Annotated in this window: 52 protein-coding genes (2 of these 52 only partly in view); 26 read left to right on the top strand and 26 right to left on the bottom strand. The window is 70.3% G+C overall.

Features of this window, described 5'->3' with window-relative positions; all coding sequences use genetic code 11:
* Nucleotides 1-576: the 3' portion of a ferritin-like domain-containing protein gene (locus tag ACIA8D_RS12605; RefSeq protein WP_399231351.1), read on the top strand. It extends 213 nt beyond the left edge of the window; the window shows 576 of its 789 coding nt (coding positions 214-789); the start codon falls outside the window, past its left edge; it ends in the stop codon at nt 574-576.
* 34 nt (nt 577-610) lie between these two features.
* Here ACIA8D_RS12605 and corA read toward each other — a convergent pair whose 3' ends face one another.
* Complete coding sequence (gene corA / locus ACIA8D_RS12600; protein WP_399231349.1) at nt 611-1,612, bottom strand: magnesium/cobalt transporter CorA; 1,002 nt, start codon at nt 1,610-1,612, stop codon at nt 611-613.
* 62 nt (nt 1,613-1,674) lie between these two features.
* On the opposite strand from corA, the gene ACIA8D_RS12595 reads away from it, so the two are divergent.
* The 4 genes from ACIA8D_RS12595 to mshC all read left to right on the top strand — a co-directional run bounded on the left by ACIA8D_RS12595 (nt 1,675) and on the right by mshC (nt 5,181).
* Entirely contained in the window at nt 1,675-2,361 is a 687-nt protein-coding gene (locus ACIA8D_RS12595) for a histidine phosphatase family protein (protein WP_399231346.1), read from the top strand.
* Nucleotides 2,362-2,459: 98 nt separating this feature from the next.
* Nucleotides 2,460-3,050, top strand: a complete 591-nt coding sequence (locus ACIA8D_RS12590; protein ID WP_399231344.1) for a DUF3090 domain-containing protein — start codon at nt 2,460-2,462, stop codon at nt 3,048-3,050.
* The gene (locus ACIA8D_RS12585; RefSeq protein WP_399231342.1) at nt 3,014-3,847 is read left to right on the top strand and encodes an SCO1664 family protein; all 834 of its coding nucleotides are present in this window, start codon (nt 3,014-3,016) and stop codon (nt 3,845-3,847) included. The genes ACIA8D_RS12590 and ACIA8D_RS12585 overlap by 37 nt, the downstream gene beginning before the upstream one ends.
* Before the next feature lie 104 nt (nt 3,848-3,951).
* Nucleotides 3,952-5,181, top strand: a complete 1,230-nt coding sequence (mshC, locus tag ACIA8D_RS12580; RefSeq protein WP_399231340.1) for a cysteine--1-D-myo-inosityl 2-amino-2-deoxy-alpha-D-glucopyranoside ligase — start codon at nt 3,952-3,954, stop codon at nt 5,179-5,181.
* 71 nt (nt 5,182-5,252) lie between these two features.
* Here the strand turns inward: mshC and ACIA8D_RS12575 are convergent, their stop codons facing one another.
* The 15 genes from ACIA8D_RS12575 to ACIA8D_RS12505 form a co-directional block, all read right to left on the bottom strand.
* Complete coding sequence (locus tag ACIA8D_RS12575) at nt 5,253-5,882, bottom strand: hypothetical protein (RefSeq protein WP_399231338.1); 630 nt, start codon at nt 5,880-5,882, stop codon at nt 5,253-5,255.
* Nucleotides 5,883-5,937: 55 nt separating this feature from the next.
* On the bottom strand, nt 5,938-7,692 hold the full coding sequence (locus ACIA8D_RS12570; RefSeq protein WP_399231337.1) for a S8 family peptidase: 1,755 nt from the start codon (nt 7,690-7,692) through the stop codon (nt 5,938-5,940).
* Nucleotides 7,693-7,949: 257 nt separating this feature from the next.
* The gene (locus ACIA8D_RS12565; RefSeq protein ID WP_399231334.1) at nt 7,950-8,915 is read right to left on the bottom strand and encodes a PAC2 family protein; all 966 of its coding nucleotides are present in this window, start codon (nt 8,913-8,915) and stop codon (nt 7,950-7,952) included.
* 74 nt (nt 8,916-8,989) lie between these two features.
* A complete protein-coding gene (locus tag ACIA8D_RS12560) occupies nt 8,990-10,264 on the bottom strand; it encodes an MFS transporter (RefSeq protein WP_399231332.1) in 1,275 nt (424 codons plus the stop codon).
* Nucleotides 10,261-11,262, bottom strand: a complete 1,002-nt coding sequence (locus ACIA8D_RS12555; RefSeq protein ID WP_399231330.1) for a Rieske 2Fe-2S domain-containing protein — start codon at nt 11,260-11,262, stop codon at nt 10,261-10,263. The genes ACIA8D_RS12560 and ACIA8D_RS12555 overlap by 4 nt, the downstream gene beginning before the upstream one ends.
* Nucleotides 11,263-11,268: 6 nt before the next feature.
* Nucleotides 11,269-11,508 (bottom strand): recombinase-like helix-turn-helix domain-containing protein, encoded by a 240-nt coding sequence (locus tag ACIA8D_RS12550; protein ID WP_399231329.1) that lies wholly within the window; start codon nt 11,506-11,508, stop codon nt 11,269-11,271.
* A 29-nt stretch (nt 11,509-11,537) separates the two neighbouring features.
* A complete protein-coding gene (locus ACIA8D_RS12545; RefSeq protein ID WP_399231327.1) occupies nt 11,538-12,479 on the bottom strand; it encodes a PDR/VanB family oxidoreductase in 942 nt (313 codons plus the stop codon).
* 13 nt (nt 12,480-12,492) lie between these two features.
* Complete coding sequence (locus tag ACIA8D_RS12540) at nt 12,493-14,121, bottom strand: thiamine pyrophosphate-binding protein (RefSeq protein WP_399231324.1); 1,629 nt, start codon at nt 14,119-14,121, stop codon at nt 12,493-12,495.
* Nucleotides 14,122-14,130: 9 nt separating this feature from the next.
* Entirely contained in the window at nt 14,131-14,907 is a 777-nt protein-coding gene (locus tag ACIA8D_RS12535; RefSeq protein WP_399231322.1) for an SDR family oxidoreductase, read from the bottom strand.
* A 28-nt stretch (nt 14,908-14,935) separates the two neighbouring features.
* The gene (locus ACIA8D_RS12530; RefSeq protein WP_399231320.1) at nt 14,936-15,685 is read right to left on the bottom strand and encodes an SDR family oxidoreductase; all 750 of its coding nucleotides are present in this window, start codon (nt 15,683-15,685) and stop codon (nt 14,936-14,938) included.
* Entirely contained in the window at nt 15,678-16,199 is a 522-nt protein-coding gene (locus ACIA8D_RS12525; RefSeq protein ID WP_266721449.1) for a cupin domain-containing protein, read from the bottom strand. Before ACIA8D_RS12525 ends, ACIA8D_RS12530 begins: the two co-directional genes overlap by 8 nt.
* A 29-nt stretch (nt 16,200-16,228) precedes the next feature.
* Entirely contained in the window at nt 16,229-16,993 is a 765-nt protein-coding gene (locus tag ACIA8D_RS12520) for an alpha/beta fold hydrolase (RefSeq protein WP_399231318.1), read from the bottom strand.
* Nucleotides 16,990-17,784, bottom strand: a complete 795-nt coding sequence (locus tag ACIA8D_RS12515) for an aspartate dehydrogenase domain-containing protein (RefSeq protein WP_399231316.1) — start codon at nt 17,782-17,784, stop codon at nt 16,990-16,992. Before ACIA8D_RS12515 ends, ACIA8D_RS12520 begins: the two co-directional genes overlap by 4 nt.
* Entirely contained in the window at nt 17,781-18,686 is a 906-nt protein-coding gene (locus ACIA8D_RS12510) for a VOC family protein (RefSeq protein WP_399231314.1), read from the bottom strand. The genes ACIA8D_RS12515 and ACIA8D_RS12510 overlap by 4 nt, the downstream gene beginning before the upstream one ends.
* Nucleotides 18,687-18,708: 22 nt before the next feature.
* A complete protein-coding gene (locus tag ACIA8D_RS12505; RefSeq protein ID WP_399231312.1) occupies nt 18,709-20,193 on the bottom strand; it encodes an aldehyde dehydrogenase in 1,485 nt (494 codons plus the stop codon).
* A 219-nt stretch (nt 20,194-20,412) separates the two neighbouring features.
* Here ACIA8D_RS12505 and ACIA8D_RS12500 point away from each other — a divergent pair, with 219 nt between their 5' ends.
* Nucleotides 20,413-21,804 (top strand): MFS transporter, encoded by a 1,392-nt coding sequence (locus ACIA8D_RS12500; protein ID WP_399231310.1) that lies wholly within the window; start codon nt 20,413-20,415, stop codon nt 21,802-21,804.
* A gap of 118 nt (nt 21,805-21,922) precedes the next feature.
* Here the strand turns inward: ACIA8D_RS12500 and ACIA8D_RS12495 are convergent, their stop codons facing one another.
* Nucleotides 21,923-23,011 (bottom strand): TetR family transcriptional regulator, encoded by a 1,089-nt coding sequence (locus ACIA8D_RS12495; RefSeq protein ID WP_399231308.1) that lies wholly within the window; start codon nt 23,009-23,011, stop codon nt 21,923-21,925.
* Nucleotides 23,012-23,201: 190 nt separating this feature from the next.
* On the opposite strand from ACIA8D_RS12495, the gene ACIA8D_RS12490 reads away from it, so the two are divergent.
* The 5 genes from ACIA8D_RS12490 to ACIA8D_RS12470 are packed head-to-tail and all read left to right on the top strand — an operon-like array spanning nt 23,202 to nt 28,205.
* Nucleotides 23,202-24,062, top strand: coding sequence for an FAD binding domain-containing protein (locus ACIA8D_RS12490; RefSeq protein WP_399231307.1), 861 nt, complete (start codon nt 23,202-23,204; stop codon nt 24,060-24,062).
* Nucleotides 24,059-24,619, top strand: coding sequence for a (2Fe-2S)-binding protein (locus ACIA8D_RS12485; protein WP_399231305.1), 561 nt, complete (start codon nt 24,059-24,061; stop codon nt 24,617-24,619). The genes ACIA8D_RS12490 and ACIA8D_RS12485 overlap by 4 nt, the downstream gene beginning before the upstream one ends.
* 5 nt (nt 24,620-24,624) lie before the next feature.
* The gene (locus ACIA8D_RS12480; protein ID WP_399231303.1) at nt 24,625-26,967 is read left to right on the top strand and encodes a xanthine dehydrogenase family protein molybdopterin-binding subunit; all 2,343 of its coding nucleotides are present in this window, start codon (nt 24,625-24,627) and stop codon (nt 26,965-26,967) included.
* A 22-nt stretch (nt 26,968-26,989) separates the two neighbouring features.
* Entirely contained in the window at nt 26,990-27,604 is a 615-nt protein-coding gene (locus ACIA8D_RS12475) for an SRPBCC family protein (RefSeq protein WP_399231301.1), read from the top strand.
* A 58-nt stretch (nt 27,605-27,662) separates the two neighbouring features.
* Nucleotides 27,663-28,205, top strand: a complete 543-nt coding sequence (locus ACIA8D_RS12470; RefSeq protein ID WP_399231299.1) for a MarR family winged helix-turn-helix transcriptional regulator — start codon at nt 27,663-27,665, stop codon at nt 28,203-28,205.
* Between the two features lie 194 nt (nt 28,206-28,399).
* Here ACIA8D_RS12470 and ACIA8D_RS12465 read toward each other — a convergent pair whose 3' ends face one another.
* The 4 genes from ACIA8D_RS12465 to ACIA8D_RS12450 all read right to left on the bottom strand — a co-directional run bounded on the left by ACIA8D_RS12465 (nt 28,400) and on the right by ACIA8D_RS12450 (nt 33,552).
* Complete coding sequence (locus ACIA8D_RS12465; protein WP_399231297.1) at nt 28,400-30,016, bottom strand: FAD-dependent oxidoreductase; 1,617 nt, start codon at nt 30,014-30,016, stop codon at nt 28,400-28,402.
* Nucleotides 30,017-30,025: 9 nt separating this feature from the next.
* Entirely contained in the window at nt 30,026-31,573 is a 1,548-nt protein-coding gene (gene glpK / locus ACIA8D_RS12460) for a glycerol kinase GlpK (protein WP_399231296.1), read from the bottom strand.
* Nucleotides 31,574-31,622: 49 nt separating this feature from the next.
* Complete coding sequence (locus tag ACIA8D_RS12455; protein WP_399231294.1) at nt 31,623-32,417, bottom strand: MIP/aquaporin family protein; 795 nt, start codon at nt 32,415-32,417, stop codon at nt 31,623-31,625.
* A gap of 334 nt (nt 32,418-32,751) precedes the next feature.
* Nucleotides 32,752-33,552, bottom strand: a complete 801-nt coding sequence (locus ACIA8D_RS12450) for an IclR family transcriptional regulator (RefSeq protein WP_399231292.1) — start codon at nt 33,550-33,552, stop codon at nt 32,752-32,754.
* Nucleotides 33,553-33,854: 302 nt separating this feature from the next.
* Here ACIA8D_RS12450 and metH point away from each other — a divergent pair, with 302 nt between their 5' ends.
* The 4 genes from metH (at nt 33,855) to ACIA8D_RS12430 (ending at nt 41,781) form a co-directional block, all read left to right on the top strand.
* On the top strand, nt 33,855-37,364 hold the full coding sequence (gene metH, locus ACIA8D_RS12445; RefSeq protein WP_399231291.1) for a methionine synthase: 3,510 nt from the start codon (nt 33,855-33,857) through the stop codon (nt 37,362-37,364).
* A gap of 99 nt (nt 37,365-37,463) precedes the next feature.
* Nucleotides 37,464-38,159: an HAD family hydrolase gene (locus ACIA8D_RS12440; RefSeq protein WP_399231289.1), complete on the top strand. Its 696-nt coding sequence runs from the start codon at nt 37,464-37,466 to the stop codon at nt 38,157-38,159.
* A 357-nt stretch (nt 38,160-38,516) separates the two neighbouring features.
* Nucleotides 38,517-40,133: an ABC transporter substrate-binding protein gene (locus tag ACIA8D_RS12435; RefSeq protein WP_399231287.1), complete on the top strand. Its 1,617-nt coding sequence runs from the start codon at nt 38,517-38,519 to the stop codon at nt 40,131-40,133.
* A 70-nt stretch (nt 40,134-40,203) separates the two neighbouring features.
* Entirely contained in the window at nt 40,204-41,781 is a 1,578-nt protein-coding gene (locus ACIA8D_RS12430) for an ABC transporter substrate-binding protein (RefSeq protein ID WP_399231285.1), read from the top strand.
* Nucleotides 41,782-41,896: 115 nt separating this feature from the next.
* Here the strand turns inward: ACIA8D_RS12430 and ACIA8D_RS12425 are convergent, their stop codons facing one another.
* Both ACIA8D_RS12425 and ACIA8D_RS12420 read right to left on the bottom strand, forming a co-directional pair.
* Complete coding sequence (locus tag ACIA8D_RS12425) at nt 41,897-42,568, bottom strand: response regulator transcription factor (protein WP_266721484.1); 672 nt, start codon at nt 42,566-42,568, stop codon at nt 41,897-41,899.
* A 49-nt stretch (nt 42,569-42,617) separates the two neighbouring features.
* Nucleotides 42,618-43,517: a RecB family exonuclease gene (locus ACIA8D_RS12420; protein ID WP_399231283.1), complete on the bottom strand. Its 900-nt coding sequence runs from the start codon at nt 43,515-43,517 to the stop codon at nt 42,618-42,620.
* A gap of 179 nt (nt 43,518-43,696) precedes the next feature.
* Between ACIA8D_RS12420 and ACIA8D_RS12415 the strand changes: the two genes are divergently transcribed.
* Nucleotides 43,697-45,253 (top strand): site-2 protease family protein, encoded by a 1,557-nt coding sequence (locus tag ACIA8D_RS12415; RefSeq protein ID WP_399231281.1) that lies wholly within the window; start codon nt 43,697-43,699, stop codon nt 45,251-45,253.
* Nucleotides 45,254-45,272: 19 nt separating this feature from the next.
* Here the strand turns inward: ACIA8D_RS12415 and ACIA8D_RS12410 are convergent, their stop codons facing one another.
* Nucleotides 45,273-45,686 (bottom strand): hypothetical protein, encoded by a 414-nt coding sequence (locus ACIA8D_RS12410; RefSeq protein WP_399231279.1) that lies wholly within the window; start codon nt 45,684-45,686, stop codon nt 45,273-45,275.
* A gap of 143 nt (nt 45,687-45,829) precedes the next feature.
* On the opposite strand from ACIA8D_RS12410, the gene ACIA8D_RS12405 reads away from it, so the two are divergent.
* Entirely contained in the window at nt 45,830-46,735 is a 906-nt protein-coding gene (locus ACIA8D_RS12405; protein WP_266721490.1) for a tRNA (adenine-N1)-methyltransferase, read from the top strand.
* 232 nt (nt 46,736-46,967) lie between these two features.
* Nucleotides 46,968-47,543, top strand: coding sequence for a hypothetical protein (locus ACIA8D_RS12400; RefSeq protein ID WP_399231277.1), 576 nt, complete (start codon nt 46,968-46,970; stop codon nt 47,541-47,543).
* Between the two features lie 75 nt (nt 47,544-47,618).
* Here ACIA8D_RS12400 and ACIA8D_RS12395 read toward each other — a convergent pair whose 3' ends face one another.
* Nucleotides 47,619-47,933 (bottom strand): ferredoxin, encoded by a 315-nt coding sequence (locus ACIA8D_RS12395; protein ID WP_399231275.1) that lies wholly within the window; start codon nt 47,931-47,933, stop codon nt 47,619-47,621.
* A gap of 263 nt (nt 47,934-48,196) precedes the next feature.
* On the opposite strand from ACIA8D_RS12395, the gene arc reads away from it, so the two are divergent.
* The 6 genes from arc (at nt 48,197) to prcA (ending at nt 54,350) form a co-directional block, all read left to right on the top strand.
* Nucleotides 48,197-49,963, top strand: a complete 1,767-nt coding sequence (arc, locus tag ACIA8D_RS12390; RefSeq protein ID WP_399231273.1) for a proteasome ATPase — start codon at nt 48,197-48,199, stop codon at nt 49,961-49,963.
* Nucleotides 49,964-50,243: 280 nt separating this feature from the next.
* On the top strand, nt 50,244-51,755 hold the full coding sequence (gene dop, locus ACIA8D_RS12385) for a depupylase/deamidase Dop (RefSeq protein ID WP_399231271.1): 1,512 nt from the start codon (nt 50,244-50,246) through the stop codon (nt 51,753-51,755).
* 178 nt (nt 51,756-51,933) lie between these two features.
* Complete coding sequence (locus ACIA8D_RS12380; RefSeq protein WP_385759617.1) at nt 51,934-52,152, top strand: ubiquitin-like protein Pup; 219 nt, start codon at nt 51,934-51,936, stop codon at nt 52,150-52,152.
* A 310-nt stretch (nt 52,153-52,462) separates the two neighbouring features.
* Nucleotides 52,463-52,720 (top strand): endonuclease VII domain-containing protein, encoded by a 258-nt coding sequence (locus ACIA8D_RS12375; RefSeq protein WP_399231269.1) that lies wholly within the window; start codon nt 52,463-52,465, stop codon nt 52,718-52,720.
* Entirely contained in the window at nt 52,672-53,517 is an 846-nt protein-coding gene (gene prcB / locus ACIA8D_RS12370; RefSeq protein ID WP_399231267.1) for a proteasome subunit beta, read from the top strand. The genes ACIA8D_RS12375 and prcB overlap by 49 nt, the downstream gene beginning before the upstream one ends.
* A gap of 62 nt (nt 53,518-53,579) precedes the next feature.
* Nucleotides 53,580-54,350, top strand: coding sequence for a proteasome subunit alpha (gene prcA / locus ACIA8D_RS12365; RefSeq protein ID WP_399231266.1), 771 nt, complete (start codon nt 53,580-53,582; stop codon nt 54,348-54,350).
* A gap of 59 nt (nt 54,351-54,409) precedes the next feature.
* On the opposite strand, the gene ACIA8D_RS12360 is transcribed toward prcA, so the two are convergent.
* Nucleotides 54,410-55,456: a LacI family DNA-binding transcriptional regulator gene (locus ACIA8D_RS12360; RefSeq protein WP_399231264.1), complete on the bottom strand. Its 1,047-nt coding sequence runs from the start codon at nt 55,454-55,456 to the stop codon at nt 54,410-54,412.
* 120 nt (nt 55,457-55,576) lie between these two features.
* Here ACIA8D_RS12360 and ACIA8D_RS12355 point away from each other — a divergent pair, with 120 nt between their 5' ends.
* Together ACIA8D_RS12355 and pafA are read left to right on the top strand one after the other, a co-directional pair.
* Nucleotides 55,577-56,836 (top strand): MFS transporter, encoded by a 1,260-nt coding sequence (locus ACIA8D_RS12355; RefSeq protein WP_399231262.1) that lies wholly within the window; start codon nt 55,577-55,579, stop codon nt 56,834-56,836.
* A gap of 9 nt (nt 56,837-56,845) precedes the next feature.
* Nucleotides 56,846-57,236: the start of a Pup--protein ligase gene (pafA, locus tag ACIA8D_RS12350; protein ID WP_399231261.1), read on the top strand. It continues 971 nt past the right edge of the window; the window shows 391 of its 1,362 coding nt (coding positions 1-391); its start codon is at nt 56,846-56,848; its stop codon lies beyond the right edge, outside the window.

Below are 57,236 nucleotides of genomic sequence, written 5' to 3'. Positions count from 1 at the left end.
ATGAAGAAGCGCGGCCTGGAGCCGGTGCCCGTCCCCGCCGAGGCCGACTACACGATGCTTCTGGAGAAGTACGGGATCGGGCTCGCCCACGAGCGCCTGCGCAGCGACGATCGGCTCTCCGTGCGGGACATCGTCACGTACCTGGCGCACAGCCGCGTCACCGAGCAGCGGGCCTCCGAGCAGATGGTGATGCTCCGCAAGCACTTCGGCGACGACCCCGTCCTCGGCCGCGCGGTCAAGATGATCTCCAACGACGAGGACAACCACCTCGCGTACTGCCACGAGGAGTTGCTGCGCTTCGCGTACGCGGGGCACGGCCGCGCCATCCAGCGCATCCTGCGCGAGTGCGCGCTCGCCGAGATCGCCGTCTACCGGGACGTCAGCCTCGCCGTCATGGACCACATGGGGCGCATCCTGGGCTGGCCGAAGCCGAAGGCGGCCGCGCTCGCCGCGGGGATCCACGCCGTGTACGCGTACGAGCGCCTGGGCGGCTGGCGGCGGATGGTGTCGTTGCGGATGCCGGAGCGGCGGGACGCCCTGGGCGGGCCGGCGAGCGCGGCGCCCGAGTTCGCCTGAGGCGGTACGGCGTTGCGGCTCGAATGGATCCGGATCACAGCCATCCGCGGCGCTTGAACAGGCGGAACAGCAACAGTTCCAGGAGGGCCATCAGCACGATCACCGCCGGGTACGCCCACACCCAGTGCAGCTCCGGCATGTGGTCGAAGTTCATGCCGTAGATGCCCGCGATCATCGTGGGCACCGCGGCCATCGCCGCCCACGCCGAGATCTTCCGCATGTCGTCGTTCTGCCGCACGCTCATCTGCGCCAGGTGCGCCGAAAGGATGTCCGAGACGAGGCGGTCCAGGCTGTCCACGGACTCGTTGACCCTGGTGAGGTGGTCGTTCACGTCGCGGAAGAACGGCTGCGCCTCCTCGTGCACGAACGGCACGCCGGCCAGACCCCACGGGCCGACCCCGGCGAGCCGCGCCAGCGGCATCGCCAACGGACCGGTCGCGCGCCGGAATTCGAGGATCTGGCGCTTGAACGTGTAGATCCGCTCGGCGGTGTCGCGGGAGCCGCCGCCCCGCGGGGAGAAGACCTCCGCCTCCAGCTCCTCCAGGTCGGTCTGCAGCTCGGCCGCGACCTCCAGATAGTGGTCCACCGTCGCGTCCGCGACCGAGTACAGGACCGCAGTCGGCCCCTGCTTCAGGAACTCCGGCTCCGACTCCAGGCGCTTGCGTACGGCCTTCAGGGGTGCGCCCTCTCCGTGCCGCACGGTCACCACGAACGAGTCGCCCAGGAACAGCATCAGCTCGCCCGCGGACACCTTGTCGCTCTTCGGCTCGTACACCACCGGCTTGAGGACCACGAAGAGCGAATCGTCGTAGATCTCCAGCTTGGGCCGCTGGTGAGCCTTCATGGCGTCCTCGACGGCCAGCGGATGGAGGCCGAATTCCTCGGTGACCTTGTCGAACTCCACCTCGCTCGCCTCGTGGAGCCCGATCCATACGAACGCGTCCCCGGCCGCCCGCGCCTCGTCGAGGGCATCGGAGAAGTCCGCGGGGCGCTCGATGCGGCGCCCTTCCCGGTAGATGGCGCAGTCGACGATCACGAGGTGAATTCTTCCCAGTACCGGGCACTGCCGCACGTCGTCGTATGCCTAGGGTGGGGCCCATGCCCACGCTGATCCTCGTCCGGCACGGACGTTCCACCGCCAATACCGCCGGTGTGCTCGCCGGGCGGACGCCCGGTGTGGCGCTCGACGAGCGCGGCGCCGCGCAGGCCGCGCGGCTGCCCGAGCGGCTCGCGGACCTGCCCCTCGCCGAGATCGTCGCCAGCCCGCTGCAGCGCTGCCGGGAGACCGTCGCGCCGCTGCTCGCCGCGCGGCCGGAGCTGACCCTGCGCACCGAGGACGGCATCAGCGAGTGCGACTACGGGGACTGGTCCGGCCGAAAGCTCGCGGAGCTGTCCGACGAGCCGCTGATGCAGGTTGTGCAGCAGCACCCGACGGCCGCCGCCTTCCCCGGCGGGGAGTCGATGCGGCAGATGCAGCACCGGGCCGCCGAAGCGGTACGTGAGTGGAACGCGCGCGTGGAGCGCGAGCACGGCGAGGACGCCGCCTATGTGATGTGTTCGCACGGCGACATCATCAAGTCCCTTGTCGCGGACGCCATCGGGCTTCATCTGGACCTCTTTCAGCGCATCTCTGTAGAGCCGTGTTCCATCACCGCGATCCGTTACACACGACTTCGCCCCTTTCTCGTACGCCTCGGGGACACCGGTGACTTCGCGTCCCTGGCGCCGCGTGAGACGCCGCAGGAGGGCGATGCGCCGGTCGGGGGCGGCGCGGGCGCACCGTGATCGTCCGCCGCAGTAGGGTGAAGCAGCCGTAAGCACAGGCGGCCCGGTCGCCCATGACCGGTTCAAGACAGTCGATTCCGATCCCATGGAGACAGGACGTGTCCCGTCAGGTGTTCCTCTACGACCCTCCGGAGCGGTTTGTGGCCGGTACGGTCGGGCTCCCCGGGCGCCGCACCTTCTTCCTGCAGGCCACGGCAGGAGCCCGGGTCACCAGCGTGGCGCTGGAGAAGACCCAGGTGGCCGCGCTCGCCGAGCGCATGGACGAACTGCTCGACGAGGTCGTGCGGCGCAGCGGGGGCAACGCCCCGGTGCCCGCCGTGGCCCCCAGCGAGATCTCCGACACCGCGCCGCTGGAGGCGCCCGTGGAGGAGGAGTTCCGCGTCGGCACCATGGCGCTCGCGTGGGACGGCGACGAACAGCGCATGATCGTCGAGGCGCAGGCCCTCGTCGAGCTGGACGCCGAGTCGGAGGACGACCTGGCGGAGGCCGAGGAGAAGCTGCTCCAGGACGAGGAGAACGGTCCGCCGATGCTCCGCGTCCGGCTCACCGGGAACCAGGCGCGTGCCTTCGCCAAGCGGGCCCTGGACGTCGTGAACGCGGGCCGGCCGCCGTGCCCGCTGTGCAGCCTGCCGCTCGACCCGGAGGGACACGTATGTCCGCGCCAGAACGGATACCGGCGCGACGCGTGAGCGACGACCGGGAACTGCTCGCCCTCGGTGAGCTGCACGTGGAGGGACAGATCCGCGAGGCGTCGAACGCGGTGCTGGTGTGCACCGTCACCCACGACGGCCGCGAGGCGCGCTGCGTCTACAAGCCCGTACGCGGGGAGCGCCCCCTGTGGGACTTTCCCGACGGCACCCTGGCGCAGCGCGAGGTCGCCGCGTACGAGGTCTCCGAGGCGCTCGGTTGGGGCCTGGTGCCGCCGACGGTGCTGCGCGACGGTCCGTACGGCGAGGGCATGTGCCAGCTGTGGATCGCCGGGCCCGAGGACGAGGCCGCGGGGCAGGAGCTGCTGGCTCTCGTCGACCGTGAGGAGCCCGAGGAGGGCTGGAAGGCCATCGGGTTCGCCGAGGTCGGCGAGGGCCGCACGGCGCTGCTCGTGCACGCCGACGACGACCGGCTGCGCCGGCTCTCCGTCCTCGATGCCGTGATCAACAACGGTGACCGCAAGGGCGGGCATCTGCTCGTCGACGCCGAGGGGCACCTGTTCGGCATCGACCACGGTGTGACGTTCAACGCCGAGGACAAGCTGCGGACGCTGCTGTGGGGGTGGGCGGGGGAGCCGCTGACCCAGGAGGCGACGGGTGCGCTTGAGGCGCTGCGGGCGGCCCTGGGAGCGGGCGAGCCGCTTGCCGCGCGGCTGGGCGAGCTGATCACGGGGGCCGAGCTCGAGGCCGTACGCGAGCGGGTCGCGGGGCTGCTGAAGTCCGGGCGGCACCGGGAGCCGGGTGGGGACTGGCCCGCGATTCCCTGGCCACCCGTCTGAAAGCTGCGCGTAGCGCGCCGGCCAAGATCGCGCAAGAGGGCGAGTTCGGCCATTGCGCCTGGTCCGGTTCGTATGCGGAAGCAGCGTCCGGTTACGCTCGATGCATGCATGCCTGGCCCGCTTCTGAGGTCCCCGCCCTGCCCGGCAAGGGCCGCGACCTCCGGATCCACGACACCGCGACCGGTGGGCTCGTCACCCTTGCCCCCGGTCCCGTCGCCCGTATCTACGTCTGCGGCATCACGCCGTACGACGCGACCCACATGGGTCACGCGGCGACCTACAACGCGTTCGACCTCGTGCAGCGCGTGTGGCTCGACACCAAGCGGCAGGTTCACTACGTCCAGAACGTGACGGACGTCGACGATCCTCTGCTTGAGCGGGCCGTGCGTGACGGCATCGAGTGGGAGGGCCTCGCCGAGCGCGAGACCGCCCTGTTCCGCGAGGACATGACCGCCCTGCGGATGCTGCCGCCGCAGCACTACATAGGCGCCGTCGAGGCGATACCCGGCATCGTGCCGCTCGTCGAACGACTGCGTGACTCCGGTGCCACCTACGAGCTCGAGGGCGACACCTACTTCTCCGTCGAGGCCGACCCGCACTTCGGGTCCGTCTCGAACCTCGACGCCGCAGCGATGCGGCTGCTCTCCGCCGAGCGAGGGGGCGACCCGGACCGTCCGGGCAAGAAGAACCCGCTCGACCCGATGCTGTGGATGGCCGCCCGCGACGGCGAGCCCAGCTGGGACGGCGGCTCGCTGGGCCGGGGACGGCCCGGCTGGCACATCGAGTGTGTCGCCATCGCCCTCGACCACCTCGGGATGGGCTTCGACGTCCAGGGCGGCGGCTCCGACCTCGCCTTCCCGCACCACGAGATGGGCGCCTCGCACGCGCAGGCGCTGACCGGCGAGTTCCCGATGGCCAAGGCGTACGTGCACGCCGGCATGGTCGCGCTCGACGGCGAGAAGATGTCGAAGTCCAAGGGCAACCTGGTGTTCGTCTCCGCGCTGCGCCGCGAGGGCGTCGACCCCGCCGCCGTCCGGCTGGCGCTCCTCTCCCACCACTACCGCTCCGACTGGGAGTGGACGGAGCAGGTGCTCGCGGACGCCGTGGCCCGCCTCGATCGCTGGCGCGCGGCCGTCTCCCGCCCCGACGGCCCGTCCGCCGAGGCGCTCGTCGAGGAGATCCGCGAGGCGCTCGCGAACGACCTGGACGCGCCGACCGCGCTGACCGCCGTCGACCGCTGGGCCGAGACCCAGTCGACCGAGGGCGGCACGGACGAGGGCGCCCCCGGCGTCGTGTCGCGTGCTGTGGACGCCCTGCTGGGCGTGGCGCTGTAGCCCGCTGAAGAACAACCACCAAGAGGGCGCCTCCCCGTGCGGGGAGGCGCCCCTTCATTTCCGGTGCGTGCTCAGATGCGCTGCACCCGTACGCTGCGCAGGATGCTCGGCGACCCCGTGTCCCAGACACCGACGACCTGGTGGCCGAACGCGAAGGCCTCCTGGATCTCGTCGTGCGCCTGCGGGGTGGGGTTGTTGAGGACGCGGAACTGGTTGTTGATGCGCAGGAAGATCTGCCGCGGCTGGCCGGGGAGCGGCTGCACGATGTCGATGTAGCCGTTCGCGACGCCGGAGGCCAGGGCCTGCTGCTGCACCTGCTGGTGGGACTGCTGGATCGCGGCCAACTGGACCTGCTGGAGCTGCTGTTGCGCCTGCTGCTCCATCTGCTGCGCCTGCTGGTCCTGCTGCTGCCCGTACTGCTGTTGCTGCTGGCCGTACTGCTGCTGGCCGAACCCCTGCTGCTGCCCGCCGAGTTGCTGGAGCAGCTGCTGGTACGGCTGCTGCTGGCCGAGCTGCTGGAGCTGCTGCTGAAGGTGCTCCTGGCCCTGGCCCTGGCCCTGGCCCTGTCCTTGGCCCTGGCTCTGGCCGAACATGCCGGGGTGCTGCTGCTGGCCCATGCCCTGTTGTCCCATGCCCTGCTGGTAGGGCGAGGTGCTCGGGAACTGCTGCCCCTGCTGACCCATCTGGGGGGTGATGCTCATGCGGGTGCCACCTTCCATGAATGGTGGGTTGCGTTCAATGGTTGGTTGCGTTGCCTCAGCCCGTGACGACCAGGCCGACGACCTCGTCGTCCGAGAACCACACACGTACGTCGGGCCGTCCCCCCGCGAAGGCGGTGTGCACCGCCTGGCGGGTCTCGGGGGACGGATTGTTCAGATTGCGCCAGGAGCCCGCCACGAACAGGCGTAGCCGGGGCGGGAGTTCGGGCGGATACGGGATCAGCTCGTCCCAGTACCGCTCCGCCTGGCCCGAACCGACCGTCGAGGGCAGCAGGTTGGTGACCGCCCCCTTGATGTCGGGCCGGTTGCCGATCCGCTGCGATGCGGGCCGGCCGGGGGCGTCCTGCTGCGGTGAGCCGGTCGCCCGGAGCACCTCGCGGGCCCGCCGTGACGTCATCGGGCGCTGACCGCCTGCCTTGAGCATTCCCTGGAGGGCGGTCAGCGCTCCGACGACCACCGGGGAGGCGGACGAGGTGCCGGAGAAGGTGTCGGTGTACCAGGCGATCTCCTCGGTGCCGCCCTGCAGATCGCCGGGCCGGTCCCAGGAGCCGCCGGTGGTGGTGACCTCGCGGCCCCAGCCCTGGGCGTCCACGCGGGCCCCGTAGTTGGAGAACGACAGGCGCGAGCGGTCCGGGCCGTGGTCGCGGCCGTGGGTGCCCGGAGGCGGGGCGCCCGCGCCGACGAGGACCGCGTCCGAGGAGCGGTTCGACGGGTTGAACGGGTTGTGCCACCACGCCGGGAACTCGTCGGGCCTGCGCTCGTACACCGCGTCGTCGAGGGACTCGGCGCCGTTGCCCGCCGCGCCCACGACCACGATGCCCTTGGCCGTCGCGTACTTGATGGCCGCGAAGTCGTCGGGCCACCACTCCAGGGCGATGTAGCCGCGCTGGTCGTCGCGCGGCTCGAAGTCGAACCGCGGCCCCGGACGGTGCAGTTCGATCAGGATGACGTCGCCGGGGCTCAGCCGCTCGGCCGCCGCGTGGATCGCCGCCGCCGTGCCCACGCCCTGGAAGGACGCCGCCGCGGTCACCGCCTCCGGCGCGATGCCGGTGATGCCGCGCTCGTTGCGGTCGCCGCCGATCACGCCGAGGACCGCCGTGCCGTGATTGCGCCAGGCCACGTCCGGGATCGGCGTACCGACCACGATGCCCGCGAGCTTCGCCGACAGGTCCTCGTGCCCCAGCTGCCAGGCGCCCTCCACGTCGATGACGGTGATGCCCTCGCCGCTGCCGCCGAGCCGCCGCCACGCCCACTGCGCGTCGATGCCGGCGGGCGCCGGGCCCAAGTAGCCCTGGCGGCCCGTGTAGTCGGGCGTCGCGGCCGTCTTCTCCTTCAGCCGCCGCGCCTCCTCGAAGTTCTCCGGGGACGGGGCGGGCGACGAGGCGTGCGCCGCGGGCACCGCGCCCGGCTTCACGTACGCCGTGTCGATCTCCGGGAGCGCCGCGATCCGCGCGCGCAGCTCCTGCGCACGCTCGGCCGCGCCGCGCACCCGGTAGAACAGCGCCAGATCGGGCACCTCGGCCCCGGGCGCCCCGTCGGCGTCCCGTACCCGCTCCTCGCCGCCGAACAGCGGTTCAAGAGCGAGTTGTTCGTCCCCGAGGAACATGTTCAGCGCCGATACGTCGGCGCCCGCGGCGGAGCGCACGCCGTCGGCCTGGACGCGCAGGCGGGCCTCCGGGCGCGCCACGACGATGAGTTCCTCTTCCGCCCCGCGATAGGTGAAACCGGATCCGTCCGGTCCCGGCCCGGCCGTGCCCGGCCCCTGCGCCGGGCTTGCGTGCTGGTCGGTCATCGGTCCACAGCTCCCCTCGCCAACATCCGGTCGTACGGGTCTGCTTGTGCCGTGTGTTTCGTTGAGGCTCGTCGGGGCTCACCCTGCTACGCCGACGCCCGCCCGTCCAGACCCCGTCGGCCAACTGCGTTTGAAAACAAGTTGAATGGGGAACCCCCTGCATTTCGTCCGGAAACCGATGTCACGAATGAAACCCGCCAAACGCAGTGGGCCGGAACCGTCCAACGGTTCCGGCCCACTGCTGTGGCTCGCTGCGGCTACTCCTCGCCGTCGTCGCTCTCCGGGCGCGGCGGCTTCGGCGGCCGGGTCCGGCCGCTCGGGTTGTCGCGCAGGTGCGAGGAGCCGTCCCCGCCGTCCGTCGCGTGACCGCCCGGCGCGGCGCCCGGGTCGCGGCGCTGCAAGTAGCGCTCGAACTCGCGGGCGATGGCCTCGCCGGACGCCTCGGGCAGCTCCGCGGTGTCGCGGGCCTCCTCCAGGGACTGCACGTACTCGGCGACCTCGCTGTCCTCCGCGGCCAGCTGGTCCACGCCCAACTGCCAGGCGCGCGCGTCCTCGGCCAGCTCGCCCAGCGGGATGCGCAGGTCGATCAGGTCCTCCAGACGGTTCAGGAGGGCCAGCGTCGCCTTCGGGTTCGGCGGCTGCGACACGTAGTGCGGGACGGCCGCCCACAGGGAGACCGCGGGGACACCGGCGTGCGTGCAGGCCTCCTGGAGGATGCCGACGATGCCCGTGGGCCCCTCGTACTTGGTCTCCTCCAGGTTCATCCGCGTGGCCAGATCCGGGTCGGAGGTGACACCGCTGACCGGCACGGGCCGGGTGTGCGGGGTGTCGCCGAGCAGCGCGCCGAGGACGACGACGAGTTCGACGCCCAGCTCGTGCGCGAAGCCGAGCAGCTCGTTGCAGAACGAGCGCCAGCGCATGGACGGTTCGATGCCCCGGACCAGGACGAGATCGCGCGGCTTGTCGCCGCCGACCCGGATCACCGAGAGCCGCGTCGTCGGCCATGTGATCTTTCGCACTCCGCCGTCGACGAACACGGTCGGCCGGTTGACCTGGAAGTCGTAGTAGTCCTCGGCGTCGAGCGCCGCGAACACCTCGCCCTTCCACTCCTTGTCGAGATGCGCGACCGCGGTGGAGGCGGCGTCGCCGGCATCGTTCCAGCCCTCGAACGCGGCCACCATGACCGGGTCGACCAGCTCGGGTACCCCCTCGAGCTCGATCACCCAGCGCCTCCTTCCGACGTGCCCTCGCGTACCTGCCCACCTTACGGCGTCGGCGGGGGCCCTCCGCAGCCCCCTTACGGGCGCGGACTGCCTCCAACACTGCCCCGTGCCGGAGTGGTCCACTCCACCTCTGGGGAGGTGGGCGCCGCTTGCACCGGTCGCACCAGCAGCCATGCCCCGCACACCAGCGTCAGCGCCTGGGCCCCGGCGAGGAGGCCGAATCCGGCGCCGAAACCGTGGCCGCCGCTCGCCGCGATGGCCACACCCATCAGGGTGGGCATGAACGCGGACACGAGGTTGCCGACCCCGTTCACGACCCCGTAGGCGCTGCCGACGAAGTGTGCGGGCGCGCAGTGCTGGACGAGCGTGGGGATGGCCGGGCCCTGAAGGCCCCAGAACCCGCCGGCCAGGATGAGACCGGTGGCCGCCGCCGCGTCGCTGTCCGCGCCCGCGACGAGCAGCACGCACACGGCGGTGCCGGTCGAGCCCACCACGAACGGCAGCGCGAGCAGCCGCCGCGGCAGCCGGTCGAGCAGCAGCCCGCCGAGGAACCCGGACACGAGCGACATCAGGAACGGCAGCGCGGAGACGATCCCCATCGCGGAGAGCGAGAAGTGCCGCTCGTGCAGCAGATACGAGGGCAGCCAGGCGCTCGACCCCCACAGATACGCCAGCGTGGCGATCTCGATGACCAGGATGGGCGCCAGGCGGGGCATCCGCAGCGCGCCCTTGAGCGTGGTCCCGAAGCCGGGGCGCTCGGCGCCGCGCACCCCGCGTCCCCGTACGAACAGCAGGATCAGCGGCAGGCCGACCACCGCGTTCAGCGCCGCGAGGGCGAGGAACGAGGTGTGCCAGTCGAAGCGGTAGACGAGGTACGTGATCAGGGGCAGGCCCGCCGCCGTGCCCAGGGACACGCCCATGGAGCTGACGGCGTTCGGGCGGCCCGCCTCGTGCGGCGCGAAGTGCTCGCGCACGTACATCGTCTTGAGCGAGAACAGCGGGCCCTCGGCGGCGCCGAGCAGGGCGCGCAGCACGGTCAGCGTGAGCGCGCCGAGTGCGTACGGCGACAGCAGTGTCATCAGCGACCACAGGGCGACGCTGACGACGAGGCCGCGGCGCACCCCGAGCGTCGTCTCGTAGAACGGGGTGAGGAAGAACGCCGCGATGCCGTACCCGACGAGGAACACCGTCGACAGGGCGCCCTGCGCCGTCGGGTCGCCGGTGATGCCGAAGTGGTCGGTGAACGCCTTGTCCGTGATGAGGACGGAGACGTTCACCCGGTCCACGTAGCTGATCAGAACGATGACCAGCAGGCTGAGGACGCCCGCCCAGCGGGCCCGGGTGCTCATGCGCCGGCGGACTGCTTCTCGGCCTCGCCGCGGTACATGCGGCGCAGCCGGACCACGCCGAGGTCGTGCTGGTACAGGTTCTCGTGCTGGTCGGCGTCGGCCGGCATGGCCTCCAGCATCTCGCGGTCCTGCTCCAGGACCGCCCAGTGCCGCTGCTCGATCAGCGTCCTGTAGAGGAAGCGCCAGGTGTCGCGCTGCCAGTCCTGGACCTTGCGGTAGCGCCAGAAGAAGACGGCGCAGCGCTCCTCGTCGACCGGGCGGACCATGCCGACGATGCCGAACGGGCCGCCGGGGCCCGCGGACGGCGGGTACGGGATCGAGAGGTCGACCCAGTCCACGCCCGTGCGGCACAGCTCCACCCAGTCGAAGTTCACGCCCCGCTGGTCGGTCTTCTCGAAGAAGTAGCCGCGGTCGGTCTCGCGGATGCGGAACTTGGCGGTGGTGTCACCGTCGAACATCGTGTGCGAGTCGTGGTGCAGGAACTGGCCGTGCATCGGGTCGAGCAGGTTCTCCACGCCGTAGCGCCACGGCACGTCCCACTCGGCGTAGCACAGGAACGCGTCGATGTCGGGGTCGGTCAGCGGGTCGGGGAGCGTCAACTCGGCGGGCTCCGGGTGCTGTTCGTCGCCGAAGTACGCGAGGACGGCGCCCGCCACCTCGCGCACGGGCAGCGACGTGACGAGCTTCTTGCCCTCCAGGTTGCAGCCGGGCAGTCCGGGCACGGAGGAGACCGTGCCGTCGGTCTCGACCTCGACGCCGTGGTACCAGCAGGCCACCCGGTCGCCCAGGTGTTTACCGAGGGAGAGTGGGGCCCCGCGGTGCGGACAGCGGTCGGCGAGCATGCTCAGGGTGCCGTCCGAGCGGCGGAACAGCAGCCACTGCTCGCCGAGGACGGTGACCTTGCGCATGGCGCCGGGGGCGACGAAGGAGGAGGGGACGACCGGGTGCCACTGGTTGCGCAGGCCGGTCGCGTAGATCTTGTCGGCGGTCAGAGCCATGGTGCGTCACGCTCCCAGTCGGTGCATCTCGGCGCGGAAGGATTCCTCGGTCCACGGCTGCCCGTCGGGGGCGTGGACCTGACGGGCGTTCAATCCGCCCACGACGTCGGCGAGTTCGTGGCCGACCTTGGTGAAGACCTCTTCGAGCGTCGCCGCGAGCTTGTGCTCGTAGGGGCTCGGCTCGTGGGTGCGCGACTGGTGGACCTCCAGGTAGGGCCAGTCGGTGGTCTCGGTGCTGCTGCTCATGGGTGTCTCCTACGGATTCCAGGAGGGGATTACAGGTCCAGGACGAGGCGGGAGCCGGCCGCGCAGCGCGAGACGCAGATCATCATCGAGGCGCTCGCGGCGTGCTCGGCTTCCGACAGGAGGAAGTCGCGGTGTTCGGGGGCGCCTTCGATGACGCGGGTCTCGCAGGAGCCGCAGATGCCGTCGCGGCACGAGCTGGCGACGTCGATGCCCGCGCCCTCGGCGGCCTCCAGGATCGAGGTGTCGGCGCCGACGGTGAGGGTCTGCCCGGAGGTGCGGCACTCGACCTCGAACTCGCCGTCGTCCGCGGACCGTTCGACGACGGGCGCGGCGAACCGCTCCAGGCGCAGTCGCTCGGCAGGGCAGCGCTCCTCCACGGCGGCGAGCAGCGGCTCGGGCCCGCAGGAGTACACGAGGGTCCCCTCGGGCAGCCCGGCGAGCGTCCCGTCCAGGTCGATGTGCCCCTGCTCGTCCTGCGGTACGAGGGTCAGGTCGCCGCCGAGCGCGGCCAGCTCGTCGGTGAACGCCATCGAGGCGCGCCCCCGGCCGCCGTACACCATGCGCCAGTCAGCGCCGCGCCGGGCGGCCTCCCGGGCCATCGCGAGGATCGGCGTGACACCGATGCCGCCCGCGACGAACACGTACGCCGGCGCGTCCTCCAGGGCGAAGTGGTTGCGCGGCTCGGAGACGGTCACCTGCTGGCCGGGGCGCAGCTTGGTGTGCACGTGCCGCGAACCACCGCGCGAGGACGGCTCGTTGAGCACGCCGATGCGGTACGTGCCGCAGTCGGCCGGGTCCCCGCACAGGCTGTACTGGCGGACCTGGCCGCCGACGTGCACGTCGAGGTGCGCGCCGGGCTCCCAGGCGGGCAACGGCTTGCCGTCGGGGTGGATCAGCTCGACGGACAGGACCCCGTCGGCCTCCCAGGTCATCCGCCGGACCAACAGGTCAAGGCGACGCTCTTCGGTCATGGTGCTGGCCTCCTTACGCGCCGGGGATCTTCACGGGCGGGGTGAACGGGTTCTTCATCGGGCCGAGCGCGGCCAGGTCGACCTCGACGAGGGTCGGACCCTCGGCGCCGACCGCCTGCTCCAGGACCGGCCGCGCGTGCTCGGCGTCCGCGATCCGCAGGTACGGCAACCCGCAGGCGCGGGCGAGGAGTTCGAAGTCCGGCGTGGCGAGGTCGACGCCGGAGCGGCGCTCGCTGTACCGGTCCTGCATGTTGCGCAGCACGCCGTAGCCGCCGTCGTTGAAGACCAGGACGGTCAGGCGGGGCCGCTCCTGGGCGACGGTGAGCAGCTCGCCGAGGTGCACGGCGAGGCCGCCGTCGCCCGCGATGACGACGGTGGGCCGCCCGGGGTCGGCGAGCGCGGCGCCGATGCCCATGCCGAGGCCCTGACCGATGCCGCCGCCGCGCGGGAAGACGTTGGAGCGCGGGTCGTACATCTCCAGAAGCCGGTTGCCCCAGCTGCTGGACGGGATCGTGACGTCCCGGGCGACGACGGCGTCGCGCGGCAGCACGGCGCGCAGGGCGTCGCAGATGGCCGCCTGCGGGCCGATGTTGTCGTGCAGCGTGGCCCGCACCTCGGCCCGTACGTCCTTGATCCGCCGCGTCCACGACGGCTCGGCGGCGCGGGCGTGGGGGAGCAGGGCGGCGAGCGCGTCGGCGGCGTCGGCGTGCAGGGTGTGCGCCGCCGGGTAGACGCGGCCGAGCGCTGCGGCGTCGACGTCGATCTGGATGTGCCGCTCGGCGTCCGGGAGCTCCAGGCCGTAGTCGGCGGTCTCGTTGGACCGGAAGTGGGTGCCGATCGTCAGCAGCACGTCCGCGTCGGCGAGCAGCGCGCGCCCGGCCGGAGTGGTCGCGAAGTTGCCGATGACCTGCGGGTGGTCCTCGGGGACCGCGCCGCGCCCGGAGTTGGAGGTGAGCAGGCCGGCGCCGGTCGCCTCGACGAGCGCGGTCAGCTCGGCGCCGGCGCGGGCCGCGCCGCCGCCGGCCCAGATCAAGGGACGCTCGGCGGAGGCCAACAGGGCCGCAGCGTCCGCGAGTTCGTGCTCGAGGACAGGGATGGCGGTCCGCTCCACGGCCACGGGGGCGTCCGTCTGGGCCGCGTACTGAAGGTCGATCGGCCACTCCACGCTCGCCGGGCCGCCGGGCGAGGCGAGCGCGGCGCGGGCGGCGGAGCGCAGCACGTCGCCCGCCTCCTCGGTGGAGCGCACCGTGGCCGCGTAAGCCGAGACGGCGTCGAGCATGCCGAGCTGGTTCTTCGTCTCGTGGATGAACCCGCGGCCGCTGCCGAGGAATTCGGCCTCGACCTGGCCGGTGACGTGCAGCACGGACGTGCCGGAGGCGAGCGCCTCGATCAGCGAACCGGCCGCGTTGCCCGCGCCCGTGCCGGTCGAGGTGAGCGCGCAGCCGATCGTGCCGCGGGCCCGGCCGTAGGCGTCGGCGGCGTTGACCGCGCTCGCCTCGTGCCGCACGGGCACGAAGCGCAGCTCGCGGTCGACGGCCTCGACGAGCGGCAGGTTGTGCACGGACACGATCCCGAAGACCGTGTCGACGCCGAGTTCCTTGAGGACGGCGACGAGGAGGTCACCGCCGTTGGTGTACTGCATGTGAACTCCTCAGAGAATGCCGCGGCCGACGCCGCCGCAGACATCGATGCCGGTCCCGGTGATGTACGAGGCGCGCGGCGAGAGCAGCGCGACGATCGCGTACGCGACCTCCTCGGCCCGGCCGAGCCGGCCGAGCGAGATGCCGCGGTCGGCGGCCAGCTCCGCCTGCCAGTCCTCGTAGCTCATCCCGGAGTCGGCGGCGGCGTGCCGGCGAGTCCACTGGCCGGTGTCGACGAGGCCGAGGCAGACCGAGTTGACCCGGATGCCCTCCGGGGCCAGCTCCTGGGACAGGGACTTCGAGAGGTTGAGGATGCCGGCGCGGGCGGCGCTCGTCGTGATCAGGCGCGGCTCGGGCTGCTTGGCGAGCACCGCGTTGACGTTGACGACGGAGGCCGCGTCGGACGCCTTCAGATGCTCCCGCGCCGCCTGGAGCGGGTTGAGCACGCCCGCGAACTTCAGCTCCAGCTCGTCGCGCCAGTCGTCCTCGGTCGTGTCGTCGAGGCGCTTCATGCGGGACTGGCCCGCGTTGTTGACGAGACCGTCGAGGCGCCCGCCGAAGGCCCGCGCGGACGCGGCCACGAAGCCGCGTACGGCGTCGGCGTCGCGCACGTCGCAGGTGGCGGTGAAGAGGCGGTCGTGTGCGCCGATCCTCTTCAGGCGGTCGGCGTCGCGCCCGCAGGTGGCGACGTTCGCGCCTTCGTCGAGGAGGGCGCGGACCGTGGCCAGGCCGACGCCCGAGCTGCCTCCGGTGACCACGTAGGTCCGGTCGGCGAGGCCCAGATCCATAACTCAGTGCTCCAGTAGGGAAGTTGGGTCAGTTCATGGTGAAGCCGCCGTTGACGGCGACCACCTGACCGGTCAGATAGCGGGACTCCTCCGAGAGGAGGAAGGAGGCGAGGCCCGTGAGGTCCTCGGGCTGCTGCGGCCGGGAGATCGCCCGGTTCGCGGCGTAGAGCCCGTGCCGTTCCTCCGGCACCCCCTCGGTCGCCTCGCACTCGGTGAGGCCGGGCGCCAGCGCGTTGACGGTGATGCCGCGCTCGCCGAGCTCCCGAGCCATGGCCCGGGTGAGGGCGATGACCGCACCCTTCGACGTGATGTAGTGCGCGAGCCTCGGAGAGCCGTAAAGGGCCGCGTCCGACGCGATGTTGACGATGCGTCCTGTCGGACCGAACAGCGGGTGCAGGGCCTTGGCCACCAGCCAGGGGCCGCGCGCGTTGATCGTCATCAGGCGGTCCCAGGTCTCGATGTCGATGTCCTGGAACTCCTTGCCGCCGACGCCGTTGGCGAGGGCAGCGTTGTTGACGATTCCGTAGAGCCCGCCAAAGTCCCGTACGAACGCGGCGAGTTCGTCGACGGACGCCGGGTCAGCCACGTCGCAGCGGGTGAAGTGCGCGTCGAGGCCCTCGGCCCGCAGCTCCTCCGCGGCGCGCGCGCCGCGCTCGGGGTCGACCTCGGCGAGCACGACCCGGAAGCCGTCCTCGCCGGCCCGGCGGGCCATGGCCAGTCCCAGACCACGGCCCGCCCCGGTCACGACGACCGTGCGCGCGTGCGGCGCATCAGTCACGGGTGACACCGTGCATCGGCGAGTACTCGGGGTACGAGGGCACCTGCGGCTTCTGCGTGCCGATGACGACACAGAACAGGGCGTCGGTGTCGCCCTCGTTCTTCAGCGAGCGGGTCACACCGGCGGGCACCACGATCATGTCGCGGTAGCCGAGGGTGCGGTACTCGACCTCGTCCGGGCCGCGGTGCACACCCACGCGGACCTCGCCCTCCAGGACGAAGAAGGCCTCCTCCACGTCGTGGTGGGTGTGGGCCGGGCCCTCGGCGCCGGGCGGCAGCAGCATGTTGGAGAACGTGAAGCCGCCGGACGGGAGGATGCGGCTGTCGCCCTCGTGGTTGCCGGTGGCGCCGGAGCCCACGTAGCGGATCTGGCCGCGGCGGTACTGCTTGCCCGCCTTCTCCTGGAAGGAGAGCGTGTCGAAGTCGGCGACGCGCGACTCCTTCGAGGCGATCAGCGAGTCGGTGTACGTGCCGAGGTCGCCGCCGTTGTCGTACTCGGTGGTGGTCAGAGGCATGGTGTGCGTCCTTAGGTAGGCACTGACAGCTAGGCAGTGACGATGTGCAGGTGGGACAGGACCCAGGCGTTGAACCGTTCGGGCTGTTCCTGGTTGGCCAGGTGACCGGCGTCCTTGACGATCACGTAGGCCGTCTTGTGCAGGCCCCCGGCGATGACCTGGGAGGCCTCGACGCCGGTGACCTTGTCGCGGTCGCCGCAGATCACGAGCGTGGGCGCGGTGACGGCGGACAGTTCGGGGCGCAGGTCGGCGCCCGCCATGGCCTCGGCGGCGTACCCGTAGCCGGGCAGCCGTACGGAGGCGGCCATGGTGTCGACGACCCGCTCGACGAGTTCGGCGGGCGCGAGCTCCGAGACCAGGCGCGGTCCGCGCTTCTCGGCGAACGCGCGCGGTCCCGCCTCGGCCAGCTCGGCGGCGCGGGCCCGCATGCCCTCCGCCTTCTTCGGATCGGTGCCGGAGCCCGCGCTGGAGTCGGCGACGATCAGCGAGTCCACGAGGTCCGGGTGCCGGGTCGCGAGCCGCAGGGCGATGACCCCGCCCCACGAGACACCGAGGACGTGCGCGGAGGTGCCGTACGAGCGGATCACGTCGGCCGCGGCGTCCGCGAAGCCGTCGAGGTCCAACGGGCCGTCCGGATCGGCCGACTTGGCGTAGCCGGGCGCGTCCCAGGCGACGACGCGGGCGTGCGGCGCCAGTGCTTCGAGCTGCGGGGCGAAAGCGGCCGAGGAGGATCCGATGCCGTGCAGGCACAGCAGCAGGGGGCCTTCGGTGCCCGCCTCTTCCACGTGGATCACAGGATCTGCCCCGACCGGCCGGCGAGCGCGGTCACCGAACGCAGCACCGAGTACGGCACGACCTGGCTGGTCGCCGGGTTGCCCGGGTCCGGCCGGTGCGCGACCTCGAAGCGGTACGCGCCGTGCTCCCCGGACGCCTCGATGACGTGCCGGGTGCGCGTGGCCCCCGGATCGGCGACGACCTCGACCCGCACAGCGTCCAGGTCGCCGACGGCGAGGGCGACCGAGGCGGCCACGTTCGTCGACTTGGGGAACTTCACCGGCACGTCGCGCGCCGTGCCCGACATGACCGTGACAGGGTCGGTCGCCGAACGCATCAGGCCCAGCAACTCCTCGTCCATCCACGGCTGTTCGAGGGTGGAGGGCAGCTTCGTGGTGGTGAGCCGGACGTCCTCGATCGGCCCCAGGGCCCGCACGGCCTGGAGCAGATCGAGGCCGCCGACCGCGCCGCCCGTGAAGAACACCCGGCCGGGCCCGGCGGCGAGCAGCCGCTTGGCCAGCTCGTCGTCGGTGAGGGCCCCGGTCGAGGCCACGAGCAGATCGGTGCCCGAGGTGAGGACGTGCTCGCCCCACTCCCGGACGACGCCCTGACCGGCCGCCTCGACGATCAGGTCGCAGCGCTCGATGGCCTCCTCGAAGGTCACCTGCGGCGCGGGCGCCGCCTCGCCGAGCGGGCGGTTGTCGACGATGCCGGTCAACTCGGCGCCCTGTACGTCCCCTTGGGCCAGTGCGGTGCCGACGACGCGGCCGATGGCGCCCCAGCCGACGAGTCCGACCTTCAGCGTGCTCATGCCTGAATCCCTTCCGGCGAACCGGCCATGTGACAGCGGATCTCCTTGGACGGCGGGCCCGCCGTCCCCCACAGGTCGGACAGCTCCGGCACCCGCCGCCACACCTTGGCGATCCATCGGTCCTCGACGATCTGGGCGACCTCGGACGTGTACTCGCAGACGAGCCCGGTCGGGTCGGTGAAGTAGGAGAAGGTGTTGTTGCCGGGCCCGTGCCGCCCCGGGCCCCACTGCGGGACGATCCCGTGGTGGCGCAGGCGCCCGAGCCCGCGCATGAAGTGGTCGACCGAACTCATCTCGTACGCCACGTGGTTGAGGGACACCCACTCGGCCTGGTTGAACGCGATGCAGTGGTGGTCGGCGTTGCAGCGCAGGAACGCCATCTGGTGCTCGGACCAGTCGGAGACGCGCAGGCCGAGGACGTCGCAGTAGAACGCGACGGCGGCGTCGATGTCGGGGGTGTTGAGGACGGCGTGCGTGACACCGACCGGCACGGCCGTGTCCTGCCCGCGCGGGGCGACGGCCCAGGTCTCGGCGGACAGCTCGACGAGCCGGCCCTCGTGGTCGTGGAAGCGCAGGCCGTAGCCGCCGCCGACCTGGTCGAGCGGTCCGGGCCCCGCGACGGGAACGATCCCGCGGGCCTCCAGGCGGCGCGCCGCCTCGTCGATCTCGGCGGGGGTGGTGACGGCGAACACGAGGCGGCCGAGGCCGGTGCGCTCGGAGCGGGTGAGCTGGAGGGCGTGGTGCTGCTCGCCGGTGCCGCGCAGCCAGCTCGCGCTGTGCTCGGACTCGACGACCTCCAGGCCCCACGCCTCCTCGTAGAAGTCGGTGGCCTCGGCGAAGGACGGGGTGAGCAGTTCGACGGAGCGCAGGGCGCGCAGCCGGGCGATCGGGGGGTGGGACATGGGAACTCCGATGCGGGGGTGGTCAGTTGGCCCAGGGGAGCGGGGCTTCGGACGTGCCCCAGTACAGGGACTTCTGGCGTTGGTAGGCGCGGATGGCGTCACGTCCCTTCTCGGTGCCGAGGCCGCTGTCCTTCAGCCCGCTGAACGGGGTGGACGCGCTGAACTGCTTGTACGTGTTGATCCACACGGTGCCCGCGTCGATCCGGCGGGCCAGGTTCCAGGCGGCGCGGTGGTCGCGGGTCCAGATCCCGCAGGCCAGGCCGTACACCGAGTCGTTGGCCTGCTCGACCAGGTCGTCCTCGTCGTCGTAGGGCAGGACCACCAGGACCGGGCCGAAGATCTCCTCCTGGCAGGTGCGGGAGTCGTTCGCGAGGCCCGCGAGGACGGTCGGCAGGTAGTACGCGCCGTTCTCGTATGCGGGGTTCTCGGGGGCGGCGCCGCCGCAGAGCACCTCGGCGCCCTCGGAGCGGGCGAGGTCGACGTACTCGGCGACCGAGTCCCGGTGCTTCGCGTGCACGAGCGGGCCGACCTGGGTGTCGGGGTCGGTACCGGGTCCGACCCGCAACTTGCTCACCCGCGAGACGAGTTCGCCGACGAACGAGTCGTACAGCGACGCGTGCACGAACAGCCGCGAACCGGCGATGCAGGACTGCCCGCTGGACGAGAAGATGCCGAACATCACGCCCGCGAGGGCCTGTTCGACGTCCGCGTCCGCCCGCACGATCGTGGGCGACTTGCCGCCCAGTTCGAGGGAGGCGGGGATCAGCTTGCGTGCGGCGATCTCCGCGATGGAGCGGCCGGTCTCCGTGCCGCCCGTGAACCCGATCCGGCCGACGAGCGGGTGCTTGACGACGGCGTCGCCGACCACCCGGCCACTGCCCGGAAGCACCGACAACAGGGCGGTCGGCAGGCCGAGTTCGGTGAGCGCGCGGGTGATGATCCGGCCGAGCTTCAGGGAGACCAGCGGGGTCCAGGCCGCGGGCTTGAGCAGCACCGCGTTCCCGGCGGCCAGGGCGGGCGCGATCTTCTGCGCGTCGCTGGCCACGGGGGAGTTCCACGGGTTGACCGCCCCGACCACACCGATCGGCTCGTGCACGCTCATCGTGACGTACGGGCCGCGCGAGGGGGTGATGGCCTCCTCGGTGGTCTCCAGGGTGGCGGCCAGGTACCGGAAGGTGCCGGCCGCGCTGAGCGCGAGCGCCTTCGTCTCGGTGAGGGTCTTGCCGGTGTCGGCGGTCTGCGTCGCGGCCAGCTCGTCCGCGGCCTGTTCGGTCAGCTCGGCGATCCGGTACAGGAGCCGGGCCCGCTGGTGGGACAGAAGGTCGCGCCAGGCCGGGTCCGCCGCTGCCGCCGCCGCGGCCCGCGCGGCCTCGTCGACCTCTTCGGCGGACGCGGTGTGCAGCGTGGCGAGCACCTGTCCGGTGGCGGGGTCGACCGTGTCGAGCGGGGCACCGGAGCCGCGTCGCCACTGGCCCGCGACCAGGATTTCGGTGGGGTGGTGGGACACGGCGGGACCTCCGGCGCACGGGAGTTGACTTGCTGAAGCACTAGAAAGCTAAGCGCTTAAATGTTTCTCCGCAAGGCCCTGTCGTCGGGTTCTTCGTCGTTCACCTGTCTTCAGATCCCTAAGTGGCTAACCATTGACCGCTTAGGAGTTGCCTTCTACTGTCGCCGGAACTCCTCATGAACTCTCCGCACGCTCGCGTGCTCGCGGAAGGACCCCTCCATGACGACTGTGGCCGGTAACGCCGGAGCAGCCGGAGCACCCGGAAAACAGGGCCTCGGCTCGATCGCGGCCAGACTCGAACGGCTGCCGCACTCCCGCTGGCACGTCAAGGTGCGCTTCCTGATCGGCGCCGTGACGTTCTTCGAGGCCTTCGACCAGCTCCTGGCCGCCTCCGCGCTGCCCGTCCTCATCAAGGACTGGCACCTGAGCACGGGGCAGGCGACCTTCGCGGTCACCACGGGTTCCATCGGCATGCTGCTCGGCGCGTTGGTCGCCGGCTGGCTGGGGGACCGGATCGGCCGGGTGCGCACGGTGGCCCTGGGCGTCGCGATCACCGGCCTCGCCAGCCTCGCCGTCGCCACGGCGAACGGCATCGAGCTGTTCTCGCTCTTCCGGTTCGTCCAGGGACTCGGCATCGGCGGCGTCGTCCCGGTCGCGGCCACGTACATCAACGAGATCTCCCGCTCCGACAAGCGCGGCCGCTTCGTGCTGCTCTACGAGATGATCTTCCCGGCCGGCCTCGCGGCCGCCAGCCTCGTCGCGGTGTGGGTCGTGCCGAACCTCGGCTGGCGCGCCATGTTCATCCTGGGCGGGCTGCCCGTCCTGATCGCCGTGGCGCTGCCCAAGCACGTCGCGGAGTCGCCGCGCTGGCTGCTGTCGCAGGGGCGCGTGGAGGAGGCCGAGAAGGTCATCGCCAGGATCGAGTCCGAGGTCGAGCGAGCCGTGGGTGAACCGCTGCCCGAGCCCGGCCCCGCACCCGTGGCGGAGACCGGCCGGGGCCGGTTGCGGGACCTGTTCACCGGCCGCTATCTGCGGCGCACCGCCGTCCTGTCCGGCCTGTGGTTCATCGCGTACTACGTCAACCACGGCATCTCGACGTGGCTGCCCTCGCTCTACACCAAGAACTTCGGCCTCGACCTGACGACCGCGCTGGTCTACACGCTGCTCAGCAACATCACCGGCCTGGTCGGCACCTTCGTCGTCGCGCTCCTCATCGACCGGATCGGGCGGCGCCCCGCCCTGGTCGCCGCGCTCGGCGGCACGGCGCTCACCCTCGGGATCCTGGCCATGGTCGGGGTGACGTCGGGGCTCCAGGTCGCCCTGTTCGCCTCCTGCACGACGTTCTTCGTCTACGCGATCAACGCGGGCCTCTACCTCTACTCGCCGGAGCTCTACCCGACGCGGAACCGGGCCACCGGCGCCGCCTTCGGCGGCCTGTGGAACCGGCTCGGCGTCATCCTCGGCCCGATCACGGTCGGCGCGATCATCGGATCCGGCAGTGGCCTGGGCCTGGTCTTCGCGCAGTTGGCGATCGTGGCAGTCGTGGGTGCGGTGATCGCGCTGTTCGCGGTGGAGACGAAGGGGAGGACGCTGGAGGAGCTGAACGCGTAACGGGGGAGCGGGGGGATGTCGCGGCGCCGGGCCTGGTGGGTCCGGCGCCGTTGTCATGCATCGGGGGCTTCTGGCTACGGCGCCGTTCTCGTGCGGTGAGGTCGGTCCGGGGCAGACCTCAGGCGGTGCCCGGCGGGTCCGCGAGGGCCTCGCCCAGCGTCCCGAGGAGCGCCCGCAGCCCGCGCCGCTCCTCCGGCCGCAGCCCGCCGAGCAGCTCCCGCTCGCCCGCCCTGCGCTCCTCGGTGACCCGGTCGACCAGCTCCCGCCCGGCCTCGGTCAGCCGCAGCTGCACGATCCGCCGATCCCGCTCGTCGCCCTCCCGCTCGATGAGCCCGGCCCGCGCGAGCCGGTCTGCGTGCTGGGTCATCCCGCCGGCCCTGAGCGCCCCGGCCGCCGCCAGCTCGCCCATGGTGCGGCGGTGCGGGGCGGGGGTGCGGCGCAGCTCGGCGAGCACCTCGAAGGCGGTGAGCGAGAGGCCGTGCCGCTTGACGACGCGGCCGATCAGCGTGCGGTAGCGGGTGGCGCAGTCGGTGAGGGCGGCGAAGACGCGGGTGTCGGCGTCGGTGGCGGGGGAGTCCTCGGCCCTCGGTGGCCCGTCGGCGCCCTCCGCCTGCGTGCCGATGGCCGCGGTCAGCACGTCGGTGAGCAGCGGCTCCAGTTCGGCCGTCGGCACCGAGCGGGCCGGCTCGTGGGCGAACAGGTAGCGCTCCATGATGACGCCGAACAGGACGCTGCGGATCATGCCGATCCGGGCCGCCGCCCCGGGCCCTTCGCCGAGCACGCCCCGCAGGGGCCCGGTCACCAGGCGTTCCAGGAGTTCGCTCAACTGCTCGGCGCTGGGCGGGTGGTTGAGCGCCGAGCGGATCAGCGCGGCCAGCGGGTCCTGGGCGGAGAGGCGGTCCCAGCGGTCCAGGTAGGAGTGCGCGAGGGCGCCCGGGAGGCCGGCCGGATCGTTGCCCGCCTCGTCGAGCAGGGCGGCCGTGACGCCGGTCCCCTCGCCGACGACGGCGCGGAAGAGCCCGTCCTTGGAGCTGAAATACGCCATGACGAGTCCGGGTGTCACCCCGGCCTCGGCGGCGATGGCCCGGATGCCGACGCCCTGATAGCCGTGGGCCGCGAACAGCCGCCGGGCCGCTTCGAGCACGGCCCTCCGGTTCCCCTCGGGGTCGTGCGATCGGCCGCGCCGCTTCTCCTGCTGTGGGTCCACAGAGCAACAGTAGTCGAGCCGGGAGAGGGGCCAGTTTGTGCACGGGCGTTCAAATCAGTTACCCGTGCAAGGGCTGGCTAGGCTCGATGTTACCGATCCCCTTGCCAAGAAGGTACTTCAGAGTCAATCATTTCAGCTCTTAGGTAATCCGTACCGTTCGCTCGCTCCGAGAGGCCTGGTGGCAGACGGTTTGAAACCCACACCCTTCGACTACTGCGCCCCGCGCTCCGTCCCGGAGGCGCTCGCCCTGCTCGCCGACGAGGACCGCGATCCCAAGGTCGTGGCCGGCGGCCAGTCGCTGATCCCGATGCTGAGCATGCGGCTCGCCCGCCCCGGACTGCTCGTCGACATCACCCGCATCCCCGGCCTCGGCGAACTCTCCGTCGACGCGTCGGGCGCGCTGCGCGTCGGTGCCGCCGTCCGCCAGCGCGACGCGGCCGCCGATCCCCGCGTCCGTGCGGGCTGGCCGCTGCTCGCCGCCGTGATCGGTTACATCGGGCACCCGCAGATCCGCGCCCGCGGCACCGTCTGTGGCAGCCTCGTCCACCACGACCCGGCCGCGGAACTCCCCACCGCGGCCCTGGCGTTGGGAGCGCGCTTCGTCATCGCCGGCCCGGCGGGGGAGCGCACCGTGGACGCCGAGGAGTTCTTCCTCGCCACCTTCCAGACCGCCGTGGAACCGGACGAACTTCTCACCGAGGTCGTCCTTCCGCCCCATCGAGGCGGCTGGGCCTTCGAGGAACTCGCCCGCAGGCACGGCGACTTCGCCACCGTCGGCGTCGCCGTACTCCTCGAACGGGAAGGGGACACCGTGGCCGCCGCCCGCGTCGTCCTCTGCGGCGTCGGCCCCACTCCGGTCCGGCTGACCGCCGTCGAGGCGGCGCTGACCGGCACCGACGCGGGGCAGGCCGCCCTGACCGCCGCCCGGGAGGCCGCCCTCGCGCACCTCGACCCGTCCGACGACGTCCACGCCACGGCCGCGTACCGCCGCGAGGCCGCCGCCCACCTCCTCGTCCGCGCCTGCACCACCGCTTGGGAGCGCACCCGATGACCACGCCGAGCCCCGCCACCGTCCGTACCCCGCCGCTCGCCGAACCCTCCGGCTGGCACGAGGTTCGGCTCACCGTGAACGGCGACCCCGTCACCGCCCAGGTCGAATCCCGGCTGCTGCTCAGCGACTTCCTGCGCGACCGGCTCCGGCTCACGGGTACGCACGTCGGCTGCGAGCACGGCGTCTGCGGGGCCTGCACCGTCCTCGTCGACGGCACGCCCGTCCGGTCCTGCCTCACGCTCGCCGTCCAGTGCGAGGGCGCCGTCCTGCGCACCGTGGAGGGGCTCGCGCCCGGGGAGGCGCCGCTCACCCCCGTACAGGAGGCCTTCCACGCCTGCCACGGCATGCAGTGCGGCTTCTGCACCCCCGGCTTCCTCATGACCGCGACCGCCCTGACCGAACAGGACGAGCGGCCCGACGACACCGAGGTCGCCGACGCGCTCAGCGGCCACCTCTGCCGCTGCACCGGCTACCGCAACATCCGCCGCGCGCTCACCCGCGCCCTCGACGAGACGTACGAACCCGTACCGGCCGCCGACGCGCGGCGAGGGGAGTGATCCGCATGTCCACCACCTGGATCGGCCGCCCCGTCCCCCGCGTCGAGGACGACCGCCTGCTGCGCGGCAACGGCCGCTACGTCGACGACATCGACCTGCCCGACGCCGCGGAGGCCGCCGTCCTGCGCAGCCCGCACGCCCACGCCCGCATCGAGTCCGTCGACGTGACCGCCGCGCTCGACACCCCCGGCGTCGTGGCCGTCTGGACCGGCGCCGACGTCGCCCACCTCGCACCGCTCCTGAACAAGGAGGAGCTGCGCACCCCGCCCCGCCTCGCCGAACTCCTCGCCCCGCGTGTCGAGGCGACCCCGATGCCGCTGCTCGCCACCGACAAGGTGCTGTACGTCGGCCAGCCCGTCGCCGTCGTCCTCGCCGACAACCGCTACCTCGCCGAGGACGCCCTCGAGCGCGTCGACGTCCGTTACGCGCCCCTGCCCGTCCTCGTCGACCCCGACCGGGCCCTCGCCGACGACGCCCCACGGCTTCACGAGGACCTGCCGGACAACACGGCGGTGGCTGTCGCGGCCCAAGTGGGCGACCCCGACGCCGCGTTCGCCGCCGCGCACACCGTCATCAGCGAGGAGTTCCAGGCCCACCGCTACGTCGCCTCACCCATCGAGACACGCGCCGTCGCCGCCCGCGTCGACCCGTACAGCGGCGAGCTCACCGTCTGGTCGAACACCCAGACCCCGCACCGCGTCCGCGAGTCCATCGCGACCACCCTCGGCCTGGACACCGAGTCCGTCCGCGTCATCGCCACCGACGTCGGCGGCGGCTTCGGCCAGAAGGGCATCCTCTACGTCGAGGAAATGCTCATCCCGTACGCGGCGGCCGAGCTGGGCCGCCCCGTCGTATGGCGCGAGGACCGCAACGAGAACCTCACCGCCGCCTCGCACGCCCGTGAGCAGCTCCACCGCATCGAACTCGCCGCCGACGCCGACGGAAGACTCCTGGCCGTACGCGACCGGATCACCGTCAACTTCGGCGCGTACAACATGACCGGCCTGGTCGTCCCCTACAACTCGCTGTGCCACCTCCTCGGCCCCTACCGGATCCCGAACGTCGACATCGACGTCGTCGGCGTCCTCACCAACACCGCCTTCGCCACCCCGTACCGGGGGGCGGGGCGCCCCGAGGCGGTCTTCGCGATGGAGCGGGCGATGGACCGACTGGCCGCACAACTTGACCTGGAACCGGCCGAGTTGAGAGCCCGCAACCTCGTCGGCCCCGACGACATGCCGTACACGACCGGCCTCGTCGACCGCTCCGGCAACCCCCAGTCGTACGACTCGGGGGACTTCCCCGAACTGCTCCGCCGGGCCCGCGCCAAGGTCTCCGTGCCCACGGAGGTGCGCGAAGGCAAGCACATCGGCGTCGGCTACGCCCTGTACATCGAGGCCACCGGCCTCGGCCCGTTCGAGACCGCGCGCATCGACATCGCGCCCAGCGGCCGCGTCAAACTCGCCATCGGCGCGCCCTCGCAGGGCCAGGGCCACCGCACCTCCATGGCGCAGATCGCGGCGGACGCGCTCGGTGTGCCGCTCGACATCATCGACGTCGTCGGCGGCGACACCTCCGCGACCCCCTTCGGTGTCGGCACCATCGCCAGCCGCGCCCTCGTCAACGCGGGCAACGCCACGCACCGTGCGGGAAAGCTCGTCCGCGAGAAGGCCCTCGACGCGGCGGCCCGCCGCCTCGACATCCCCGTCGCCGAACTCACCCTCACCGACGCCGTGTTCACCACCAAGGCGGCCGACGGGCCGACCCTCACCCTCGCCGAACTCACCGGCCGCGCCCCGCTTCCCGGCACCCCCGAACCCACCGACGGCCGGCACGGCACCGAACTCAGCGAGACCGTCCACTTCCGCCCGCCCGGCTTCGCCGTCGCCAGCGGAGCGCACGCCGCCGTCGTCGAAGTCGACGTGAAAACAGGTGAGTTGGAGATTCTCCAGTACGTCGTCGTCCACGACGCCGGTGTCATCGTCAACCCGCTGATCGCCGAGGGTCAGGTCACCGGAGGCATCGCCCAGGGCATCGGCGGCGCCCTCTACGAGGAGATGATCTACGGCCCCGACGGCCAGCCCCGCACCGGCACCTACATGGACTACCTCGTCCCCACCTCCTCCGAGATCCCCGATCTCGACATGGACGAGATCCACTCGCCGAGCCCCATGAACGACCTCGGCGTGAAGGGCCTCGGCGAGGGCGGCGCCATCGCCCCGCAGGCCGTCCTCGCGAACGCCGTCGAGGACGCCCTGCGCCCCTTCGGCGTCGTCGTCCGACGCGGCCCGCTCTCGCCCAGCCGCATCCGCGACCTGCTGCGCGACGCCCCCGCCCCCACCCACTGACCCCCGACCGGGAGACCCCGCCATGCAGCTCGACCACACCTTCACCGTCCCGGCGGCGCCGGACGACGCCTGGAAGCTCTTCCACGACCTCGGCCGCGTCGCCCCCTGCATGCCGGGCGCGGTCCTCGACACCCTCGACGGCGACACCTTCACCGGCCGCGTGAAGGTCAAGGTCGGCGCGGTGCAGATGAGTTACCACGGCGAGGGCGCCGTCACCCGCGACGAGGCCGCCCGCAGCATGCGGCTCGACCTCAGCGGCAGCGAGACCCGCGGCGCGGGCACAGCCGCCGCGACCGTCACCGCGGAGCTCCTCGCCGACCCCGCGGGCACCCGCGTCCGCGTCCGCACCGACCTGGACATCACCGGGCGCCCCGCCCAGTTCGGCCGCGGCATCATGACGGAGGTCGGCGACCGCATCGTCGGACAGTTCGCCGAACGGCTCGCGGCGTTGATGTCGAGCCCGCACACGGAGTCCGCGGCTCCGGCGGGGCCCGGCGAACCGGAGGCCGTCGACCTCGGCGCCGCCGCCCTGCCCGTCCTCCTGAGGAAGGCCGCCGTTCCGGCCGCCGCGGCGCTCGCGGCGGTGATACTGGTCGGGGTGATCGGTAGGCGCCGCCTCGGATCGCTTCAGGGGTAGAATTTTCAGGGGCGTACGATTTCGCGTCCGCCCGTGGGAAGCGCGCGAGGGGACGGGGATGGCCGAGCGGAAGGCGAAGCGGCACGACGCCGTGACACAGATCGTGGCGGACTGGGCGCGCGAGCGGCCCGAGCTCGACACCGGACCGCTGGAGGTGCTGGCCCGCCTGCACCGCTCGTTCCTGCGCTACAACACGAAACTCAACGCGTCGATCGAACGCCACGGCCTGTCGGTCGCGGGCTTCGACGTGCTGACCGCACTGCGCCGCGCGGGCAAGCCCTACCGGCTCACCGCCGGGCAGCTCGCCGACTCGGGGCTCGTCTCGTCCGCCGGGGTCACCCTGCGCATGGACCGCCTGGAGAAGGACGGCCTGATCGTGCGCGAGCGGGACGCCGACGACCGCCGCGTCGTCTACTCCCGCCTCACCGACCTCGGCCTGGCCACGGTCGACGAGGTCTTCACCAACCACCTCGCCAACGAGGAACGCATGCTGGCCGGCATCTCCCCAGCCGAACGCCGCCAACTGGCCCGCCTGCTCGGCAAGTTGGAACACTCGATCCTGGACGCGGACGAGACGGACCCTTCGGCGACGGGCGAGTAGATCAAGCCCCTGCGGCGATTGAGGCGCGAGGTCCGGGGCATAGCCCCGAATCCGCAACGCCGGTGCGGCAAATCAGCCCCGCCGGCGATTGAGGCGCGGGGCCCGGGGCGGAGCCCCGCGACCGCAACCCCGGCACAGCCGAAAGGGGCGGCTCCCCCCGTGGGAGCCGCCCCTTTGGTCACCCCGGGTGAGCCCTATTTCTTGTCGAGCAGATCCTGCACCCTGGACCGAACATCATCCGTGTCCAGCCCCCGAATCGTCAGCGTCGTCCGCCGCCGCAACACATCGTCCTGCGTCTCCGCCCACTCGTGATCCCGCGCGTACACGACCTGCGCCCAGATCTCCGGCGCATCCGGGTGCACCCGCTCCGCCAGCTCCGGATTCTCGTTGGCGAGCCGCGCGATGTCGAAGGACAGCGAACCGTAGTGCGTCGCCAGGTGCTTGGCGGTGTCAGCGCCCATCCGCGGACCGGGCGCGGGACTGTCGACGAGCAGCCGGTGCGCGACGGCGCGCGGGTTGGCGACACCCGGCAGCGGCAGCTTCTTCGGCAGCTTGTTGATCGGCTCGAAGTCGTCGCCCAGCGGGTGTCCCGGCAGCGCCTCCAGCTTCTGCATCACCGTGCGGCCGATGTGCCGGAACGTCGTCCACTTGCCGCCCGCGACGGACAGCATGCCGCCCTTGCCCTCGTTGACGACCGTCTCCCGCTTGGCCTTCGATGTGTCGCCGGGCCCACCCGGCAGTACCCGCAGACCGGCGAAGGAGTACGTCATCAGCTCCCGCTTGAGCTGCTGGTCACGGACCGAGAACGCGGCCTCGTCGAGGATCTGGTCGATGTCCTTCTCGGTGACCGAGACGTCGGCGGGGTCACCCTCGTACTCCTCGTCGGTCGTGCCGAGCAGCAGCATGTCCTCCCAGGGGAGGGCGAAGGTGATGCGGTACTTGTCGATCGGGGTCGCGAGCGCGGCCTTCCAGGGGGCGGTGCGCTTCATGACCAGGTGCGCGCCCTTGGACAGGCGGATGGACGGCGCCGCGTTCGGGTCCTCCATCTTGCGCAGGTGGTCGACCCACGGCCCCGTCGCGTTCAGCACCAGACGGGCGTTGACGCCGAACTCCGCACCGTCGGTGCGGTCCTTGAGCTCGGCACCGGTGACCCGGCCGTTGGTGAACCGCAGCCCGGTGACCTCGGAGTGGTTGAGAACGACAGCGCCCGCGTCGACAGCCGCACGGACCGTCATCAGCGCCATCCGCGCGTCGTTCATCTGGTCGTCGCCGTACACGGCCACGGCCTTCAGGTTGTCGGTGCGCAGCTCCGGCACATCGCGCTGGGCCTTCTCCGGGGACAGCAGGTGCCCCACCCCGTCGCCGAACGCGGACAGCGCGCTGTACGCGAAGACACCCGCGCCCAGCTTTGCCGCGCCGTGCGGGCCGCCCTTGTAGACGGGCAGGTAGAAGGTGAGCGGGTTGGCGAGGTGCGGGGCCACGTTCCGGGACACCGCACGCCGCTCGAAGTGGTTCTCCGCGACCAGCTTCACCGCACCGGTCTGCAGGTAGCGCAAGCCCCCGTGGAGCAGCTTGGAGGACGCGGAGGACGTGGCGCCGGCGAAGTCGCCGGCGTCGACCAGGGCCACCCTGAGACCGGACTGCGCCGCGTGCCAGGCAGTGGAGATGCCCAGGATGCCGCCGCCGATGACCAGGAGGTCGTACGTCGCCTTGGAAAGCTGCTCGCGGGTCTCGGCGCGGCTCGGGTTGGAACCGGCGACCGGGTGCGTTCCGAGGGCAGGCACGGTCTGCAGGGTGGACTGGGTACTCATGGTGGGGTGTTACTCCTCGACAGAGCTGTCTTCGAGCCAGCCCATGGACCGCTCCACGGCCTTGAGCCAGCTCTTGTACTCACGGTCGCGGGTTGCCGCGTCCATGCGGGGGGTCCACTCGGCGGCCCGGCGCCAGTTGGCGCGGAGCTCGTCGGTGTTGGACCAGAAGCCGACGGCGAGACCGGCGGCGTATGCGGCGCCGAGGCAGGTCGTCTCGGCGACCATCGGGCGCACCACCGGCGCGTCCAGGAAGTCCGAGAGGGTCTGCATCAGCAGGTTGTTGGAGGTCATGCCGCCGTCGACCTTGAGCGCGGTCAGTTCGACGCCGGAGTCCTTCGTCATGGCGTCGGTGATCTCGCGGGTCTGCCAGGCGGTGGCCTCGAGCACGGCGCGCGCGAGGTGCGCCTTGGTGACGTAGCGGGTCAGACCCGCGATGACACCGCGCGCGTCCGAGCGCCAGTACGGGGCGAACAGGCCGGAGAAGGCGGGCACGAAGTACGCGCCGCCGTTGTCCTCGACCGAGGACGCGAGCGTCTCGATCTCGGCGGCCGACTTGATCAGCCCCATCTGGTCGCGCATCCACTGCACCAGGGAGCCCGTGACGGCGATCGAGCCCTCAAGTGCGTAGACCGGCTTCTGGTCGCCGATCTGGTAGCCGACCGTGGTCAGCAGGCCGGAGTACGAGTTGATGGCCTTGTCGGCGGTGTTCATCAGCATGAACGTGCCGGTGCCGTACGTGGACTTGGCCTCGCCCTCGGCGAAACAGGTCTGGCCGAACAGGGCCGCCTGCTGGTCGCCGAGCGCCGAGGCGACCGGGATCCCGCCGAGCAGGTCGCCCAGCTTGCCGCCGGTGACCTCGCCGTAGACCTCGGCGGAGGAGTGGATCTCCGGCAGCATCGACATCGGGACGCCGATGGAGGAGCAGATGCGCTCGTCCCACTGCATCTCGTGCAGGTTCATCAGCATCGTGCGGGAGGCGTTGGTGACGTCGGTGAAGTGCTTGCCGCCGTTGACACCGCCCGTCAGGTTCCAGATGACCCAGGTGTCCATCGTGCCGAAGAGGATGTCGCCGCGCTCGGCGCGCTCGCGCAGGCCCTCGACGTTGTCGAGCAGCCAGCGGGCCTTGGGCCCCGCGAAGTAGGAGGCCAGCGGGAGGCCGGTCTCGCGGCGGAAGCGGTCCTGGCCGACGTTGCGGCCGAGTTCCTTGCACAGGGCGTCGGTGCGGGTGTCCTGCCAGACGATGGCGTTGTGGACGGGCTCACCGGTGTTCTTGTCCCAGAGCAGCGTCGTCTCGCGCTGGTTGGTGATGCCGATGGCCTTGATGTCGTCCCGGGTGATGCCGGCCTTGGTGATGGCACCGGCGACGACCTCCTGGACGTTCGCCCAGATCTCGTTCGCGTCGTGCTCGACCCAGCCCGGCTTCGGGAAGATCTGCTCGTGCTCCTTCTGGTCGACGGAGACGATCCGGCCGTCCTTGTCGAACACGATGCAGCGGCTGGACGTGGTGCCCTGGTCGATCGCCGCGATGAAGGGGCCGGTGGTGTGTGCGTCGGTCACGGTGTGCTCCTCGTGCGTGGTTCGTGAGTGGTCGGTTGCGTGGCGTCGCTCAGAACAGCTTGTAGATCAAGCCGGCGAGGGCACCGCCGACGAGCGGGCCGACCACCGGGATCCAGGCGTACGACCAGTCGGAACCGCCCTTGTTGGGCAGCGGGAGCAGCGAGTGCACGATGCGCGGGCCGAGGTCACGGACCGGGTTGATGGCGTAGCCCGTCGGGCCACCGAGGGAGAGGCCGATGCTGACGACGACGAGTGCGGTGATCAGGGCGCCGAGGACGCCCAGGCCGTTGCCTTCGTCGTTCAGACCCTGCGTGAGGATCGCCAGGACGAGGACGACCGTGGCGATGATCTCGGTCATGAGGTTCTGCGCCACGTTCCGGATCTCCGGACCGGTGGAGAAGACGCCGAGCACGGGGCCCGCCTCGGGCGCGGCCTTCGGGTCGACGAGGCCCTCGTCGTCAGCGGCACCGTTGTGCGCGACCAGGACCTCACGGTCGGTGAGGTGGGCGTGGAACTGCCCGTAGTACGCGAGCCAGACCAGGACCGCGCCGATCATGGCGCCGAAGAGCTGGGAGACCAGGTAGAGCGGCACGTCGCTCCACTTGGTGCCGCCCTCGATGGCGAGACCGACGGTGACGGCGGGGTTCAGGTGGGCGCCGGAGACGCCACCCACCATGTAGGCACCGGTAAGAACCGCGAAGCCCCAGCCGAACGCGATGGCGACCCAGCCGGCCTCGTAGGCCTTCGAGCGCTTGAAAGTGACGGCGGCGCACACGCCACCGCCCAGCAGAACCAAAATGGCGGTACCGATGGTCTCGCCGAGGAAGATGTCGTGGCTGGACACCCGCGACTCCTTTGTCCTTCGTCCAGGGGAAAACCCGAGTAACGAACCTCCCGGGTCCCTTTCCGGTGGTCCGAGCCCTCAGGCGAGGGTCGGGTCCGGTCTGGCCTGTTGACACTCTAACGCGTATTGCCGGTAGGTGTTCGACAATGCCGACCGATGGACGCGAGTCTCGCTCTGCGGTTCCCGGCTCGTCAAGGGATCTTTTATCGAATGCGCGATCGTTATTGATCGCCTGCGGTTATCGGCCCGTCGTTGTGGGGCGACAGGCCGGTGGGCGTTCAACGATGGTCACTCGGATCGGTGCGGCCTGCACCTTGAATCCGGCGGGCGCGGCTCAGAAGCGGCTGGCGCCCAGATCGCGGGAGACGGCGCGCGCGCAGTCGCGGACGGCGGCGATCAGCTCGGGGCGCAGCCCGCCGGAACCGGCGTCGCCGCCCGCCCCGCCGTCGTCGGGGGCCTTGCAGACGCGCTCGACGGCGCCCGTGATGCCCACGGCACCCACCGGCATCCGGTGCCGGTCGTGGATCGGGGCGGCGACCGAGGCCACGCCCTCCCAGGTCTCCTCGATGTCGGCGGCGTACCCGCGCGCACGGGTGAGATCGAACACCGCCTCCAGGTCGCCGGAGTCGCACACCGTGCGCGCGGTGAAGTCCTTGCGCTCGGCCTCCAGGACCTCGCTGTGCGCCACCGGGTCGTACGCGGAGAGCACCTTGCCCAGGGCCGTGGAGTGCAGCGGCTGCATCACGCCGACCTCCAGGACCTGCCGGCTGTCGTCGGGCCTGAAAACGTGGTGCACGATCAGCACGCCTCCCTGGTGCAGCACGCCGAGGTAGACCGCCTCGCCGCTGGAGCGGGCCAGGTCGTCCGTCCACACCAGGGCGCGGGCCCGCAGCTCGTGCACGTCCAGGTAGCTGTTGCCCAGGCGCAGCAGTTCGGCGCCCAGCTGGTAGCGGCCCGAGGCGGAGTCCTGCTCCACGAAGCCCTCGGCCTGCAGGGTGCGCAGGATGCCGTGGGCCGTGCCCTTGGCGAGACCGAGCGCGGCGGCGATGTCCGAGAGGCCGAGCCGCCGCTCGCCGCCCGCGAGCAACCGGAGCATGGCCGCGGCCCGTTCGAGCGACTGGATGTTGCGTGCCATCGCAGTCCCTTCCTCCCTCGGTTCTTCTCGCTGACAGGTCGCTGGCGGATCACTGGCGGATCGCTGGCTGGAGTCGCCATGCAACGTTCGGCAATGCTGAACAGTATCGGTCGTTGCCGACCTCGGGCGAGCGCGGCGTGCGCCAATATTTCCATCGGACGCTTCCGGCCACGACACGCGCATGCCGTTCCGGCTCGTGGACGTACTCACGAGGGGACCATCGTCCCCGTTACCCTGACCGGGTGCGCCTCCGGGAGTGGAGCCGCAAAGCCGACAGCCGTCGCACCTCTGGGAGAACTTTTATGGCCTCGTTGCCAACGCCCGCATCCGATCCCCGCGCCCGTGTGGACGCCCTCCGAGAAGCCCTCGCCACCCGCGTCGTGGTGGCCGACGGAGCGATGGGCACCATGCTGCAGGCGCAGGACCCGACGCTTGAGGACTTCCAGCAGCTCGAAGGCTGCAACGAGATCCTGAACGTGACGCGGCCGGACATCGTCCGCTCGGTCCACGAGGAGTACTTCGCCGTCGGTGTCGACTGTGTCGAGACCAACACGTTCGGCGCGAACTTCGCCGCCCTGAGCGAGTACGACATCCCCGAGCGGAACTTCGAGCTCTCCGAGGCCGGTGTCCGCATCGCCCGCGAGGTCGCCGACGAGTTCACCGAGAAGACGGGGCAGCAGCGCTGGGTTCTTGGTTCGATGGGCCCCGGTACCAAGCTCCCCACCCTCGGACACGCTCCGTACACGGTGCTGCGCGACGCCTACCAGACCAACGCCGAAGGCATGATCGCGGGCGGCGCCGACGCCCTTCTGGTGGAGACCACCCAGGACCTCCTGCAGACCAAGTCCGCGATCCTCGGCGCCCGCCGGGCCCTGGACGCCACCGGCGCGAACCTCCCGCTGATCTGCTCGGTCACCGTCGAGACCACCGGCACGATGCTGCTCGGCTCCGAGATCGGTGCCGCCCTGACGGCCCTGGAGCCGCTGGGCATCGACATGATCGGCCTGAACTGCGCCACAGGGCCCGCCGAGATGAGCGAGCACCTGCGCTATCTCGCCCGGCACTCCCGCATCCCGATCTCCTGCATGCCCAACGCGGGCCTGCCGGTCCTCGGCAAGGACGGCGCCCACTACCCGCTCACGGCGCCCGAGCTGGCCGAGGCCCAGGAGACCTTCGTACGCGAGTACGGCCTCTCCCTGGTCGGTGGCTGCTGCGGCACCACGCCCGAGCACCTGCGCCAGGTCGTCGAGCGGGTGCGCGGCATGGAGCCCACGACCCGCGCTCCGCAGCCCGAGCCGGGCGCCGCCTCGCTCTACCAGACGGTGCCGTTCCGCCAGGACACCGCGTACATGGCGATCGGCGAGCGCACCAACGCCAACGGCTCGAAGAAGTTCCGCGAGGCCATGCTGGAGGCCCGCTGGGACGACTGCGTGGAGATGGCCCGTGACCAGATCCGCGAGGGCGCGCACATGCTCGACCTGTGCGTCGACTACGTGGGCCGCGACGGCGTCGCCGACATGCAGGAGCTGGCGGGCCGCTTCGCCACCGCCTCCACGCTCCCGATCGTCCTGGACTCGACCGAGGTCGACGTCATCCAGGCCGGCCTGGAGAAGCTCGGCGGCCGCGCCGTCATCAACTCCGTGAACTACGAGGACGGGGACGGCCCCGAGTCCCGCTTCGCGAAGGTCACCAAGCTGGCGCGGGAGCACGGCGCCGCGCTGATCGCGCTGACCATCGACGAGGAGGGCCAGGCCCGCACCCCCGAGCACAAGGTCCAGATCGCCGAGCGGCTGATCGAGGACCTCACCGGGAACTGGGGCATCCACGAGTCGGACATCCTCATCGACTGCCTGACGTTCACTATCTGCACGGGTCAGGAGGAGTCCCGCAAGGACGGCATCGCGACCATCGACGCGATTCGCGAACTCAAGCGCCGCCACCCGGACGTGCAGACGACGCTGGGCCTGTCGAACATCTCCTTCGGCCTCAACCCGGCCGCCCGTATCCTCCTCAACTCGGTCTTCCTCGACGAGTGCGTGAAGGCCGGCCTGGACTCGGCGATCGTGCACGCCTCGAAGATCCTGCCGATCGCCCGGTTCGACGAGGAGCAGGTCACCACCGCTCTCGACCTGATCTACGACCGGCGCGCGGAGGGTTACGACCCGCTGCAGAAGCTGATGGCGCTGTTCGAGGGCGCCACCGCGAAGTCGCTGAAGGCCGGCAAGGCCGAGGAACTGGCAGCGCTGCCGCTCGACGAGCGCCTCCAGCGGCGCATCATCGACGGCGAGAAGAACGGTCTGGAGACCGACCTCGACGAGGCGCTGGAGACCCGGCCCGCCCTCGACATCGTCAACGACACGCTCCTGGCGGGCATGAAGGTCGTCGGCGAACTGTTCGGTTCCGGCCAGATGCAGCTGCCGTTCGTGCTCCAGTCCGCCGAGGTCATGAAGATCGCGGTGGCCCACCTGGAGCCGCACATGGAGAAGTCGGACTCGGAGGGCAAGGGCACCATCGTGCTCGCCACCGTCCGCGGCGACGTCCACGACATCGGCAAGAACCTCGTCGACATCATCCTGTCCAACAACGGCTACAACGTGGTGAACCTGGGCATCAAGCAGCCCGTCTCCGCGATCCTCGACGCCGCCGCCGAGCACCGCGCCGACGTCATCGGCATGTCCGGGCTCCTGGTCAAGTCGACCGTGATCATGAAGGAGAACCTGGAGGAGCTCAACCAGCGCAAGCTGGCCGCCGACTTCCCGGTGATCCTCGGCGGCGCCGCCCTCACCCGCGCGTACGTCGAACAGGACCTGCACGAGATCTACGAGGGCGAAGTCCGCTACGCCCGCGACGCGTTCGAGGGCCTGCGCCTGATGGACGCCCTCATCGCGGTCAAACGCGGCGTGCCCGGGGCGACCCTGCCGGAGCTCAAGCAGCGCCGGGTCCCCAAGCGGGACGTCGTGATCGAGGACGAGGTCGACGAGGGGCCGGTGCGCTCCGACGTCGCCGTCGACAACCCGGTCCCCGAGCCGCCGTTCTGGGGCACCCGCGTCATCAAGGGCATCCAGCTCAAGGAGTACGCGTCCTGGCTCGACGAGGGCGCCCTCTTCAAGGGCCAGTGGGGCCTGCGCCAGTCCCGTACCGGCGACGGTCCCTCGTACGAGGAGCTGGTGGAGTCCGAGGGCCGGCCGCGCCTTCGCGGCTGGCTCGACAAGCTGCACACGGACAACATGCTCGAAGCGGCCGTCGTGCACGGCTACTTCCCGTGCGTGTCCAAGGGCGACGACCTGATCATCCTGGACGACGCGGGCAACGAGCGGACCCGGTTCACCTTCCCGCGCCAGCGCCGCGGCCGCCGCCTGTGCCTCGCGGACTTCTTCCGCCCGGAGGAGTCCGGCGAGACCGATGTCGTCGGCCTCCAGGTCGTCACCGTCGGCTCCAGGATCGGCGAGGAGACGGCGAAGCTGTTCGCGTCAGACTCCTACCGCGACTACCTCGAACTGCACGGCCTGTCCGTGCAGTTGGCGGAGGCCCTCGCCGAGTACTGGCACGCGCGCGTGCGTTCCGAGCTGGGCTTCGCGGGTGAGGACCCGGACGCCATGGCGGACATGTTCGACCTGAAGTACCGGGGTGCCCGCTTCTCCCTCGGTTACGGCGCCTGCCCGAACCTGGAGGACCGCGCGAAGATCGCCGACCTCCTGGAGCCGGAGCGGATCGGTGTCCAGCTCAGCGAGGAGTTCCAGCTCCACCCCGAGCAGTCCACCGACGCGATCGTCATCCATCACCCCGAGGCGAAGTACTTCAACGCGCGGTAATCCGGACCAGTCGTACACTGGTCGGTCCAGCGCAGGCCGGTTGCCCTTTGTGTTCGAAAGGGGGCAACCGGCCTCTTCGTCCCTCATGGAGGTGTACGGATGACCAGTACGGTCCCCGCACTCGGTACCCGAACGGCCGAAGGCTCCACGCTTCAGGCCGTGCTCCTCGACATGGACGGAACCCTCGTCGACACCGAGGGTTTCTGGTGGGACGCCGAGAAGGCCGTCTTCGCCGAACTCGGCCACACCCTCGAGGACTCCTGGCGCCATATCGTCGTCGGCGGGCCCATGACCCGCAGCGCCGGCTTCCTCATCGAGGCCACCGGCGCCGACATCACCCTGCCCGAGCTGACCGTGCTGCTCAACGACGGCTTCGAGAAGCGCATCAGCCGCTCCCTGCCCCTGATGCCGGGGGCCGCGAGACTCCTCGCCGAACTCGCCGCGCACGACGTGCCCGCGGCGCTCGTGTCCGCCTCCCACCGGCGCATCATCGACCGCGTCCTGGACTCGCTCGGGCGGGCCAACTTCCGCCTCACGGTCGCCGGTGACGAGGTCTCACGCACCAAGCCGCACCCCGACCCGTACCTCCTCGCGGCCTCCGGCCTCGGCGCCGAACCGGCGCGCTGCGCCGTCATCGAGGACACCGCCACCGGCGTCACATCCGCCGAGGCGGCGGGCTGTCAGGTCGTCGCCGTGCCGTCCGTGTCGCCGATCGAGCCCGCGCCCCGGCGCGCCGTCGTCCGCTCCCTGGAACACGTCAACGTGCCTTTCCTGAAGGGACTCATGACGTCCTGAAGTCCGCGAGGTGGCTGAATCGGTGCGCATGACAGGCTCGTTGGCCGTGTGACCTTTCCCACTCCCCCAGGGGTCGACAGTCCGTCGGGCAGGTGCTGCGCGACCGCTTTCCGTGCGATGCGAGGTGCCCTTGTGTCCCGATTGGCCACCCCATGCGACGAACCTTCCTCCTGAGGTGTTTTCGGTGCGTCCACGCCTGATTCCACAGCGTGATGGAAGCTCCGCTCCCGCGCCCGCGAACCGCGGCGGCACGCCCATTAATGTCGTCGCGAGAACATCGCCGTACCCTCCCGTCGCCCACGCGTCCCACCCCTTTCGCCGGGCCGGCGGGTTCAACAGCTCTGGAGAACTTCGAGCATGAACCGCAAGACTTTGGTGCTGCCGGCCATCATCGGTCTGCTGGCCCCCGTGCTCGCCGCATGCGGCGGGTCGGACAGCGGAGACGCGAGCGGCGATGCGATCAAGGTGGGCACCACGGACCGGTTCATCGCTTCCGGCAAGGTACCCGCGCCGTTCGACCCGGCGTACGCCTACGACACCGGATCCTGGAACGTGCTGCGCCAGACCGTGCAGACGCTCATGGCCATGCCGCGCAGCGGCAGCGGCGAGCCCGTGCCCGAGGCCGCCCAGAGCTGCATATTCTCCGACAGCGGCAGCGAGCGCTACGCCTGCAAGCTGCGCAAGGACCTCAAGTTCGCGGACGGCAAGCCGATCACCGCGGCCGACGTGAAGTACTCCATCGACCGCGTCCGGAACATCAAGAGCGACAGCGGTTCCTACGGTCTGCTCTCCTCGATCGACACCATCGAGACGCAGGGCGACCGTGAGGTCATCTTCCACCTCAAGTCCCCGGACGCGACGTTCCCGTACAAGCTGGCCACACCCTCCGCAGGCATCGTCGATCCCGACGAGTACCCGAAGAACAAGCTGCGCAACGGCTTCAAGGTCAACGGCTCCGGCCCCTACACCCTGAAGGCCAGCGTCAAGGACGACGCCGTCGTCAAGACCGTCTTCACCAAGAACCCCAACTACAAGGGGCAGTTGAAGCCGAAGAACGACAAGGTGGAGCTGGACTCCTTCACCGACGCCGACGCCATGGGCAAGGCGCTGGAGAAGGGCGACATCGACATGATGACGCGCACCATGTCGCCGGATCAGATCAAGAGGTACTCGAACCACACCGGCAGCGCGCCCAAGAACATCAACCTGGTCGAGATGCCCGGCATGGAGATCCGTTACCTCGGCTTCGACACCAAGGCGAGCACCGTCCGGGACAAGGCCGTCCGCCAGGCAATGGCGCAGCTCGTCGACCGCGGCGAGCTCGCCTCCAAGGTGTACGGCACCGGCGCCGAGCCGCTCTACTCGCTCGTGCCCAGCGGCATCACCGGCCACCAGAACTCGTTCTTCAACAAGTACGGCGACCCGAGCAGGTCCAAGGCCGCCTCGATCCTGCAGCAGGCGAACATCCACACGCCGGTCAAGCTGACCCTGCACTACACGAGCGACCACTACGGATCCGGCACGAAGAAGGAGTTCGAGCTCCTCCAGAAGCAGCTGAACGCCAGCGGTCTGTTCCACGTCGACATCAAGGGCGACGTCTGGGACACCTACCGCGACGCCCAGCTCAAGGGGAAGTACGACGTCTACGGCCTCGGCTGGTTCCCCGACTTCCCGGACGCCGACAACTTCCTCGCGCCGTTCCTCGACAAGGACAACTTCCTGTCGTCCCCGTACGCCAACAGCCAGATCCGCGGCGACCTGATCCCGGCCGAGCGCCGCGAGGCCGACCGGCTCACCGCGTCCAAGCCCATCCAGCAGATCCAGAACGTCGTCGCCGACGACGTGCCGGTCCTGCCGCTGTGGCAGGGCAAGCAGTACGTCGCCGCCCGCGACGACATCACCGGGGTGGAGTGGGCGTTGTCCGCCTCCTCGGTCCTTCAGCTGTGGGAGCTGGGCCGCGGCGTCAGCGGCTGAGCCCACCCCGGGGCCGGTCCTTCGCGGGCCGGTCCCAGCCCGTCCGCTCGACCGACGACAAGGCACGTACGTGAGAATGCGCAACCAGTGGCTGGTCATGCCCCTCGGCGCGGGACTCGCCGCGGCACTCCTGACCGGCTGTGGCTCTGACGAGAGCGACTCCGCCGACGGCGGCGACGCCGTGGTCATGGGAATGTCCGACGACATCCAGGCCACCGACCCGGCCTCCGGCTACGATCCCGGCTCGTGGCTGCTGTTCAACAACGTCTTCCAGTCACTGCTCAGCTTCCCCAACGGAGGCACCGAGCCGGAGCCGGAAGCCGCCAAGGAGTGCCACTTCAGCGACAGCGCCACCAAGGTCTACACGTGCACGCTGCGCCCCGGCCTGAAGTTCAGCAACGGTCACGCGCTCACGTCGAAGGACGTCAAGTTCTCCTTCGACCGCATGATGCGGATCAATGACGAGGCCGGCCCGGCGATCATGTTCCCGATGCTGGACAAGGTCGAGACCCCGGACGCGAAGACCGTCACCTTCAAGCTGAAGTCCGCCGACGCGACCTTCCCCAGCAAGATCGCCTCGGGCGCCGGATCGATCGTCGACCACACCGAGTACCCCGCGAACAAGCTCCGCGCGGACGGCAAGGCCACCGGCTCGGGCCCCTACAAGCTCGACTCCTTCGGCAAGAAGCAGGCCGCCTTCTCGGTCAACGCCAAGTACCAGGGCACCGCCAAGGTCAAGAACCACGGCGTCACCATGAAGTTCTTCCACGGTGACCAGGCGGGCCTGAAGAAGTCCCTGCTCGCCGGGAAGCTCGACCTCGCCTACCGCGGCCTCGCCGCCAAGGACGTCGCCGACATCGAGAAGTCCGGCACCAAGAACATGGACGTCATCGAGGGCACGAGCGCCGAGGTCCAGCACCTCGTCTTCAACATGAACGACCCGGTCGCCGGCAAGATCGGTGTCCGCAAGGCGATGGCCTACCTGATCGACCGCGACGCCCTCATCGACGACGTGTACGACCAGACCGCCACATCGCTGTACTCGATCATCCCGGCGGGCATCACCGGCCACAACACCGCGTTCTTCGACAAGTACGGGGCCCGCCCCTCGAAGAGCAGGGCGGCGGCCGCACTGCGCGCCGACGGCATCAACACGCCGGTCAAGCTCACGCTCTGGTCCACGCCCGCCCGCTACGGCCCCGCCACGGACGCCGAGCTGAGGACCATAGCCAAGCAGCTCAACGCGAGCGGCCTGTTCGACGCCGACGTGAAGTCCGTCGAGTTCGCCCAGTACGAGCGGGACATCAAGTCCGGCAAGTACGGCGTCTACGTCAAGGGCTGGGTGCCCGACTACCCGGACCCGGACAACTTCACCCAGCCGTTCTTCGGCAAGGGCAACGTCCTCGACAACCACTACGACAACAGCACGATCACCGGCCGGATCATCCCCGAGACCGGCGCCCAGAGCGACCGCTCCGGAACGGCCCCGCGCTACGAGCAGCTCCAGAACATCGTCGCCGACGAACTGCCCATCCTGCCGGTCTGGCAGGCCAAGCAGTACGCCGTCGCCAAGTCCGACGTGTACGGCCTGGAGAACTGCCTCGACGCGTCGACCGTCTTCCGGTTCTGGGAGATCAGCAAGGGCTGACACCGATCCGACCGATCACGGAGACCGCCCCGGCCGCAACAGCGCGCCGGGGCGGTTCTGCGTCCGGGTGCGGTGCTGCGTCGGGGCGGTTCTGCGTCCGGGGACGGTCCGCGGGCTACTGCGCGCCGGGGCGGACCAGCCCGCTCTCGTACGCGTACACGGCCGCCTGCACCCGGTCCCGCAGGCCCAGCTTCGTCAGCACATGGCCGACGTGCGTCTTCACCGTCGTCTCGCTCACGAACAGGTCGGCGGCGATCTCGGCGTTCGACAGGCCGCGCGCGACCAGCTTCAGCACCTCCACCTCCCGCTCCGTCAGCGTGTGCAGCGTGTCCGGAACCGGCTCGTCACCGGACGGGAGATGGTCCGCGTACTTGTCGAGGAGTCTGCGCGTGATGCTCGGCGCCAGCATCGCCTCGCCGGCCGCCACCACCCGGATCGCCTGCACGAGCTCACCCGCGGGCGCGTCCTTCAACAGGAAGCCGCTGGCCCCCGCCTTCAGGGCCTCCACCACGTACTCGTCGAGATCGAACGTGGTCAGCACCAGCACCTTCGCCGGGCCGTCCTTGCCGGGGCCCGAGATCTGCCGGGTCGCCTCCACGCCGTCCATCCGAGGCATCCGGATGTCCATCAGGACCACATCGGGCTGCAGGGCACGCACCTGGTCGAGCGCCTGCAGACCGTCCCCGGCCTCGCCGACCACCGCGATGTCCTGCTCGGCCTCCAGGATCATGCGAAAGCCCGTACGCAGCAGCGGCTGGTCGTCGACCAGTAGGACGCGGATGGCCACGAAACTCTCCTTTGATCCTTCGATAGACCCGGCGGCCCATTCTGCCCTGCTATGCCTGCGGGAGGTCCTCCACCCCGGCCGCTGCGGCCGGGACGATCCGCAGCGGGTACGGCGGGGGAGTGCCGCCGAACTCCGGGCACACCGCCTGGTGGTCGCACCAGCCGCACAGCTTCGTCGGCCGCGGCCGCCAGTCACCCGTCTCCGTCGCCTGCTGGATCGCCTCCCACAACGCGAGCAGCTTGCGCTCCACCCGCTCCAGATCCGCGGGCACCGGGTCGTACGTCACCACGTCCCCACTGCCCAGATACACGAGCTGCAGGCGGCGCGGCACGACGCCCTTCAGGCGCCACACCACCAGCGCGTAGAACTTCATCTGGAAGAGCGCGCCCTCCGCGTACTGGGGGCGCGGCGCCTTGCCCGTCTTGTAGTCGACGATGCGCACCTCGCCGGTCGGCGCCACGTCCACCCGGTCGATGATCCCGCGCAGCTTCAGACCCGACTCCAGCTCGGCCTGCACGAACAGCTCCCGCTCGACCGGTTCGAGCCGCGTCGGATCCTCCAGCGTGAACCACCGCTCCACGAGGCGCTCCACATCACCGAGCCAGCGCGCCATCCGCTCGCCCGCGGCCTCCTCGCCCTCACCGGCGTCGGCGAACAGCTCGGCCAGCTCCGGCTTCGACTCCCGCAGCCGCTCCCACTGGCCGGGAATCAGCGCCGTCGCCCGCGGCGCCGTCCGCTCGTCCGCGGGCGCGTCGAAGAGCCGCTCCAGGACGGCATGGACCAGCGTGCCCCGCGTCGCCGCCTCGCTCGGCTTCTCCGGCAGCTTGTCGATCACCCGGAACCTGTACAGCAGCGGGCACTGCATGAAATCGCTCGCGCGCGACGGCGAGAGCGACCCCGGCGGGGCGGCCACGGCCCGCTCGGGGGCCTGATCGGTGCTGGTCTCCATGCGTCACGACGATACGGGTCCGCACTGACAGTCAGGCACCTGCACGCGAAGCCGCGTCTTGCGTAGCGTGGCGCGGGGGAGTCGACCGGGGCCCGCCGACACTGTCCGCATACCATCGACGCCAGAACGTCCCGCCGGGCGGCGGGAAACGCTTCGAACGAGGGGACCGAGGGATCACCGTGGACGAGAGCGGGCAGCCGCAGTCCGGCACCGGCGAGGCGACGCCGCCCCGGCCGCCGGCCGCGGTCGAGCCGGATGCGACCGAAGCCCGCGCAACCAGTGAGGCCCAGGAGCCGGGCGAGCCGGAGACGCCGAAGGCGGCCGGCGAGGACCCGGCGCACCCGGCGCAGGACAAGCGGACCGACGCGGCACCGACCGGTACGGATCCGGCCGATACGGAACGGGCCGCTACGGAACCGGGCCCCACGTCACCGACCGACCCGGAACCGGCGCCCCGGGCCGCCGACCCGGCCACCCGGCCGCAGGACGTGCCTCCGACGCACCCCTACGACCGCCACCCCGAGCGCGCCGCCGCCACCTCCGGCAAGCGCAAGGGCGCCACCAAGGGCCCCACCAAACGCCCCGAACCGCGCGGCGGACTGCTCATGGGGCGCCCCTTCGGCGTCCCGGTGTACGTCGCCCCCAGCTGGTTCCTCGTGGCCGCGCTCATCACCTGGGTCTTCGGCGGCCAGCTCGACCGCGTGCTGCCCGAGCTCGGCGCCGCCCGCTACCTCGTCTCCCTCTTCTTCGCCGTCGCGTTCTACGCCTCCGTACTCATCCACGAACTCGCCCACACCGTCGTCGCGCTGCGCTACAAACTGCCGGTGCGCCGCATCCAACTGCAGTTCTTCGGCGGTGTCTCCGAGATCGAGAAGGAGTCCGAGACCCCCGGCCGCGAATTCATGCTCGCCTTCGTGGGCCCGCTGCTCTCCCTCGTCCTGTCCGGCGTCTTCTACGCGGCGATGCGCGCCGTCGAACCCGGCACCGTCCCCGGCGTGCTCCTGGCGGGCCTGATGATCTCCAACCTGATCGTCGCCGCCTTCAACCTCCTGCCCGGCCTCCCGCTCGACGGCGGCCGCATGCTCCGCGCCGTCGTCTGGAAGCTCACCGGCAGGCCCATGAGCGGCACCATCGCCGCCGCCTGGGTCGGCCGCGCCCTCGCCGTCACCGTCCTCATCGGCCTGCCGCTGCTCACCCAGTCCGGCGCCCTCGGTGAAGGCGCCGAAGAGGCGGGCGGCATGGACACCCTCATGGACGCACTGCTCGCCGCGATCCTCGCCGCGATCATCTGGACCGGCGCGGGCAACAGCCTGCGCATGGCACGGCTGCGCGAACACCTCCCCGACCTGCGCGCCCGCACCCTCACCCGGCGCGCCGTCCCCGTCGAGGCCGAAACCCCGCTCTCCGAGGCCCTGCGCCGCGCCAACGAGGCCGGCGCCCGCGCCCTCGTCGTCGTCGACGCGGACGGCGACCCGCACTCCCTCGTCCGCGAGGCCGCCATCGTCGGCATCCCCGAACACCGCCGCCCCTGGGTCCCCGTCAGCGGCCTCGCCCAGGACCTCACCGACGGTATGCGCGTCTCCGCCGAACTCGCCGGCGAAGAACTCCTCGACACCCTCCGCGAGACCCCCGCCACCGAATACCTCGTCGTCGAGGAGAACGGCGCCATCTACGGAGTCCTCTCCGCGGCCGACGTGGAACGCGCCTTCGTGAAGGCCATGGCCCGCCCGTCCTGAACGCGTGCCTGGTCCTGATTCACAGTGGCCGTCCGTGCGCGTCGCGCCGCCGCGGCACGGCATCCTGTCCGAGTCCGACAGCTCCCAGCAGCCCAACCAAAGCGGCGGGCGCAGTCAGCCACCACCAGACGCCGCCCCGGCTGACGGACACGGCCGACAGCAATAGCGCGATCAGCAGGAAGGCGATCGCAAGGCAGGTGCCTGCGTGGTCACGCGTCCGCTGGTCCTCTTCCTCGACGATCCTGCGGACAGTTGCGTCGACGTGCGCTCCCAGGACCCTCCTGGCGTCGCTGTCCTCCGGGAGCAGGCCCAACAGCTCGACGTCCTGCTTGACGATCTCGCGGGTCAGAGGGCGTTTGCGGCGGGCTTGCACGATGCTGCCGATCACGGTGATGGCAGCCACGACAAGGGGGACAGCATCGGTAAGGACCATGGTGGCTCCCGAAGGTGCGACGGCTCTCCGCATCACGATCCGCCGTCGACGGACCGGGCGGTACGGGCCGACGCCGCGTTCACCCCATCGGGTTTCGCCAAGCGATGGTCGGCGTCCCCCGCCGGGCCCGGTAGGCTGTTCACATGTCCGAACCGACCGGTGCCGCCCGCAGGCGCGGGCCCTTCACGGTCGGGGACCAGGTTCAGCTGACCGACCCCAAGGGCCGCCACTACACGTTCACGCTCGAAGAGGGAAAGAACTTCCACACCCACAAGGGTTCCTTCCCGCACGACGAGCTGATCGGCGCACCCGAGGGCAGCGTTGTCCGCACCACCGGAAACGTCGCCTACCTCGCGCTGCGCCCCCTGCTCCCCGACTACGTCCTGTCCATGCCCCGCGGCGCCGCCGTGGTCTACCCCAAGGACGCGGGGCAGATCCTCGCCTTCGCCGACATCTTCCCCGGCGCCCGCGTCGTGGAGGCGGGCGTGGGCTCCGGCTCCCTCAGCAGCTTCCTGCTGCGCGCCATCGGCGACCAAGGCATGCTGCACTCCTACGAGCGCCGCGAGGACTTCGCCGAGATCGCCAAGGGCAACGTCGAGCGCTACTTCGGCGGACCGCACCCCGCCTGGCAGCTCACCGTCGGCGACCTCCAGGACAACCTGTCCGACGGCGACGTCGACCGCGTCATCCTCGACATGCTCGCCCCCTGGGAGTGCCTGGACGTCGTCAAGAAGGCGCTCGTCCCCGGCGGTATCCTGTGCTGCTACGTCGCCACCACGACGCAGCTCGCCCGTACCGTCGAGTCCATCCGGGAGATCGGCTGCTTCAACGAGCCGACCTCCTGGGAGTCGATGATCCGCAACTGGCACGTGGAGGGCCTCGCCGTCCGCCCCGACCACCGGATGATCGGCCACACCGGCTTCCTGCTCACCGCCCGCCGCCTCGCGGACGGCGTCGAACCGCCCATGCGCCGCCGCCGCCCCGCCAAGGGTGCCTACGGCGAGGACTACGACGGCCCCAACGCCGCAGGCGGAAACCGCGGCCGCTGAGCCACTGAGGCCGGACCACCGAAAAACGTACAACCGCACAACGTGACAGCGCCGCCGCCGAGTTCCCCGCGCCAACGGGAACTCCGCGGCGGCGCTTGTTCGTTGACGAACCGGCAGCACCAGCACCAGATATCACCTGAGAAAGAACGGACCCCGCCGTTCCCGCGCACTGTGACGTATGGCACGATGCTGGCCACCCCCACCGGCACAGCCCTCACAGGAGACGCTCCTCGTGCAGCAATCCGCCGTCCCGGAACTGGCGCACACCACCACACGACCCATCCACTGGCTGGCCACCGCGGCCGCCCTCGCCGCGGTCGTCGCGGTCTCCGGCTTCCTCAAGCCGGACTCCGCCACCGCGGCCCAGGCCGACCACAAGGCCCCCACGGGCAGACCCGCGGCCGTCGCCGCACCCGACCCCGCCGCCGTCCACTTCCCGCTCGACTGCGGGCCCGTCAAGACCAAGGTCGTCCGCCAGGCGGCCGGCGACCTCGACGGCGACGGACGGCCCGAGACGGTCGCCGTCGTCCGCTGCGACGCCGGCGTCGGCACACCGCCCAGCGGCATCTACGTCCTCACCCAGCCCGCCGGGGCCAAGCCGCGCGTCGTCGCCACGCTCGTCGCGCCCAAGGACAACTACTCGGCGACCACCCTCGCCATACAGGACGGCTCCGTCCTCGCCGCCCTGGACGGCTACTCCTCCGACTCCGTGCCCCGCTACCGCCCGGACGTCCACGAGAAGGCCAAGTGGCAGTGGAAGGACGGGTCGTTCGTCCGCTCCACCCCCTCCGAGGCCCGCGCCGCCTGACACCGCACGCAATGGGCCCCGTCCGCCGGAGAACCGGCGGACGGGGCCCATTTTTCTACGCAGAGTGATGGACGGTTACTCGGCGTCAGGGCCGTGCACCTCGACTCTGTCCGAAACCCGCCGCACATGAATGCAGTCGCCGGGACACTCCTTCGCCGACGCCACCACATCCGTGAGAAGCGGAAGCGGCACCGGCGTTGCCGCACCCACGTCCTGCAACAACTCGTCGTCCGCGCTCTTCACATACGCCAGACCGTCGATGTCCAGCTCGAATACCTCGGGAGCGTACTGCGCACAGATCCCGTCGCCGGTGCACAGATCCTGGTCGATCCACACCTCCAGCGGAACACTGCTGTCGGTACCGGATCCGGCCTCTTGCCGCACGCTCATGTCTCCTGCCGTTTCCTGCGTCGCGGCCCCCGAAAGCCTCCCTCGGAGGAGCAAGTCGGGCCAAGCCTGACGGGTGTTGAACACTTCGACCCTACAACCGGCCGCTTTCCGATGTTGTTGGCTGGGTATTCCCCTGGCGTGAGGGAGAGCGCAAGGGTGAAGATCGGACACACCCCATCGTCTTTTTGATCTAGGGGTTTCAATCGACACCCGCCCAGGTAGGGTCTGGAAGCGTCCAGCTCCCCTTGGAGGAGGTGAGGACCGTGGCAGCCCACGACGACGACATCAACCGCGGCATCCGCCCGGGACGAGGGTCCGAAGACCCTGCCGGGCAGGTTGCCTATCTCGAGCAGGAAATCGCCGTCCTGCGGCGCAAGCTCGCCGACTCTCCGCGACACACGAGGATTCTCGAAGAGCGGATCGTCGAGTTGCAGACCAACCTGGCCGGCGTGTCCGCACAGAACGAGCGGCTCGCGGGCACACTCCGAGAGGCCCGCGACCAAATCGTGGCCCTCAAGGAAGAAGTCGACCGGCTCGCACAACCACCGGCAGGCTTCGGAGTCTTCCTCTCGGCCAACGAGGACGGCACCGCCGACATCTTCACCGGCGGCCGCAAACTCCGCGTGAACGTGAGCCCAAGCGTCGAACTCGAAGAGCTCCGACGCGGCCAGGAACTCATGCTCAACGAAGCGCTCAACGTGGTCGAGGCCATGGAGTTCGAGAGCGTCGGCGACATCGTCACCCTCAAGGAAATCCTCGAGGACGGCGATCGAGCCCTCGTGGTCGGGCACACCGACGAGGAACGGGTGGTACGGCTCGCCGAGCCGCTCCTGGACGTCACCATCCGCCCCGGCGACGCCCTCCTTCTCGAACCCCGATCCGGCTATGTCTACGAAGTCGTACCGAAGAGCGAAGTAGAGGAACTCGTCCTCGAAGAGGTCCCGGACATCGGCTACGAGCAGATCGGCGGCCTGGGCAACCAGATCGAACTGATCCGCGACGCTGTCGAGCTCCCCTACCTCTACCCGGACCTCTACCGGGAGCACGAACTGCGGCCGCCCAAGGGCGTCCTGCTGTACGGGCCCCCCGGATGCGGAAAGACCCTGATCGCCAAGGCAGTCGCCAACTCCCTGGCCAAGAAGGTCGCCGAGGTGACCGGAGTGGCCCAGGGCAAGAGCTACTTCCTCAACATCAAGGGCCCCGAACTCCTCAACAAGTACGTCGGTGAGACCGAGCGGCAGATCCGCCTCGTCTTCCAGCGTGCCCGCGAGAAGGCCAGCGAGGGCACCCCCGTCATCGTCTTCTTCGACGAGATGGAATCCCTCTTCCGCACCCGCGGATCCGGCGTCAGCTCGGACGTGGAGAACACCATCGTCCCGCAGCTGCTCGCCGAGATCGACGGCGTGGAAGGCCTGCAGAACGTGGTCGTGATCGGCGCCTCCAACCGCGAGGACATGATCGACCCCGCCATCCTGCGACCCGGACGACTCGACGTAAAGATCAAGATCGAGCGCCCGGACGCCGAAGCCGCCAAGGACATCTTCGGCAAGTACCTCACCGAACGCCTGCCGCTGCACCTCGACGACCTCGACGAGCACAGCAGCGACCGCGCCGCCACCGTCCACGCCATGATCCAGACGGCCGTGGAGCAGATGTACGCCGAATCCGAGGAAAACCGCTTCCTCGAGGTGACATACGCGAATGGCGACAAGGAAGTTCTCTACTTCAAGGACTTCAACTCCGGCGCAATGATCGAGAACATCGTCGGCCGCGCCAAGAAGATGGCCATCAAGGCCTTCCTCGAACAGAACCAGAAGGGGCTCAGGGTCTCCCACCTCCTCCAGGCTTGCATCGACGAGTTCAAGGAGAACGAGGACCTGCCCAACACCACCAACCCGGACGACTGGGCCCGAATCTCCGGCAAGAAGGGCGAGCGGATCGTCTACATCCGCACACTCGTCACCGGAAAGCAGGGCGCGGACACCGGACGCTCCATCGACACGGTGGCGAACACCGGTCAGTACCTGTAAAAGACAGGGTGGCTGCGGGTGCCCGAACCGGGTACCCGCAGCCGACTGTTTTGCGGCAGCGCCGCGCGGCACACCACAGGAACCGACCACGCCACCCACCGCTCGAAGCCGGAGCGAATCCAATGACGCAAATGATCTCCCCACCAGCGCAAAGGCGTTCTAGGCTCTTCCATGCCGCCGAGTCGCGCAGTGCGGGGACGGGCACCGCACACGCACCGGAGAACCAGCGGTACTTGAGCGACGCCCCCGACCGAGGGCGCTGCCGGGCAAGGAGGGCCGCATGACCGTACGGCGAGTAATGGGCATCGAGACGGAATACGGGATCTCCGTCCCCGGCCACCCCAACGCCAATGCCATGCTCACCTCGTCCCAGATCGTCAATGCCTACGCCGCGGCGATGCACCGGGCCCGCAGGGCCCGCTGGGACTTCGAGGAAGAGAACCCGCTGCGCGACGCGCGAGGCTTCGACCTCGCACGCGAGGCCGCCGACTCCAGCCAGCTCACCGACGAGGACATCGGCCTGGCCAACGTCATCCTCACCAACGGAGCGCGCCTCTACGTAGACCACGCGCACCCCGAATACAGCGCCCCGGAGGTCACCAACCCCCGCGACGCCGTGCTCTGGGACAAGGCCGGCGAGCGCATCATGGCCGAGGCCGCTGACCGGGCGGCCCAGCTGCCCGGGGCCCAGCCCATCCACCTCTACAAGAACAACACCGACAACAAGGGCGCCTCTTACGGGACGCACGAGAACTACCTGATGAAGCGGGAGACCCCGTTCTCGGACATCGTGCGCCACCTGACCCCGTTCTTCGTCTCGCGCCAGGTCGTCACGGGGGCCGGCCGCGTCGGCATCGGCCAGGACGGCCACGAGCACGGCTTCCAGCTCAGTCAGCGCGCGGACTACTTCGAGGTCGAGGTGGGCCTCGAGACCACGCTCAAGCGGCCCATCATCAACACCCGCGACGAGCCGCACGCGGACGCGGAGAAGTACCGCCGCCTGCACGTGATCATCGGCGACGCGAACCTGTCGGAGATCTCGACCTACCTCAAGCTCGGCACGACGTCACTCGTTCTGTCCATGATCGAAGATGGCTTCATCGCCGTCGACCTGGCCGTGGACCAGCCCGTCCGCACCCTCCACCAGGTCTCGCACGACCCGTCCCTGCAACACCTGATCACGCTCCGTAGCGGCCGCACACTCACCGCGGTCCAGCTCCAGATGGAGTACTTCGAACTCGCCAGGAAGTACGTGGAGGAGCGCTTCGGCGCCGACGCGGACGACCAGACCAAGGACGTCCTGAGCCGCTGGGAGGACGTACTCGGGCGCCTGGAGACGGATCCGATGAGCCTGTCCGGCGAGCTCGACTGGGTCACCAAGCGTGAACTCATGGACGGCTACCGGCGCCGCGACAACCTCGAATGGGACGCCGCGAAGCTCCACCTCCTCGACCTCCAGTACGCCGACGTGCGGGCCGAGAAGGGCCTCTACAACCGTCTGGAGGCGCGCGGCAAGATGAAGCGCCTCCTGGACGAGACAGAGGTCGAGAACGCCCGTACGAAGCCGCCGGAGGACACCCGTGCGTACTTCCGCGGGCGCTGCCTGGAGCAGTACGCGGACGACGTCGCGGCGGCCTCCTGGGACTCGGTCATCTTCGACCTCCCCGGCCGGGACTCGCTCCAGCGCGTCCCAACCCTGGAACCCCTCCGCGGAACGCGTAACCACGTGAAGGAGCTCCTGGACCGGTGCCGCACGGCAGAGGACCTGGTCAAGGTGCTGTCCGGCCAGTGACGCGGCGCATGATCCACCGATGATCAATCACCGATCCGGGGCTGAAAAGTCGGTGGCGGGGGAATCACAGAGGTGGGCCCCGCACGTTGCACAAAGTGCGGGGCCGATGTCAGAGCCGACGCGTAGGGTTCTGATCACGAACGAGCTGTTATCTCGAACCGAGCGGGGTGAGCTGGACATGGCAACCAAGGACACCGGCGGCGGACAGCAGAAGGCGACACGCTCCACCGAGGAGGTCGAGGAGCAGCAGGTCGACGAGCAGTCGACCGAGGACCTCAAGGAGCGCCAGGAGAAGCTGAGCGACGACGTCGACTCGGTTCTGGACGAGATCGACGACGTCTTGGAGGAGAACGCAGAGGACTTCGTTCGAAGCTTCGTTCAAAAGGGTGGACAGTAGTCCGCATACATGAACGCTAGCGATCTGAAGCGCTGCGCGCGCTGTGGTGACATGCTGCCGCGTACGTCTTTCGGGGTGCACAGGGGGCGGACCGACGGCTTGCAGGACTACTGCAAGCCGTGCGCTCGTGAGTATGCGAAGGAGTGGGACCGGCGTAAGCGGCAGGAGCGGCGAGAGTTGAAGAATCCCGCTGTTCCTGCCGGGCACAAGCGGTGCCGCACTTGTGGCGAAGTGAAGCCGCACAGTGACCCTGTGCAAATCCTGCAAGGCGGCACAGGGGCGGGCTGGGCACCTCAAGCGGCAATACGGCATGACCGAAGCCGAGCGCGACGCGATGGTCGCTTCTCAGATGGGGATCTGCGTGATCTGCCTCAAGGCTCCCGCAGTTCATGTGGATCACTGCCACGAGACGGGTAGGGTCCGTGGCGTACTGTGCTTCAACTGCAATTCGGCCATCGGCAAGTTGGGGGATGACCCCGGCACCGTCCGTCGGGCCGCTGCCTACTTGGAAGGAAACGCGTGGAAGCCAACCCTCGTAGCTCCGGGCGTCTACCGGCTGCCTTCCTGACGCCGGGATCCTCGTCCTTCATGGACTTCCTGTCCGAGCACCAGCCCGAAATCCTGCCGGGCAACCGGCAGTTGCCGCCGACGCAGGGCGTCATCGAGGCCCCGCACGGCACGACCATCGTGTCCATCACGTTCCCCGGCGGCGTGGTACTCGCCGGTGACCGACGGGCCACGATGGGGAATGTGATCGCGCAGCGCGACATCGAGAAGGTCTTCCCGGCGGACGAGTACTCGGCCGTGGGTATCGCCGGCACCGCCGGTCTGGCCGTCGAGATGGTGAAGCTCTTCCAGTTGGAGCTGGAGCACTTCGAGAAGGTCGAGGGTGCGCAGCTGTCGCTGGAGGGCAAGGCGAACCGGTTGTCGACCATGATCCGGTCGAATCTGGGCATGGCCATGCAGGGTCTTGCCGTGGTGCCGCTGTTCGCGGGTTATGACGTGGATCGTGAGCGGGGCCGGATCTTCTCGTACGACGTCACGGGCGGCCGCAGCGAGGAGCACGGGTTCGCCGCGACCGGTTCCGGTTCGGTGTTCGCGCGTGGGGCGATGAAGAAGCTCTACCGCGAGGATCTGACGGAGGAGCAGGCGACGACGCTGGTCGTGCAGGCGCTGTACGACGCGGCGGACGACGACTCGGCGACGGGTGGTCCTGACATGGCGCGGCGGATCTTCCCGATCGTCACGGTGATCACGGAGGACGGGTTCCGGCGGCTGTCGGACGACGAGTCGTCCGGGATCGCGCGGTCGATCCTGGAGCGGCGCATGGAGGAGCCGGACGGTCCGCGGGCCGCTCTGCTCTAGCCGGTCGACTCTCCTTTGGTTGCCTACTCATCGAGCCACTGACAGAAAGGGACGGATAGCCGGTGTCGACGCCGTTCTATGTCTCACCCCAGCAGGCGATGGCCGACCGCGCGGAGTACGCGCGCAAGGGCATCGCTCGCGGTCGCAGCCTTGTCGTGCTGCAGTACGCCGATGGCATCGTGTTCGTCGGCGAGAACCCGTCCCGTGCTCTGCACAAGTTCAGCGAGATCTATGACCGGATCGGCTTCGCGGCCGCCGGTAAGTACAACGAGTACGAGAACCTTCGGATCGGTGGCGTGCGCTACGCGGATCTGCGGGGTTACACGTACGACCGTGACGATGTGACGGCTCGTGGTCTGGCGAATGTGTACGCGCAGACGCTGGGCACGATCTTCTCCAGCGCGGGGGAGAAGCCGTACGAGGTGGAGTTGGTGGTCGCCGAGGTCGGGTCGTCGGCCGAGGGGGACCAGATCTACCGCCTTCCGCACGACGGTTCGATCGTCGACGAGCACGGCTCGGTGGCGGTCGGTGGCAGTGCGGAGCAGATCAGCAATTACCTGGATCAGCAGCACCGGGACGGCATGACGCTGTCCGAGGCGTTGAAGCTGGCCGTGACCGCGCTGTCGCGGGACACCAATGGGGGCGAGCGGGAGATTCCCGCGGAGCGTCTTGAGGTGGCGGTTCTGGACCGTACGCGGCCGCAGCAGCGGAAGTTCAAGCGGATCGTGGGGCGGCAGTTGTCGCGGCTGCTCACGGCCGAGGGGGCTGCCGCGACGACGGAGGCCGAGTCGGACGCGGTGTCCGACGACGACGGTTCTTCTGAGGGCAAGTAGGAGCGCGTAGCGCGTCGTGTGCCCCGGCCGGTTGTGAGACGGGCCGGGGCACACGTGTGTCAGGGGCGGGGTGCGGCGGGTCCGGTGGAGCCGCGCACGATCAATTCGACGGGGAGTGGGGCGGTTTCGGCTTCGTGGCCGTCGAGGACGGCGAGGAGTGCGCGCATGCCGTGTGCGCCGACCTCTTCGGCGGGCAGGCGCACGGTGGTGAGTTCGGGTTCGATGGCGGTGGCGAGGGAGAGGTCGTCGAAGCCGGTGATGGAGAGGTCGTCGGGGACGCGCAGGCCGAGGCGGCGTGCGGCTTTGCAGGCGCCGGCGGCGAGTTTGTCGTCGTCGCAGACGATGGCGGTGGGTGCGGTGAGGCCGGAGGTGCGCAGCGCCGTCTCGGTGGCGACGAGGGCGTCCTCGACGGTGAGGGCGGAGCGGATGGTGCGCACGGTGGTGTCCGGCAGGGCTGCGGTGCGGGCGGCGAGTTCGTGGGCGCGGAAGTCGAAGGTCCAGGACTGGACGGCGGAGGCGAGATGCAGGAAGTCGCGGTGGCCGTGGGCGACGAGGTGGTCGGTGATCTGCCGGATGCCGTCGGCGAGGTCGAGGTTGACGGTGGTGGCGCCGGGGCTGCCGGTGGGGTCGCTGTCGAGCATGACGAGGGGAATGGCGGGGGTGTCGCCGCCGCGCAGGTTGGTGAGGGCGTCGGCGGCCATGGAGGAGGCGAGGATGCCGTCGAGGGCGGCGCGGGCGGAGGGGAAGGGGTCGCGGGCAGGGCCGATGCCGTCGGGTGAGGGGTAGAGGACGACACCGAAGTCGTGTTGTGCGGCGACGCAGGCGGCCCCTGTATAGACGCCGGCGAAGAACTCGTTGGTGAGTGCGGGGACGACGAGGAGGGCGGTGCGGGTGCGGCCGGTGCGGAGGTTGCGGGCGGCGAGGTTGGGGCGGTAGCCGAGTTGTTCGGCGGCGGCGCGGACGCGTTCGGCGGTGGACTCGGAGACGCGGCCGCGCCATTTGCCGCCCATGACGAGGGAGACGGCGGCCTGCGAGACGCCGACGGCGCGGGCGACGTCCCTGCTGGTGGGGCGGGCGGTCGTGGTGCCGTCCGGGCCGCTGGTCACTGGTGCCTCCGTGGGTGTCGTTCCAGGGTGCTCGACGTTAGCGGGTGGCTCTGCCGGTCGGGCACGTGGTACGTATAACCCCTCGACGTTATACGTAAAACTTCAGGGCGGGGGCGGGCGATGGCCGCGGGCTATGCGGAGATCCTCAGGGCGCGGCACGCGATGCGGCTACTGACGGGGACGCTGGTGGGGCGGCTGCCCAATGCCACTGCCCCGATCGCCGTCGTGCTCTTCATCCGGGCCGAGGGCGGTACGTACAGCCTGGCGGGCGCGCTCGCGGCGGTGTACGGGGTGGCGAACGCGGTCGGGCAGCCGCTCCTCGGCCGTCTCGTCGATCTGCGGGGCCAGCCGAGGGTGCAGTTGCCGGCGGCGGTCCTGTCCGGGCTCGCGATGACGGTCTTCGCGTTCGTCGGGACGGACTCGCTGCCGTTGGCGTACGCGGCGATGGCCCTGGCCGGGCTGTTCACGCCGCCGCTTGAGGGCGGACTGCGCGCGCTGTGGCCCAGTGTGCTGGCGCGCGAGGAGCAGGTGCACACGGCGTACGCGATGGACGCGATCGCGCAGGAAGTCATGTTCACTGTGGGGCCGTTGCTGGTGACGCTGTGCGTGTCGCTGTGGTCGGCGCAGGCGGCGCTCGTGGTGCTCAATGCGATCGGGGTGCTCGGCGCGCTGTCCGTGGTGCTGTCGAAGCCCTCGCGCGCGTGGCGTTCGGCGCCGCGCGAGGCGCACTGGCTGGGGGCGCTGCGTTCGTCGGGGCTGCTGGTCCTGCTCGTCGCGTTCCTGTTCATCGGGACGGCGCTCGGTTCGATCACCGTGGCGGCGATGTCGTACGCGGAGGGGCGCGGCGGCGACGCGGTGTACGGCTGGCTGATGGCGGCGATCGGGATGGGCGCTCTGGTGGGCGGCAGCGTCTACGGGGCGCGGCAGTGGAGTGGCGCCGCGGAGAAGCGACTTCGGTGGCTGGTGGCGCTGCTCGCGTTGTTCTACGTGCCGTTGGTCCTGATGCCGGGGCCGGTCGCGATGGTGGCCCTGATGGTGCTGGCGGGGGTGTTCCTGGCGCCGTGCATCGCGTGTGCGTTCATCGTCGTGGACCGGCATGCGCCGGTGGGCACGGTGACGGAGGCGTTCTCGTGGCTCGTGACGACGTTCATGGTCGGCTCCAGTGTGGGAACCGCGGTGGCGGGTCCGGTCGTCGAGTGGGCCGGCACACGGTGGGGGTTCGCCGTTCCGGCCGTCACTGGCGCGCTTGCACTGGTCGTGCTGCTTTCAACGGGTCGGGTGCTGGCGGAGCCGCGCACGTCCGGGCGTGTCGCGCGCTCGTCGGAAAATGATCCAAACCGTGCCGTCGAACCCCGTTTCAGCTCGGGGGATCGGGCGTAATGTTCAGTCATGGACCGCCGCATTTTCGGGCTGGAGAACGAGTACGGCGTCACGTGTACGTTCAGGGGACAGCGCCGCCTGTCTCCTGACGAGGTGGCGCGGTACCTCTTCCGCCGTGTCGTGTCATGGGGCCGCAGCAGCAATGTCTTTCTGCGGAACGGCGCCCGCCTTTACCTTGATGTCGGGTCACATCCGGAATACGCAACTCCCGAATGTGACAACGTGACCGAGCTGGTCACGCACGACAAGGCGGGCGAGCGCATTCTGGAAGGCCTGCTCGTCGACGCCGAACGCCGCCTGCACGAGGAGGGAATCGCGGGCGACGTATACCTGTTCAAGAACAACACGGACTCGGCTGGTAACTCCTACGGCTGCCATGAGAACTACTTGGTGGCGCGGC

The sequence above is a fragment of the Streptomyces sp. NPDC051684 genome, assembly GCF_044453445.1.
GTDB lineage: Bacteria > Actinomycetota > Actinomycetes > Streptomycetales > Streptomycetaceae > Streptomyces.
This window is presented reverse-complemented; position numbering and strand designations above follow the sequence as displayed.

Coding starts and splice junctions, on each gene's coding strand:
- ACIA8D_RS12595 (WP_399231346.1), top strand. CDS start 1,675: ATGCCCACGCTGATCCTCGTCCGGCACGGACGTTCCACCGCCAATACC.
- ACIA8D_RS12585 (WP_399231342.1), top strand. CDS start 3,014: ATGTCCGCGCCAGAACGGATACCGGCGCGACGCGTGAGCGACGACCGG.
- mshC (WP_399231340.1), top strand. CDS start 3,952: ATGCATGCCTGGCCCGCTTCTGAGGTCCCCGCCCTGCCCGGCAAGGGC.
- ACIA8D_RS12575 (WP_399231338.1), bottom strand. CDS start 5,882: ATGAGCATCACCCCCCAGATGGGTCAGCAGGGGCAGCAGTTCCCGAGC.
- ACIA8D_RS12570 (WP_399231337.1), bottom strand. CDS start 7,692: ATGACCGACCAGCACGCAAGCCCGGCGCAGGGGCCGGGCACGGCCGGG.
- ACIA8D_RS12560 (WP_399231332.1), bottom strand. CDS start 10,264: ATGAGCACCCGGGCCCGCTGGGCGGGCGTCCTCAGCCTGCTGGTCATC.
- ACIA8D_RS12555 (WP_399231330.1), bottom strand. CDS start 11,262: ATGGCTCTGACCGCCGACAAGATCTACGCGACCGGCCTGCGCAACCAG.
- ACIA8D_RS12550 (WP_399231329.1), bottom strand. CDS start 11,508: ATGAGCAGCAGCACCGAGACCACCGACTGGCCCTACCTGGAGGTCCAC.
- ACIA8D_RS12545 (WP_399231327.1), bottom strand. CDS start 12,479: ATGACCGAAGAGCGTCGCCTTGACCTGTTGGTCCGGCGGATGACCTGG.
- ACIA8D_RS12540 (WP_399231324.1), bottom strand. CDS start 14,121: ATGCAGTACACCAACGGCGGTGACCTCCTCGTCGCCGTCCTCAAGGAA.
- ACIA8D_RS12535 (WP_399231322.1), bottom strand. CDS start 14,907: ATGGATCTGGGCCTCGCCGACCGGACCTACGTGGTCACCGGAGGCAGC.
- ACIA8D_RS12525 (WP_266721449.1), bottom strand. CDS start 16,199: ATGCCTCTGACCACCACCGAGTACGACAACGGCGGCGACCTCGGCACG.
- ACIA8D_RS12515 (WP_399231316.1), bottom strand. CDS start 17,784: ATGAGCACGCTGAAGGTCGGACTCGTCGGCTGGGGCGCCATCGGCCGC.
- ACIA8D_RS12510 (WP_399231314.1), bottom strand. CDS start 18,686: ATGTCCCACCCCCCGATCGCCCGGCTGCGCGCCCTGCGCTCCGTCGAA.
- ACIA8D_RS12500 (WP_399231310.1), top strand. CDS start 20,413: ATGACGACTGTGGCCGGTAACGCCGGAGCAGCCGGAGCACCCGGAAAA.
- ACIA8D_RS12485 (WP_399231305.1), top strand. CDS start 24,059: ATGACCACGCCGAGCCCCGCCACCGTCCGTACCCCGCCGCTCGCCGAA.
- ACIA8D_RS12480 (WP_399231303.1), top strand. CDS start 24,625: ATGTCCACCACCTGGATCGGCCGCCCCGTCCCCCGCGTCGAGGACGAC.
- ACIA8D_RS12475 (WP_399231301.1), top strand. CDS start 26,990: ATGCAGCTCGACCACACCTTCACCGTCCCGGCGGCGCCGGACGACGCC.
- ACIA8D_RS12470 (WP_399231299.1), top strand. CDS start 27,663: ATGGCCGAGCGGAAGGCGAAGCGGCACGACGCCGTGACACAGATCGTG.
- ACIA8D_RS12465 (WP_399231297.1), bottom strand. CDS start 30,016: ATGAGTACCCAGTCCACCCTGCAGACCGTGCCTGCCCTCGGAACGCAC.
- ACIA8D_RS12450 (WP_399231292.1), bottom strand. CDS start 33,552: ATGGCACGCAACATCCAGTCGCTCGAACGGGCCGCGGCCATGCTCCGG.
- metH (WP_399231291.1), top strand. CDS start 33,855: ATGGCCTCGTTGCCAACGCCCGCATCCGATCCCCGCGCCCGTGTGGAC.
- ACIA8D_RS12440 (WP_399231289.1), top strand. CDS start 37,464: ATGACCAGTACGGTCCCCGCACTCGGTACCCGAACGGCCGAAGGCTCC.
- ACIA8D_RS12435 (WP_399231287.1), top strand. CDS start 38,517: ATGAACCGCAAGACTTTGGTGCTGCCGGCCATCATCGGTCTGCTGGCC.
- ACIA8D_RS12420 (WP_399231283.1), bottom strand. CDS start 43,517: ATGGAGACCAGCACCGATCAGGCCCCCGAGCGGGCCGTGGCCGCCCCG.
- ACIA8D_RS12410 (WP_399231279.1), bottom strand. CDS start 45,686: ATGGTCCTTACCGATGCTGTCCCCCTTGTCGTGGCTGCCATCACCGTG.
- ACIA8D_RS12405 (WP_266721490.1), top strand. CDS start 45,830: ATGTCCGAACCGACCGGTGCCGCCCGCAGGCGCGGGCCCTTCACGGTC.
- ACIA8D_RS12395 (WP_399231275.1), bottom strand. CDS start 47,933: ATGAGCGTGCGGCAAGAGGCCGGATCCGGTACCGACAGCAGTGTTCCG.
- dop (WP_399231271.1), top strand. CDS start 50,244: ATGACCGTACGGCGAGTAATGGGCATCGAGACGGAATACGGGATCTCC.
- ACIA8D_RS12380 (WP_385759617.1), top strand. CDS start 51,934: ATGGCAACCAAGGACACCGGCGGCGGACAGCAGAAGGCGACACGCTCC.
- ACIA8D_RS12375 (WP_399231269.1), top strand. CDS start 52,463: ATGACCGAAGCCGAGCGCGACGCGATGGTCGCTTCTCAGATGGGGATC.
- ACIA8D_RS12355 (WP_399231262.1), top strand. CDS start 55,577: ATGGCCGCGGGCTATGCGGAGATCCTCAGGGCGCGGCACGCGATGCGG.